The organism is Sphingomonas arabinosi, from assembly GCF_036663715.1.
GTDB lineage: Bacteria > Pseudomonadota > Alphaproteobacteria > Sphingomonadales > Sphingomonadaceae > Sphingomonas.
The window spans coordinates 1-44,262 of the sequence record NZ_JAXOJN010000018.1; the positions used below are offsets into that span (position 1 = coordinate 1).

Here is a 44,262-nt window from a genome sequence, read left to right on the forward strand (position 1 = left end):
GACTGTGGTTCCGGCGGGGTCGCTTGCTCATCTTGCTTCCTCTTCGCGGCCAGCATGGCCGCTGTCAGATCGGCAATCCACTTATCCCCGCTGTTCAGATTCCTAGAACCACCTCTCAACCGACTACGTCTGATGGGCGGCGTGATCACCGCCGAACGGATCGCCTTGCTCATCGAAGGTGCGCCGGCGTGGGCGTTGATAGGCCTAACCGCGCCGGACGAAAGGTTGCGGGCTGCGGCCCAGTTGGAAGTCGCGCAGCGCGTGTATGGCGGCCTGTTCCAGCCGGTGAACGCTGACGGCGCGCAGATGCCGCTGCCGTGGTAATGCTGCAGAAGTGGCTGAAGAACACAGCACGACCAGTTGGCCGTTCATCCCAGGCTGTCTTGGGGCGCGCTGCCATGGTGCTGGCAGATCGGACACCCGAACGCGAAGGCGATGAGTGCCGTGGCGGCCATGCAGCTTATGATGAATCGGATAGTACAGCGGCTGTTTGCCCGTTACCGCCGATTGCCCGTTTTCGGCGAAAAATACGCTGAACCGTTGTGCTATTTCGCTAGCGGTCTGGAAACAGCATTGCGGCGGGCAAAGATCGCTTATAGGCTGGCGATCAGCATTGATTGCCCCTGGAAGAACGGTCGGGTGTGGACCCCAGATCGTTGGAGAACCCTAGAGGGCAATCAATGCTGCACTGGCAGTTTGGAGCTACCAGCGATTGGGTCCGTCTCCGAACGCAACCCCACCATGTGTACCGATGCTTTGTTAGGACACAAGAGGGCGCGGGCCCTAACGGTTACTCGACTCGTCGCGTCGCACGGGGGCTTCATCGAACACTGGCGCCGCAACGCGTGGACTTCTGCGGGGTTCGAGATGGTCAAGGGAACGGATGGGGAACGGAAATTTATTTTCGGCAGAAATCCGCCATTCTATGCAGAACGCATCATAAACATCAGTCCAGCCTAGTTGACGGACCTGAAAAATTTGAAAGCTTCAATCCGCGCTGCGCGTATCACGTCCTTGGCGGCAAGCAGGGGATGCGGTCCCGATCGCGAGGGTCGCTAAGGGCCGACGCGTTACACGTCGCTGGCCATCTGACTGCCCTGTCATTGCCAAGCCGGTACAGATAGCCGCGCGCAAGCCGATCTCCGCTGACGAGGCGTAGCGGAGTTCGCAGAAGGTATCACGCGTTAGGAAGCTTGCCAGATGACAAGCGCGTTACCGAGAAATTCAGGTAGCCTCACACATTTCTAAACGCTTTAAAAAGCCGTCATGTGCCACGTCGAGCGAAGCGATGTGTACGTTTGCTTCCTTTACGATCTTTGCCTGAATTACAGTTTCGAGATCGAGATAGGATTTTTTGTACAGCCAGTTCGCGACATCACCCCAGTCCCAAAGGGGATGCTTCGATGTGACCTTAACGGCTGGCGCAGGAAACCCACACGCGCGTTCTCCCTTCGCGTACAGCGAAATTGCTTGGCGGCTTAGGTTAGCCCGTTCGGCAATTTCGCTAAGGCTGACGAGATGATCCGGCTCTACGCGTTCGACAGTCAGACCAGCGTCTTTTACATTCTGGCAAGCGGAAGCCACTGCCCGCGAGAAGGACACCGATTCACGATCGAATTCAACGATGAGCACGCCCTTTTGAACACTGAGGGTCGCATCATCGCACCCTGCTTCAAACAGGGCGTTTTCGTAGTCGTCAGCTTCTGGATCGAAGCCAGAGGCGATGATCGTGAATTCAAAAGTTTTCACTGTTCATCCTCCTTCTCTAAATGTGGGCACCGGTCCACGGCGCGAATGAGAGCCTTTGCATGGTTCTGGGCGTTCTTGGGCGTAGACCAGACACTAACCTGACAACCATCACGGTCATGGAAAGGGCACCAAAGGCGCCCCCATGCATGTCCGTTAGACATTTTGACTAACCAGCCATTGAGTTCTGCGTAAGCGACAGCGCCTTCAATGTGCTTATCCGGGTGAGCTGGCCTAGCCACCTGATAGCTGCATATTTAGCGCGGTGTTCACATCTGTCAACAGTCATGCCCCTCAAAGGTTGCGATCATCTTATGATATTCGCCGCAATCGTCGTTGCGTTGATCGCCGCGATGGTCGTTGCGTTGGTCGGCGCATATCCCATGGTTTTCGTACATGAAAGCTTTGCCGGTATGAACAAGCCGCCATATCTGCCTGAAAGTTGGCGGCGCTGAACGCGCGAACGGAAAGATCTCGTATTCAGCGGCGCTAGCATCGGCTCAGAATCGCGTGCAGACAAGCGGCAGCCCCACGCCTAACCCTCCGGTTTGGCAGACCGTTCAAACCGGCTACCGAACCGTGATGATCGCCGACTGGCACTTCTACGCGCTAGCAATTCCTGCCGTGATACTGCTCGGACTTGCCAAGGGCGGCTTCGCAGGCATGAGAAGCTATGCCTTAGTCGATCGGCTGCGCTGGCCAGATCTCCTCATGGAGGTCGACAAGCTCACGATCCAAAATGGCTAGCTGATCGAATGCAGATGCGACCCGACCGCTGAACTGCGCAACCTCCGCGACGTTGTCGTACATCCGGTCGGTGCTCTGCGTGATCGCTAGGGTGCGAGATTGAGGACGGGTCACGCGAGCACCGTACTTCCGTCGCACAATCGCATCGCCGTCCGTTTGCCAGTGATCGTGGACAAAGCGGTTGCGCTCGTTTCGCAGATCGTTGTCGATGGTGTTCAACAGGCGTTCGATTTGACCGTACAGGTCTGGATCAACGCTTTGTGCTGCCAGCACCTTCGCGACTGCTACCCGCTGTCGGACATCCATATGCGACAGAATGGTACCGAGGACGGACCAGACCGGTTCGCTGTCGAGATCCTCGTCGGCAAACCTCGCCAGGTTAACGCAGAGGCTTTGCAGCGTGTGCTCGATGTTGGCCCACCAGTACGACGATCGCCCGATCTCGGTCGCTACTTGGTCCAGTGTGTCAGAAGGAATGCGCATTGTCGGCAGATACCTTGGAATGACGGGCCTGCGCGGCACAACGCCGGCGGGGCATAACGGACACGGGCAGCCATCAAGGTCAAGGCTGCGGATTAGCGCTGAGGCGACGTCACTGTAGCCTTGCCACTCTGTCACGGCTCGGAACGTCCACGGACGTGCACGGACACATGCAATCCGCTCAAGGGACTTTCCAGCGTCCGTAGCCGTCCGCGCGGGACGCGGAGTCCCTGTTTCCAACCGATTCCAAACCAGCTTCCAAGCAATATGCAGAAATTCGTCGGCCACTATCGCGCTTGTCGTGCCTTCGGGACAGATGGGACAGCGTGAAATTGAGCCTGTCCCGAAAAAACCGTTTGAAACCAACGATTAGGACAGATGGACAGAATGGACAGTATATTTGGAGTTGGGAAAATAAGGTAATGAGCAAGGGGCAATACCGTGGTGGGCCGCTGCGTGTGTGGGTAGCGCAGCAACGGCGGGTCTGGCGGGATATTCCCTGTCCCGGCTGTCCCGATTGTCCAAACCCATGGAAATAAACAGATTTCTCGCGATATTAGCGTGGACAGGATTAATTGCGCTGTCCACGCTGTCCACTCAGTTTTAAGTTTATGGAAATGTACGGCATCAATGCGTCGCTGAATCTTGCGCCAGCCACAACCGAAGATGGAGCTTTTCGAGTAAATTGATCAGCTTCCCACCCCGACGGCCACCCGCTAGCTTCTGGGAAAGGGGAAAAGGCGAGTGACTTACGCTAAGGGGATGCATCCAGGAGCGGTGTGGAAAAGAACAGACCTCCAGATCCACACCCCGCGGGATGCGCAATGGCAGGGCAGTCCGAACCTTGCCGGTGGAACCGCGGAGTTGGAAGCGGTGCGCGCGGATTGGGCCGATCGCTTCGTTCAACAATGCCTCGACGGAAAATTCGGGGCCATTGCACTGACCGACCACCACGACGCCTGCTTCACTCCCTACGTTCGGGAAGCGATTGAACGCGCCGGCGCGGGTGATCTTCTCTGGCTCTTCCCGGGTATGGAGGTAACCTGCGGCGACTCCTCACAATGCCTCATTTTATTCGACAGCGGCACGCCTCCGGCTACAGTAGGCCGGTTATACGGTGGTCACCTTAATGTGGCCGAACCCGACAACAACGCCGCAAAGGCTCCTCAAACGGTTCCCTGCGGCAAGGATCTCAGAGAGTTCTTAGCGAGCATAGCTAGTGACTCGCTTATCGCCGCGGCCGCAATCGTCCTGCCAAACGGCAGTGACGGCGGCCACAAGACCATCATACGGCAAGGATTTGCGCCACGCTTCGCTAACCTGCCATTTGATGGCGTCTACACTGATCACCGGTTCGATCGGTTGGGCGATTCTGCGAAACGGAAGCTTTACGGCGAGACCATTGAGTGGGGCACGCGTCGGCGCGGCGTCATTCCAACGGGCGACAACCGCCAAAATGATTTTGGGCGGCTCGGAGTGCACGATTGCTGGATGCGTCTTGGTGAACCTAGCGCCGAAGCGATCCGTCAAGCGGTCCTAGCAGACGAGGCGAGGATCGCCTACGAGCAACCGGCGCTGCCTAGCCAACGCATCCTTGAAATTCGCGTAAGTTCGTCGCTCACCGGGCCGCACTTTGCGATGTCATTCAATGATGGGTTCAACGCGTTGATCGGCGGCCGCGGCTCCGGCAAGTCGGCGATACTCGAATACCTTCGTTTTGGCCTGGGACGCAGTTCAGCCGATGTTGTCACGGGCGAGGACAGCTATCGCGAACGAGACCAAGAACTCATTTCGCAAACATTGGCGGATGGAGAGGTGGTGATCACCCTCGAGCGCGACGGCGTGCGGGAGACGTGGCGCCGTTCGGGTGCCAGTCGTGAGACAATAACAGTCGATGGCGACAACGGACAGATCCAATTAACTGTTGCTGATGCCCAGCAGCGCTTTCGTGCCCGGGCCTTTTACCAGCGTCAACTGTCGTCGATCGTTCTGGACCGAGGCCGGACCGCAGAACAAATCACCGGCATCGCGGCCGCTGAATTCGCGGACCAACGTCGCTTAATTGAACGCGATATTGAAAGCGCTAAGCGCGATGTCGCTTCCGCCTACCAGAAGGCAGTGGAGTTCTGGGTAGCGGAAGCGGAGCTCTCGGCCAATTCAGCGGCGGCGAGTGACCTCCGACTCCGGATTGAGGCCGTGAGAAGCCGTCTCAACGAGGCTGGTCTTAGCGCCGGACATAGAGATCTGCTCGACTCAGCCCCAGATTATGCGCTTGCCTCGCGACTTATCGAAGAAGCCCGCCAGCACCTCGTTAACGATCTCGTCCAACTCAGGCGCGCCCGCGACCATCTAAAATCGTTAGACATGGAACCATGGCAACCGCTGTTGCATCGATTTGTCGGCCTCTCGTCCGTGGTCACTTTTGGTTCTGAGACAAAGGCGAAAGTTGAAGCCGCCCTAGCATTGGCTATCGACGCCGTGCAAGAATTTGACCTGGTGCAGAATGTACAGTTCGATGCCGTAGAACAGCAAACACACGAATTTTTTCACGAGCATGCTGTTGCGATCGAGCTTCAAGAGCACGTTAGATCCATCATAGATGAGGCGCAAAGACTAGCAATTGAATTGCAATCTACACTGGCCGCTGAGCGGCGCAGCGTGGTCCGGATCGACGGACTTCGACATGCGATCACAGGTCTGGGAGCCGCGCGCTTCGCCCTTGCTGAAAAAATTAGCGAGTTTAGTGAAATGCTTCGGACTGCCGCGGTAAGAGTTGTAGAGATGTCAAACGGCGCACTTCGGGGATCCGTTATGCTTGAGGGCAGTCCGAAGCAGTACCAGCATGCAATTCTGACGATTTGCGAAGGATCTCGAATTCGAGACCTACCGGCGCGGTGCGAAGACCGGGTGGCCGAAATTGCGGCAAATGGTACGGAAAATAGCTGGACCATTCTCGTCGACGCGATACTGAAAGTTAGACAGCACCAGCTCCAGACCGATGCCAAAACAGTCGGAGCCACCGAGCCGACCGGTCAGCTAATTTGTGGTCACCTGTTTGGGGAGCTAACCGCGCAGCAGCTCAACGGAATATATAGCCGTATAGACGACTCTGCGATCGTTCGCATGTTGACCGCGACCGCCACGCCTTTCATCGCCTTCGAGTATCGAGATGCGGGCAGATACATTCCTTTCGGCCAAGCCTCACCCGGCCAACAAGCTTCCGCGTTGCTCCAGCTCCTGTTAACGCAGGAAGCAGGCACGCTGATCATTGATCAACCAGAGGACGACCTCGACAACCGTGTCGTAATGGAGATTGCCCGGCTCCTTCAGCGGACGAAACGCCGTCGTCAGCTTGTGTTCGCAACTCACAATCCGAATTTTGTAGTCAACGGCGACGCTGACAAAATCGTTGCCTTAAAGGCGGGATCGGTCGATCAAGATTCCGAAGTAGAAAGCAATCGCATCGCGATCGACGTGGATGGCGCCATTGAGACGCCTTCTGTGCGCGATGCGGTCACGGAAACAATGGAGGGCGGGCAAGCAGCATTCGAACTGCGCGGTCGCAAATACAGTTTTTGATCCCCATAGATCCTCAGGGTAGGGGGCCGAGGGGCTGCAGGCGACCTAGCGAACCGACGCGCTCATAGTGTCGCTGACGACCGATCGGCAGGGGGAAGATGTGGCGTGCGTTCGCTCCTTCGCCCTTCTTCCAGCCCGGCACCATGGCGATTGCCCGCTGCACAGACGCGAGCAAGATCGTGTTATCGTCAACTCTTAGCGCCCGAAACAATTCTTGCGCGCAAGTAACGTTGCGGAATTGTGGGACAGCATCTTCATCAATACTGACACTGGTAACCGGGCTATCCAGCCAACCCATGATTCGGCCAACAAGTCCGTCTTCAGCGGTTTCCACTCGGCGGGATTCCTGGAGGCCAGAGGCATGGGCAAGGGCTTCGCCGGTTAGGTAGAGTGGCAACCCAGCTGCTGTGCTCTCTAGTTTCGCATGCATGCTGCGATAAACTGACATAGCCTCGGCCCAGTATTGGTCGACTTCCTTGCGGAACCGAGCGTTGTCGATGTCCTTGACGTGGCATTCAATGGGCAGGAAGCGGCGCCCGCCGGTAGCGTCGCGCAAATATTCCCTGGTATTCGTACTTCCGATGAGAATCGACTGACGCGGAAACTCCTGCGCGCGTGCATCATATGCCAAACGGACCTTGTCTGACTGCCTGCTGATGAAGGCCTTAATGTCCTGCACCTCAGATTTGAGGAAGCCAGAGAGTTCGGGCAATTCAACAATCCACCCGCCCTGTAACTTTTCGACCATGCTCTTTTGATCATGGAAGTTGCCGTCGAGTTCGACCGACCAATTACGCCCGAGTATTCGGATAAACGTGGACTTTCCGACGCCCTGCGCACCTTCTAGAATGACGGCATGGTCCCATTTGCATCCCGGTTCAAAAACCCGAGCGACGGCTGCAACCATCATCAGTCGCGCTACCTGACGAGTGTAGACGTTGTCGTCAGATCCCAGATAGTCGACGAAAAGGCGGTCGATCCGTTCGACGCCGTCCCACGCTACCCCTTCCAGGTACTCCCGGATTGGGTGGAAGCCGTTCTCCCGCGCGGCCAGCACCGTCGCGGCCTTAAGATCGCGATCAGAAACTTTTATGGCGTAACCTCCTTGGGTTTTGGGCGTCTCGATGATCGACCGCACGGCGTAGTCGCGATCGCTCGACCAAGCCTCACCGTTGAGCGTATCCCGCACCTGCCAAACCGGCCCAACTAGCTGCCGGGCGTCCTTTGCAGCGCTTGCGCGCGACTTCGACTTATGTCCTGGCGCGGTACGCTGAACGGTTTCCTGCGTGAATTCATTGCGCTGACACAGACCCTTAAACCGCGGATCGTTTTTCATGATCAGTTCGATATTGGGCAAGTTCGCGACTATGCCCTTATCGGTATAGGCGAGTAACGTCTTCCAATCATCGCGTGCAGGCGTATCAACGCCGATACTGAACACGTCCTCGTCGGTTGTAATAGTCGGCTGGGGTGCCGGCGCAGTGTTCAAAAGGTCTTCGAACTCACTGTAGTCGTCGAACAATGAGGGTGCCGTCTGTGGGGTGGTTTCTGGCTCTAAATCGTCGTCCGGCAGATCCTCAAGTTCGGCCATGATACCAGCTTGCCGCTCCGCCTGCGCCCACGCCCGCACAGTCGCCATCGTCACGGGGTTGCCGCGGTACTTACCGAACGAGCGCCACTTGATGTCCCGCATCTCGCGGATTTGCTGCTCAGGGGTTTCCTTGACGCCGAACTTCGTCGACCGGCGGGTGTGCTTCTCCCACAGGTCCAAGCCTTCCTGCGACCCGCCGAACTGGTGGTGCAGCGCCTGGCCGAGACGTATCCAGTCATCATAGTGCAGATCGGAAACCGGAATCAGGTCAAGGTCGCCCTCTAACTGGCCGGGGCGAAATTCCAGCGGTTCACGCAGTTCGAACGCGAACGTGTCGGTGTTTATTGCGCCGAGCGACTCGATGTGACTGGCCGGAATGAACGGCTGCTCGAAAGCGTCGAAGTCGAACTCGCGGACCCAGGTGTAGGCTTTCCCGGTGACCGGATGGATCGAGGGAGCCGTTGCTGTTTGCTTACCGGTCCCGAATAGCTCAAGTTCCCAATCCCAATGCCATACGCCGTCCGGACCGCGGTGTTTGCCTTCGCTGTGGGCGAGCATTTTTGAGCGAAATGGCGCATCGCTGATGAAATAGAGGTGGCGGGACTCGCCGCCGCTGCCCGACCGGACTTCCGGCAGATCCTCGCGCCGGACGTCGGGGAACAGGTTAGAGAACGCTGCCCATGCTTCATCAGCCAGTTGGGCGTCTCGAATATCCAGATCGATCGCGTACAGGAAGCCGTCTGCGAGGCGTGACGGTTCACCGAGTCGCACGCCGACGTTGTTACCTGGAGCATAGGATCGGCGAAGCTGGTCGAGCGATGCAACAGTTGTTTCCGACCACTTCTCGCCAATCGGGCGTTTAGATTTCGGGTGCAACCAGTGAAGCGCTACACCGGCAGCGCAGAGAGGTCCAATAGCGTCGAGCATTGGTTGATGTGCGGTACTTGGAACGGTAGACATAATACAACTAAGCCTTGTGTCAGGCCCAGAATCTGCTATGTATTTCCGTGTGGACGGATTCGCAGAATCCAGGGAAGCCGGAGCGGATTGATCCTCGCTCCGGCTTTCTGTTTTTTTGGGTGACTGGCGCCTTACGGCGTGACCATCGGTGACAGGTTCGGCAGGGCAAAAAGCCGCTCTTGCTGCGCAGCAGACACTCCCGCGAGGCCACCGATGATCACGACCTTGACCTGGTCGCCGTCGACGAGGAAATCCGTTTTGGCTGCACGGGCTGCCCGCCAACCGATGCAACGACTGATGCGCTGCCGATGCACTGTTTCGGCCTTGCCGATTTGCATGGCTAACTCCAACGGCATGCCGTCCACTTGCAAATCGGCAATAAGGCGACGTTGCCAGATGGACCACGGGATCATGCGGCGCGGCCTCACAGGACACCTGCGTCGTCGGAAACGCACTGCAGGCGTGCGGACTTCGCGAGCGCCATGACGGTCGAGGCGTCGGCGTGGTCGCTATTCGCCGCAGCCGTAGGTTTCGGGGTCGCCGTTGGTTGCGTATCTGGTTCACTTGCTGCCTTCGCGGGCGTGCCTTCGAAGCCTTGCAGGCCCATCTGGCTGCTCAGCGCTAGCAGCGTAGCCGCATCGCTTTTGACTGGTTGAGTCATGCTTCGATCTCCTGAATCTTTTCCTCGATCCGGGCAGTAGTTTCAGAGTAGCCTGCCCAATCCCACGCGCCTCGTCCGGGGCCGGCGTCGCAGAAGATATTCTGCCCCGCGGTCGTACTCATGGCGGCGCAAAGCATGGACGCGTTGCCTTCTACGTATGCCGTGGCCTGGCGGCTGTGCAGGCGAAGCGCATAGTCCTCAGCAGCGGCGAGACTCGCGAGTGCTCGACCAAACAGCGCGCCAGCTTCCTTAGCGGCAGCGAGCAACGGCGGCACCACCTCCGACCGGACGTGCTGGCCTTGCGCCCGCCGCCGTTCGGCTCGGGCATGTTCTACGTCCTGCAGGGCGCCTGGTAGCTGCTTGTCGACGAACTCCATGATCCGAACGCAGGCTGCTTGCGCTTCGATCAGTTCAGCGCGTTTAGCGTCTGACATCTGCTTTTCGGGGCGGGTTAGGCCCAGCACGTCGGCTTCCGCGTTGGCTAGCCGCACTGCATCATCGGCAGAGATTGCTAGTGCATTGGCGTCATGCGTGGCCTTTGCCGTGGCGCGCTTGTTCTGCAGGTTCTTAACCTGCTCCTGCGGGCTCATGCTGCTGCCCTCATGCGGGCCGACAATACGGCTTCCAGCCAAGCCTGGGGAATGACGGTCGCTTTGCCCTGCGGATGCACTCGCACCGGCGCAGGGAAGGTTCCCGCTCTTACCATCTCATATAGTGTGGGTTTCGAGATGCCGCAGAACGCGGCGGCTTGAGCAGGGCGCAAGTATGGCCCCCGCGGCTCAATGTCTTTCCATGGTTGCGAAGTAGTGGTCATGACGATTCTCCGACTCGGGTTTCCGATTCGGAGACATACACCCCCGGCCTTGTTCAACCTAATATCCGTGGGCAAGGCTTCGCGGAAGCGAGGCAAGTTGATTGTGCATTGACCAGTTCCACCGACTATTTCAACTTTCAGTTGAATTGAAGAATGTAGTCGGACCATTCGTCCATCAACTTGCGGCGGCGATCAATAGCCTCACCACGGCGGTATGCACGTCTAACGGCAGATCCAATCACGTGGGCCAGCGCTTCCTCGGATAGCTCGTCGGGGTAGCTAGTTTCGTCGGACGCCCAGTCTTTGAAGGACGATCTAAAACCATGAACGGTGACGTCCATTTTCATTCGCCGCAGTAGCATGGCCATGGCCATGTTCGACATCGGACGGTCTGGTTCTCCACCATGGAAAACGAAATCCGTGGGTTTTCCGCGATCCATTCCTGAGATCAGATGATGGGCTGCGTTCGAGAGCGGCACCGTATGCGGTCGACCACCTTTCATGCGGTCAGCCGGTACCGTCCATAAGCTACCCTCAATCTCTCCCCAGCGAGCCCCAAGGACTTCGCCCGATCGGGACGCGCAATGAATCAGAAATGTGAGTGCCTTTGCCGCCATCGCAGGACGGCCAGTAAGCATCTGCATGAACGACGGCATTTCGGAGTAGGGGAGCGCGCGATGGTGTCCGCGTGACAGCTTGGACCTAAGCGGTAGCAGGATATCCAGGTGGCCACGCCATTGCGCAGGGTTTGCGGCGTCACGGCTTCGTAATCCACGGGCCTTCGCCGCGTTCAAGATCTTTTCAATCCTGCCGCGAACGCGACCAGCGGTTTCTGGTTTGTCGGACCAGATCGGACGAAGCACGTCTAAGACATGGTCTGTAGTGATCGCATTAACATCTAAACCTGAAAGGCTGGCAGCGTGAGTTTTCAGACTGCTGCGCCATTGCTGCCGGTGCTTCTCGTTCCGCCATCCATTTTCGACGGACGAGATGTAATCCTCCGCATAGGTGGCAAACGTCGCTGACTTCGGAATGACCGCCGATGTCCGCGCAGCTTCCCGGCCCGCAACGGGATCGACTCCAGCGGCAAGATGGTCGCGAGCGGCACTAGCCAGGGTCCGCGCGTCAGCCAGCTTTACCGTGGCGGCAGAGCCCAAGCCCATTTCTCGCCGCTTGCCGTCCCATCGATAAATAAAGGTCCAGCGCTTCCCGCCATTGGTCGTGGAAAGATAAAGGCCACCCCCATCGGCAAGCCGGCTGTTATTTTTAGCGTTCTTCACCGCCAAGGCCGTGAGTGCGTTCGTTTTGGCCATCTCTGCCCCAATATCCTGCCCTGATTCGGCGGCCTCTTTAGCACATCCTCATCATACGCTATAATACGAAGAGGCTAGAAATATCATGCACAATCAAGCCAGTAGCGGAGTTCAGATCAACGTAACCATACGGTGTCATACGATAGGTTCGACGGACACCCTCTCCGCCATTTATTTACGACAGCATCGGATATCCGCCGTCAGGCGCTCCGCCATTGCGCGGCTGCTTGTGCACAGGGCGATGGCAATGCCCTTCGTCGCGGCCTAGACCCTAGGCGGTACGACCGCCGCCGCGTCGCCAGGAAAGATACCGCGCCAAGCTTATGACCGACCAGACTTTGGCAGACCTCGGCTGGACTGTGCATTTCGCGGACCAGCTTTCCGAGGACGAGCTTCTCCACTGCCACCCCGTCCGCGTGATGGCGGTGCACCGTGGCAAGATCGCGGTGTCGGGCGCCGAATCGCAGGGTTTCGTCTCGCCCTACATCGCCGGCGCCCAGCCCGGCGACGATCATCCGACGGTCGGCGACTGGCTGCTCGTCGACAATCGCACGCAGGAGGCGACGCGCGTCCTTCGCCGCATGAACCTGTTCAAGCGGCGCTCACCGGCGGATCCGCGAAAAGATCAGATGATCGCGGCCAATGTGGACACCGTCTTCATCGTCGCATCGTGCAATCAGGATTTCAGCATCGCCCGGCTCGAGCGGTATCTCGTGCTGGCGCGCGAAGTCGACGTGCACCCCGTCATAGTCCTCACCAAGGCCGACCTTACCGAAACTCCCGAAGAGTTCGCCGCCGCGGCGCGCGCGATCGAGCCGGGATTGCTCGTCGAAACCGTCGATGGTCGCGACCGGGCCGACGTCAGGCGGTTGGCGGCATGGTGTGGGCCCGGCAAGACCGTTGCGTTCCTCGGCTCGTCCGGCGTCGGCAAGTCCACGCTCGTCAACGCGTTGCGCGGATCGGACAGCATCGGGACGCAGGCGGTCCGTGCGAAGGACGGTACCGGCCGCCACACGACGACGGTGCGAGAGATGCACCGGCTCGACGATGGTGGCTGGCTGCTCGACCTGCCCGGCATGCGCGAGCTGCAATTGTCCGAGGCCGCGACCGGGCTGGCCGAGGTGTTCGACGATATTACGCTGTTGGCGCAGGAGTGCCGGTTCGCCGACTGTTCGCACGGCGTCGAGCCGGGGTGCGCGATCCAGGCGGCGATCGCGGGGGGGTCGCTGGCGCCGGACCGCTTCGACCGCTGGCGCAAGCTCAACGCGGAGGAAAACGGCGCCGCGTCACGGCTGACGAAGCGTCGGGTGCGGTAACGACCGCACCGCGCTTCGACGTTCCAAAGTGATCGAGGCCGTGCGAGCATCAAGGCACCGCATAAGTATTGCCGAGGCCGCTACGACGACAGTTCAAGATCTGATGAAGTATAGATCGCTTCGGTGAACTATGCCGGACAAGCAAACGCCCGGACCGTTTGCCGATCCGGGCGCCTGCGTGACGATCGCTCGTCAGCCCCCATTTTTTGCCCTCGCTCTTCGTCTTGCGACGGAGCGGAAAAGCAGTCCCCGAACCACGGCCGTTGCCTGTGTCTCAGCGAGTTTGTTGCTAGTTATGTCCATGGATTTTGTCACGGTCTTTGCGCGGGCCGTCTCACGATTGAACTGCGCCTGTGGCGATTGCGCAACAGACCAATCTAGACACTGCCGGATCGGGACCAATTCGCCTCGATGCGAGATACGCCACACCGCCGCGCCGCGGCTGACACACGGGCCCGACAGTTGCCTCGCAACGGGCCGCGTCCTAGAGCCGCTACACTGCTTCCCTAACGATCGAACCTGGCCGCCCATGATCCTGTCCCGCTACGAACGGATGATAGCCCGCCGCTATCTGCTGCCGGGCAAGGGGGAGGCGTTCATCTTCCTCGTCGCCTCGATCAGCCTGGTCGCGGTCATGCTCGGCGTCGCCGCGCTGGTCATCGTGATGAGCGTGATGAACGGCTTCCGCGCCGAGCTGTTCGACAAGATCGTCGGGCTCAACGGCCACGCGGTGGTGCAGGGCGTCGGCAACCGGCTTCCCGACTGGCGCGAGATCGTCGCGCAGGCGCAGAAGACGCCCGGCGTGACCAGCGCGCTGCCGCTGATCGAACAGCCGCTCGCCGCCACCTATAACGGACGCGCCGAGGCAGTGCTGGTGCGCGGGATGCGCGTCGACGACATCCGCCGCAATTCGACGATCAGCAACAAGGTGATCATGGGCTCGCTCCAGTCGATCACGCAAGGCAGCGGCCGCATCGCGATCGGCTCACGCCTTGCCGAATCGCTCGGCGCTCAGGTCGGCTCCGACATCTCGCTGTTCAGCCCGCAAGGCCAGACCACCCCGTTCGGTACCGTCCCGCGGATCGTCAGCTACACCGTCGGCGCGATCTTCGAGATCGGCGTCTATGATTACGACAAGGCATACATCATCATGCCGATCGAGGACGCGCAGACGCTCCTCCTGATGGGCGACGCGGCCGGCATGGTCGAGCTGAAGACGGTCGATGCGGACAAGGTCGCCGAGATCCTCAAGCCGCTGGCCGACAAGATCGGCGGGCGTGCAGTGATCGCCGACTGGCGGACGATGAACGCGCAGCTGTTCGAGGCGCTAGCGGTCGAGCGAGTCGCAATGTTCACCGTGCTGTCGATCATCATCCTCGTCGCGGTGTTCAACATCCTGTCGTCGCTGATCATGCTGGTCCGCGCCAAGACTCGCGACATCGCGATCCTGCGCACGATGGGTGCGACGCGCGGCTCGATGATGCGGATCTTCATCGTCGTCGGCACTACCATCGGCGCGCTCGGTACGGTTGCGGGCCTCGTGCTCGGCTTCATCTTCCTGTTCTACCGGCAGGGCGTGGTGAACTTCGTCCAGCTCGTCACCGGCCAGAACCTCTGGGATCCCTCGATCCGCTATCTAACCGAATTGCCGTCGAAGACCGACCCCGTCGAGATCGTCGTGATCGCGCTGATGGCGCTCGTCTTTAGCTTCCTCGCAACGCTCTATCCGGCCTGGAAAGCGGCGAGTACCGACCCCGTGCAGGTGCTGCGTTATGAATGAAGGCCTCAAAATCGATCGCCAGATCGAGAAGTTCGACGATTACGTCCTCCAGACCAGCGGGCTGACCAAGAGCTTCACGCAGGGCGGCGCGACCATCGATGTGCTCCGCGGCGTCGACCTCGCGATCGCGCCGGGCGAAATCGTCGCGCTGCTGGGGCCATCGGGGTCGGGCAAGTCGACGCTGTTGCAAGCCGTGGGCCTGCTCGAGGGCGGCTTCCAGGGATCGATCAGGATCGCCGGCACGGAGGCCGCTAAGCTCAACGCGCATGAGCGCACCGTCGTGCGCCGCGACAGCCTCGGCTTCGTCTACCAGTTCCATCACCTGCTGCCGGACTTCAACGCGACCGAGAACGTCGTCCTCCCGCAGCTCGTCCACGGCGCCACGCGCGCCGAGGCGGACCGGCGGGCGGCGGAATTGCTGACCCAGCTCGGCCTCGGCCACCGCCTCACGCACCGCCCGAGCCAGCTCTCCGGTGGCGAACAGCAGCGCGTCGCGGTTGCCCGCGCGCTCGCTAACAAGCCGGCTTTGGTGCTGGCCGACGAGCCGACCGGCAACCTCGACGAGCATACCGCCGACATCGTCTTCGCCGAGTTCATCCGCCTGGTCCGCGAGCAGGGCACCGCAGCGGTCGTCGCGACGCATAACGAGCGGCTCGCGGCCCGCATGGACCGCGTGCTGCGGCTGCACGAGGGACGGCTGGCGTGACCTGGGGCGAGACGCCGACGCTCACCGGGCGTCACGTCACGCTCCGCCCGCTGGTAGCCGACGACATGGACGCGCTGGTCGCAGCGGCGTCGGCGGACAACCTCTGGGACACGTTCTACGCCAACGTGTCGATGATGAAGGCACCCGACCGCTGGCTCGCTGCGGCGTTACGGGAGCAGGATTTCGGGCGGGCGCAGCTGTTCGCGGTGGTGGCTGGCGGGACCGTCGTCGGCACCACGCGGTTCATGCGGATGAACGAGGGTAACAAGCGGCTCGAGATCGGCGGCACCTTCTACGCCAAGTCCGTCCAGCGCACCGGCGTCAACACCGAGGCGAAGCTGATGCTCCTCACGCACGCGTTCGACGTCCTAGGCTGCGAATGCGTCCAGATTCGCACCGATTCACTCAACAAGAACTCCCAGCGCGCGATCGAACGCCTCGGCGCCAAGCGCGATGGCGTCCTGCGCGGGCACCAGGTGATGGCGGACGGCCGCTTGCGTGACACGGTGGTCTACAGCATCCTCCGCCACGAATGGCCGGGCGTGCGTCAGAATTTGGCGTATCTGCTGGCCCGCAACGAGGACCGTCCATGACCGCGATCACCGACTTCACCGTGAAGACCGCCGACGGCAGCGCCGCGGCGCTTGAACCGTATCGCGGCAAGGTGCTGCTGATCGTCAACACCGCCTCGAAATGCGGCTTCACGCCGCAATATGAGGGGCTCGAAGCGTTGCACCGGGACTATGCTGATCGGGGTTTCGAGGTGCTCGCGTTTCCCTGCAACCAGTTCGGCGCGCAGGAGCCCGGGGATGCCGAGGAAATCGCGAATTTCTGCACGCTGACGTACGACGTGACGTTCCCGGTCTTTGCGAAGATCGACGTCAACGGGGCAGGGGCGGACCCGCTGTTCGAGCGGTTGAAGGCGGATGCGCCAGGCGTGCTGGGGTCGAAGGCGATCAAGTGGAACTTCACCAAGTTCCTGGTTGGGCGGGATGGCACAGTCCTCGATCGCTATGCTCCGACCACTAAGCCCGAGGACATCCGCAAGGATATCGAGAAGCTGCTGTAACCCATAAGGGCACCACTCCAGACCACCACCCCGGCGAAGGCCGGGGCCCAATTGGGGGACGGCAGTGAAGACCGCTGCGCTCCGTTACTGCAACCCTTCCAATTGGGCCCCGGCCTTCGCCGGGGTGGTGCGTAAGGGATGGGGTGGCTCAATTCCAACCCAAGCTTGTCCCCCCGCGAAGGCGGGGGCCCAGACTGGACTCCCGCCTTCGCGGGAGAACAACTTACGCGGTCACCGAAAACGCCGGCGCCCCCTTCTTATGCGCCAAGGCCAAAGCGATCGAAGCCACCCCGCCAAACAAAAAGCTGATCCCCAACACATACCCCGGCAACGTCAACGCCGACCAGGGCAACGTCGCCAGCACAATCACCGCCAGCACGATGTTCACCACACCCAGCGCAATCATCAACCCCTTGCCCCGACGAAACCGCGCCCCAAGCCCGATCTCCAACGCTCCACGAACACCAAGCCAAACCGCAATCAGCAACGTCAGCGAGATCGCGCCCGTCGCCGGCTCGAACGCCATGATCAGCCCGATCACCAGCGACACCAGCCCGAACCCGATCGCATAGCCGCGCCCCTCATGCCCCTTGCCGGCAAACCCCGACACGATCGACACGATCCCGGCCGCAATGAGAAACGCCCCGATCACCAGCGTCGCGGCATAAGTCGCGGAAAACGGCGACACGAACGCCATGATCCCGAGCACCACCGACAGCACGCCGTAAGCCAGGATCCACCCCCAGCCAGCGCCTGCCCGCGGCGTCCCCGCCGCCGTCGTTTCAGTCTGGGCAAAGCGCCCGCGTGGATCGGTCATGATAAAGCTCCCAGAAGTCCCCGCCGCAACGGCTCGTCGTGTCCACGGTTCCGATCGGACTCATCCCCGCTGGTCGAATCACGCCGCAGCGCCTACCTCTGGTCGATGCATTCCGGTTACGTCCCCCTCCGCGTTTTCTCCTGCTACACCATGCTCGACGGCGCCATCGATCCCAAGGCGATCGCCAAGCAGGCACGCGCGCTGGGCTTCCCCGCCGCCGCGCTGACCGATCGCAACGGGCTCTACGCGGCGATGGCGTACTCGGACGCCGCCAAGAAGGACGGCGTGCAGCCGATCATCGGCGTGATGCTCGGCGTCAGCCGCCCCGACATGCCCGACGGCGTCGCCACCCCGTTCGACTGGATCGCGCTCTACGCGCAGGACATGACGGGCTACGACAATCTCTGCGCGCTCGTCTCGATGGCGCATCTCGACCGCCCGATCGAGATGCCCGCGCACGTCGATTTCGCCGCACTCGAACGCCACACCGAAGGCCTGCTCGCCCTGACCGCAGGCGGCGAAGGGGGGCTCGCCAGGCTGTTCGCGGAAGGCCAGCCCGACCGCGCCCGCGCGTATCTCGACCGCCTCCAAGGCCTGTTCGGCGACCGCCTGTACATCGAGCTCTCGCGCCGCAACGACGCCACCGAGATGGCAGCCGAAAACGACCTCATCGACATCGCCTATGAGCGCAACCTGCCGCTGGTCGCGACCAACCCGTGCTGCTTCACCGAGAGCGCATTCGGCGACGCGCACGACGCCATGCTCTGCATCGCGCACTCGACCTATGTCGAGACCGAGGACCGCATCCGCAGCTGCCCCGAAGCCTGGATGAAGCCGGCCAAGGTCATGCACGAGATGTTCGCCGACCTGCCCGAGGCGATCGCCAACACCTTGGTCGTCGCGCAGCGCTGCGCGGTGATGGCCCCGTATCGGAAACCGATCCTCCCCAGCCTCGCCGGCGACATCGAGGGCGAGGCCAAGCTCCTCCGCGACGACGCCGAAGCAGGCCTCGAAGCGCGCCTCGCCCGCATCACCGAACTCCACGGCGAGGGCGAGGACGGCTGGCGCGACGTCTACCGCAAGCGCCTCGCGTTCGAGGTCGACGTGATCGTCCAGATGGGCTTTCCCGGATACTTCCTGATCGTCGCCGACTTCATCAAATGGGCGAAGGACCACGACATCCCGGTCGGTCCGGGCCGTGGTTCGGGCGCCGGCTCGGTCGTCGCCTGGTCGCTGACGATCACCGATCTCGATCCGATCAAGCTCGGCCTGCTGTTCGAGCGCTTCCTGAACCCGGAACGCGTGTCGATGCCCGATTTCGACATCGATTTCTGCGAAACCCGCCGCGTCGAGGTGATCCGCTACGTCCAGGAGAAATATGGCCGCGATCAGGTCGCGCAGATCATCACCTTCGGGAAGCTGAAGGCGCGCGCAGTGCTCAAGGACACCGGCCGCGTGCTCCAGATGAGCTACGGCCAGATCGACCGCCTCGCCAAGCTGGTGCCGAACCACCCGACTGATCCGTGGACGCTGGAACGCGCGCTGAACGGCGTCGGTGAACTGGCGAAGGAATACGCCAACGACAACGGCGTCCGGAAGCTGCTCGATCTCGCAATGAAGCTGGAGGGCCTGCCGCGCCACTCGTCGACGCACGCCGCCGGCGTGGTGATCGGCGACCGGCCGCTCGCGCAGCTCGTGCCCCTGTACCGCGATCCGCGCTCCGACATGCCCGTCACGCAGTTCGACATGAAATATGTCGAGGGCGCGGGCCTCGTGAAGTTCGATTTTCTCGGGCTCAAGACGCTGTCGGTGCTCCAGAAGGCGGTGCAGCTGCTCGCCAAGCGCGGCATCGTCGTCGATCTCGACGCGCTCGAATGGGATGATGCGGGCGTCTACGCGCTGCTGCAAAAGGGCGACACGGTCGGCGTGTTCCAGCTCGAATCGGAGGGCATGCGCCGCACGCTGTCCGCCGTCCGCCCGTCCAATTTCGGCGACATCATCGCGCTCGTGTCGCTCTACCGACCGGGCCCGATGGACAACATCCCCTCGTTCGGCCGCCGCAAGAACGGCACCGAGGCGATCGATTACCCGCACCCGCTGCTCGAACCGATCCTGTCGGAGACCTACGGGATCTTCGTGTACCAGGAGCAGGTCATGCAGGCCGCGCAGGTCCTCGCTGGCTTCTCGCTCGGCGGCGCCGATCTGCTGCGCCGCGCGATGGGCAAGAAGGTGAAGGCCGAGATGGACGCGCAGCGCGCGGGCTTCGTCGAGGGCTGCCTGAGCGTCAACGGCATCAAGAAGGCCGAGGCGAACGCGCTGTTCGACTTGATCGACAAGTTCGCCGGCTACGGCTTCAACAAGAGCCACGCCGCCGCCTACGCGCTGCTCGCCTACCAGACCGCATGGCTGAAGGCGCACCACCCGCACGAATTCTTCGCGGCGTCGATGTGCTACGACCTCCACCAGACCGACAAGCTCGCCATCTTCACCGACGACATGCGCCGCCTGGGGATCACCGCGCTGCCGCCCTGCATTAACGCAAGCCAGGCCGAGTTCGACGTCGAGGTCTTGCCCGACGTCGAGGAGAACAACCTCGCCGTCCGCTACGCTCTTGGCGCCCTGAAAAGCGTCGGCGAAGGCGCGATGGAGAAGCTCATCGTCGAGCGCGTCCAGAACGGCCCGTTCGCCGGCCTCGACGACCTCGCCAAGCGCGTCGACCCGCGGCTCCTCAACAAGCGCCAGCTCGAAACACTCGCCGCCGCCGGCGCTTTCGACTCGTTCGAGCCCAACCGCGCCGGCATCCACGCCACCGCCGAAACCATCCTCGCGATCGCCGCGCGCACGCACGAACAGAAGACCAGCGGGCAGGGCGGCCTGTTCGGCGACGCCGAGCCCGCGGGCGACGCGATCAAGCTTCCCCCCTCGGTCCGCTGGACGCTCAGCCAGCGTATGGACCAGGAGAAGGAAGCGTTCGGCTTCTATTTCTCCGCGCACCCGGTCGATCGCCACCGCCACATCGCCAACAGCCACGGCGCCCGCGCCTACACGGCGCTGTCCGAGCTCAATATCCCTGACGACGGCAGCCGCGCCGGTGCGACGATGGCGGTGCTGGTCGAGGACGCGCGTTACCGCACGTCGGCCCGCGGCAAGCGCTTCATGATGGCGCAATGCTCCGACGCCAGCGGCCAGTTCATGGCCACTTGCTTCGACGAACAGGTTTCGCGCGATCTCGAAGAAGCGGCCAAGGCCGGCGGCTGCGGCCTGATCACCGTCGAACTCGATCGCAAGCCCGGCGAGGATACGCCGCGCGTAAGCATCAAGCGCATCCAGCCGTTCGAGGGCCTCGCCAACCTCGCCCGCTTCCAGGTGGTCGTGACGATCTCCGACATGAGCGCGTTCGCCGGTCTCGCCTCACTGCTCGCCGAGCATCGCGGCGCCCGCGGCGAGGTGCGAGTCCGCGCACAACTCCCCGATGGCGAGGTCTGCATCCTGCTCGGCCGCGACTTCCTGCTCGACGGAGAGCTTGTCGAGCACATCGAGTCGTTGCACGGTGTGGCCAAGGTCGAGCTGAAGACCTCGGAAACGAGGCTCGCTCTGGTCGGATAACAGCTTGGGAGAGCGAGAATGCTGGGTGGAATGCAGGATTTCGAGCTTCGTGTTCCCCGCCTGATAGACCACGCGGCGCGCGAACACGGCGCGAGGGAACTCGTCAGCTACTGGGCCGACGGCCGCGAGACGCGCACCAACTGGGCCGGCATCTCCCGAGACGCCCGCAAACTCGCCCAGGCGCTCGAAAAACTCGGCGTAGCGCCCGGCGACCGGGTCGCGACGCTGGCGATGAACCACGCGCATCACCTCGTCGCCTGGTACGGCACGATCGGGATGGGCGGCGTGATCCACACGATCAACCCGCGCCTGTTCGACGAACAGCTCGTCTACATCGCCAACCACGCCGAAGACCGCGTGATGCTCTACGACAAGGCGTTCCAGCCGCTCGTCGATCGCCTCCGCGGCCAGTGGACCAGCATCCGTCACTACATCTGCTTCGACGATCTAGGCCCCGACGGTTTCCAGGCCATGCTCGACGCGGAAGATGGCGATTACGAGTGGGTCGAAGGGCCGGAGCGAGAGCCGTGCATGCTCTGCTACACCAGCGGCACCACCGGCAATCCGAAGGGCGTGCTCTACACGCACCGCTCGACGATGATCCACGCGATGGCCGAGGTCGCGCCCTGGGTGTTCGATCTCTCCCCCAACGCGGTCGTGCTGCCGGTCGTGCCGATGTTCCACGCCGCCGCCTGGGGGCTGCCGTTCGCGTGTGCGCTGTCGGGCGCGAAGGTCGTCTATTCCGCGGTCAACGATCCCGCCGTGCTGTGCCGCTTGATGAATGAGGAGAAGGTGACGCACTCCGCCGGCGTGCCGACCGTCTGGCTTGCGATGTTCGGCCACATGGACGCGACCGGCGACGCGCCTGCGCACCTGAAGCTCGTCACGATCGGCGGCTCGGCGGCGCCGCGCGCGATGATCGACCGGATCATGGCGATGGGGGCCAGCGTCAAGCATCTCTGGGGCATGACCGAGACCTCGCCGATCGGCACCGCAGGATTCGCGCCACCGCACTGGGACGACATGACGCACGACGAGAGGCTCGATCTCGTCACCAAGCAGGGCAGCGTCCCCTTCGGCATCGAACTCCGCATCATCGACGACGAAGGCGTGGTCCTCCCTCGCGACGGCTCGATCGCCGGCCGGTTGCAGGTCCGCGGCCCGTGGGTCGTCCAACGCTATTTCGGCGCCGACGAGGATGCGGTCGACGCGGAGGGCTGGTTCGACACCGGCGACGTCGCGATGCTCCACGCCGACGGCACGATGCAGATCACCGATCGCTCGAAGGACGTCATCAAGTCCGGCGGCGAATGGATCAGCTCGGTCGACCTGGAGAACGCCGCGGTCGGCTGTCCGGGGGTCGCGGAGGCGGCGGCGATCGGCGTGCATCATCCCAAATGGGACGAGCGCCCGTTGCTGCTGGTCGTCCGCAAACCCGGCAGCGACGTGAGTGAGGCCGCGATCCGCGAGCACCTGTCGCAACACGTCGCCAAATGGTGGCTCCCCGACGCGATCGTCTTCGTCGAAGACCTGCCGCACACCGCGACGGGCAAGCTCCTCAAAACCGCCCTCCGAGAACGCTTCAAAGATTTCGAACTAGCCGCCGCCTGACGTCCCCATCGTCTTACTTCCCCCCTCCCTGGAAGGGAGGGGCCGGGGGTGGGTCGGCCCGCCTGAGCCCGAACGTCCGAGCATGGGGAAACCGACCCACCCCCAACCCCTCCCTTCCAGGGAGGGGAGAAAGCGCGCCACGCAACAACGGAGCGCATTTCCCATCGACTCGTGAAATGCCCACCGGCCCACGCCCCTTGTTCTCCCGCGAAGGCGGGAGCCCAGTCTGGATCCCCGCCTTCGCGGGGAAACAACATGTCTGCCTAGCAGGAGGTGCAGGTGCGCCACCCCAACACCCCAATTCATTTCGCACTTGCACAATTCCCACGATCCGGCAGCTTGTGCGCATGACAGTGGCCACCCCGATCATCCGAACCGGCGCGAACGAGGCGAACGCCGTCACGCTGCCCGCACGGCCGGAAGCGCTCCGCCTCGACCCCGCCGAAACCGCGGTCGTCGTGATCGACATGCAGAACGCCTACGCCTCCCCCGGCGGCTACGTCGATACGGCCGGCTTCGACATCGCCGGCGCGGCTGCCACGATCGCCCGGATCGCCAAGGTTCTCGGCACCGCCCGCGCAGCAAAAATGCCAGTCGTGTTCCTCCAGAACGGCTGGGACCCCGACTATGTCGAGGCCGGCGGCCCCGGCTCGCCCAACTGGCACAAGTCCAACGCGCTCAAGACCATGCGCGCGCGCCCCGAACTCCATGGTCAGTTCCTCGCGCGCGGCGGCTGGGACTACGAGATCGTCGACGCGCTGAAACCGCAACCCGGCGACATCCGCGTCCACAAAACCCGCTACAGCGCGTTCTTCAATTCGCAACTCGACAGCATCCTGCGGTCGCGCGGCATCCGCAACATCGTCTTCGTCGGCATCGCCACCAACGTCTGCGTCGAGAGCACGCTGCGCGACGGCTTCCACCTCGAATATTTCGGTGTGATGCTGGAGGACGCGACGCATCACCTTGGCCCGCCCGAGATGCAGGCGGCGACCGTCTACAATGTCGAGAAGTTCTTCGGCTGGGTCAGCACGGTCGGCGACTTCTGCGGAAGTTTCGGGCAACTCCCAGCGTGAGAGGCCACCCACATCCGTTCGTGCTGAGCGAAGTCGAAGCACCGCCACCACCCATGCCCTTCGACTTCGCTCAGGGCGAACGGAGGTAAAAGGAACTCAGATGCCGTTCGAAGCCATCAACCCACCCCAGTTCCCCACTCCGATCGCGCCTTATTCGGCGGGCGCGAAGGCGGGCAACACGGTCTACGTCTCCGGCGTGTTGGCGCTCGGCGAAGGTGGCATTGTCCTCCACCCCGGCGACGCCGCCGCCCAAACGCGGGCCGTTCTAGACACCATCAAGACCACGCTCGAAGCCGCCGGCGCGACGCTGGAAGACGTCGCCTTCAACCACATCTTCCTGAAAGACCTCGCCGACTACGCCGCCTTCAACGCGGTCTACGCCGAGTATTTCCCCGGCCCCAAACCCGCGCGCTACTGCATCAAGACCGAGCTCGTGAAGCCCGAGTGCCTCGTCGAGATCGCCAGCATCGCCCACCTCTTCTGATGGCGCTCGCGGGCGGCATCTACTGGGAGGAGCACGGCCAGCCCGACGGCCCCGCGATCCTGTTGTCGAGCGGACTCGGCGGCTCGGGGAGCTACTGGCAGCCGAACCTCGCCGCGCTCGGCGCCGGCCACCGCGTCATCACCTACGACCACCGCGGCACCGGCCGCTCCGACCGCCACATCCCCGGCGACCTCACCGTCGACGCGATGGCCGCCGACGTCGTCGCGCTCATGGACGCGATCGGCCTCGACCGTTGCACCTTCATAGGCCACGCACTCGGCGGCCATATCGGCCTCGCGCTTGCCCTGGCAGCACCCGAACGGCTCGACCGCCTCGTCGTCATCAACGGCTGGGCCAAGCTCGACCCGCACACCGCGCGCTGTTTCGACACGCGACTCGCGTTGCTGAACGACAGCGGCCCCCGCGCGTATCTCCACGCGCAACCGCTGTTCCTCTACCCGCCGCAATGGATTTCCGACCATCATGACCGGCTTCAGGACGAGGAGGAGGACATGCTCGCGCATTTCCCCGGCGCGGAGATGATCCAACGGCGCGTGGCCGCGGTCCGCCGGTTCAACATTGCCGGCCGGCTCGACGAAATCCGCGTGCCGACGCTGCTGGTCGCCTCCGACGACGACATGCTCGTGCCGCCGTCCGCGTCCGAAAAGCTTGCCGCGGGCATCCCCGGCGCGCAGTTTGCCCGGATGGCGGCGGGCGCACACGCCTGCAACGTGACGCGCGCGGAGCATTTCAACATGTGGCTGCTCGACTGGCTCGACGGCGAATAGGAGCGGCATATGCAGGTCGGCGTCTTCGTTCCCATCAACAACAATGGCTGGCTGATCAGCGAAAACGCGCCGCAGTACAAACCGAGCTTCGATCTCAACAAGGCGATTGCGCAGGCCGCCGAGAAGCACGGCCTCGATTTCCTGCTGTCGATGATCAAGCTGCGCGGCTTCGGCGGCAAGACCGAGTTCTGGGATTACGGTCTGGAGAGCTTCACACTGATGGCCGGCCTCGCCGCCGTCACCGAGAAGATCAAGATCTACGCGACCTGCGCCACGCTGCTGGTCCCGCCCGCCTACGCCGCGCGGATTTGCAATACGATCGATTCGATCAGCCACGGGCGGTTCGGGCTGAACCTCATCACCGGCTGGCAGCCGCCCGAATACACGCAGATGGGGATGTGGCCCGGCGACGAGCATTTCCGCAATCGCTACAAGATGCTGGACGAATACGCGCACATCCTTCGCGAGCTGTGGGAGGATGGCACGTCCGACTTCAAGGGCGACTATTACGAGATGACGGATTGCCGCGTCTGGCCCAAGCCGACCGGCGACATGAAGATCATCTGCGCGGGATCGTCCGACGATGGCTTGGCATTCTCGGCGAAATGGGCTGACTACGCGTTCTGTCTCGGCAAGGGCGTCAACACCCCCACCGCCTTTGCGTTCAACAACGAACGCCTCGCCGCGGCCACCGCCAAGACCGGCCGTGACGTCCAGATTTTCGTCCTGATCATGATCGTCGCCGCCGAAACCGACGAGGAGGCGATGGCGAAATGGCAGCATTACAATGCCGGCGTCGACGTCGACGCGATCGCCTGGCTGATCGATCAGGGTGCCAAGGACACGCACAACAAGGACACCAACGTCCGCCAGTTGGCTGCTCCCGAAGGCGCAGTAAACATCAACATGGGCACGTTGGTCGGCTCGTACGAAAGCGTCGCGCGCATGCTCGACGAGATGGCCGCGGTCCCCAACACCGGCGGCGTGTTGCTGACCTTCGACGATTTTCTCGAAGGTGTGGAGGCTTTCGGTCAGCGAATACAACCACTTATGAAGAGCCGACAAGGCGTAGGCACAAGCTGAAGCAACCGCGCGTTGGCCTAACCCTCCCTAACCTTCTTTTGCCTCGCCCCATCCGACGACAAGGAAGGGCGAGGGCACGGTCAAGCGATCATAACTCCAGCACCACCCCGGCGAAGACCGGGGCCCAATTCGGTAACGAAGATAATGGGGGGCGCTCCGTTACGACCACCTTTCCACTTGGGCCCCGGCCTCCGCCGGGGTGGTGGCGCTTCGGGAACGCTCAGAAACCTGTTCCCCCGCGAAGGCGGGGGCCCAGACTGGACTCCCGCCTTCGCGGGAGAACAAACGGCGCTTGAACCGGAGACTACGCTACCCGAGGCGTCCGCTTGGCCCGCCGGATCCGCGGCTCAGCGATCATGTCCGCGGCCTTCTTGATCTCCTGCCGCAACTCGTCCCGCTTCTCGTGGATCGACGCGATCACCGGCCCCATCGCCACCCCAAGATCGACCAGCACCGCCTCCGCCAGTTGCAACGAACTCTCCAGCGTCTCCGGCACCGCATCCGTAACGCCAGCCCGATACAATTCCGCCGCATGCGCCGTATCCCGCGCACGCGCGACGATCGGCAAGTCCGGCGCCAACGCCCGCACTCGCCGCGCCAGCCGCACGGTCAGCACCGGATCGTCCATCGTCAAAATCAACGCCTTGGCAGTATGCAGCTTCAGCCGATCGACCAGTTCCGCCCGCGCCACGTCCCCGAACAGCACCGGATGCCCTTGGGCCCGCGCGGCCTCGACCGAATCGATATCTGCCTCGACCGCGACGTACTTCTGCCCGTGAACGGCCAGCATGTCCGCCACCATCCGCCCCACCCGGCCGAAGCCGATGACGACCGTCCCGGGACCATCGTCGTCGATCTCGACATCGCCCGCGTCCGCGATCGAGCGGCTTTCCAACTGCCGAGACACGGTGTGGCCGAGCTTCGCGAGCAGCGGCGTGATCGTCAGCCCGATCGCCGTGACCGTCTGCCAGAACGATGCGGTCGACGGCAGGATCAGCTGCGCCTGCGCGGCTGTCGCGAGCACGATCAGCGTCGTCTCGGACGGACTGCCCATCAGCAACCCCGTCTCCGCCGCAACCCCGCGCCGTGAGTTGGCGACGCGGAGGAACAGGAACGTCACCACGGCCTTGGTCGCGACCACGCCGCTGACCGCGAGCAGCAGCGACGGCCAGTTCTGCGCGATCAGCCGCAGGTCCAGGCTCATGCCGACCGTGATCAGGAACACGCCGAGCGCGAGGCCCTTGAACGGCGCGGTGATGACCTCGACCTCGCTGTGATATTCGGTCTCGGCGATCAGCAGCCCCGCCAGCAACGCGCCAACGATCGGCGACAATCCGGCGGCGGTGGTTGCGACGCTGGCGACGATCACCACCAGCAGCGACGCCGCGAGGAAGAGTTCGGGACTCTTGGTCCGCGCCGCCTGTCCGAACAGCCGGGGTAGGACGACACGCCCGCCGATATACATGGCGACCACGGTCAGCCCGCCGCGCAGCGCGACGCCGGCGATGTTCGACCAGCCGTCCGCACTCGCGGTGGGCGCCAGCGCGCCGAGCACGAAGATGATCGGTACGAGCGCCAGGTCCTCGAACAACAGCATCGCGAACGCACCGCGGCCGACCGCGCCGGTCGTGCCGACCAGCGGCAAGACGAGCGCAGTCGACGAAAGTGCGAGCGCGAACCCGAGCCCGATCGCGCCGGCCCATTCCTGGCCGATGAAGTGGAGCGCCGTCCCGATGATCAGCGCCGAGCCGATCAGCTCGGCCGCGCCGGTGCCGAACACCAGTCGCTTCATCGACCATAACCGCTTGAACGACAGTTCCAGCCCGATCGAGAACAGCAGCAGGATGATGCCGAACTCCGCGAACGGCTCGATCGATTCCGGGTTGGATATGGTCAGGTAATACAGCCACGGCACGGAGCCGGTGAGCGAGCCCAGACCCGCGGGGCCGACCAGCAGGCCGACCAGGATGAAACCGATGACCGGGCTGACCCGGAACCGCGCAAACGCGGGAATGACGAGCCCGGCCGCGCCGAGAATGACGAGCGCGTCGCTGAAACCTTGATTGTCGAGCCGTAATGCCATGCGATCGACCTTAGGGGACGCATGACGGATTTGTCACCCGTGGTGTCGTATGACGGCCGGCAAGACGTCTAGGACGGCTGGGAGTGGTTCGCTACGTGCCCGCGCGCGTCATCCTGACGAAAGTCAGGACCCAGAGCCAAAAACGTCAGCGTCTGTAACCCTGGGTCCTGACTTTCGTCAGGATGACGGGAGTAGGTGGACGATGGAAAGCCCCGCCCCCCTAGAGGGAAGCGGGGCGTCAACTCAGGCCCAGTTGGCCATCTCGGTCTCGAGGTTCGACCGGACCTGTTCGAAGAACTGCTCGGTCGTCATCCACGGCTGGTCCGGGCCGATCAGGATCGCGAGATCCTTGGTCATGTGGCCGTTCTCCACCGTCTGGACGCAGACGCGCTCGAGCGTCTCGGCGAACTTCGTTACGTCGGGCGTGTCGTCGAACTTGCCGCGATACTTAAGGCCACCGGTCCACGCGAAGATCGACGCGATCGGGTTGGTCGAGGTCGCCTTGCCCTGCTCGTGCATGCGGAAGTGGCGCGTGACGGTGCCGTGCGCCGCCTCGGCCTCGACGGTCTTGCCGTCCGGGGTCAGCAGGATCGAGGTCATCAGGCCGAGCGACCCGAAGCCCTGTGCGACCTGATCCGACTGCACGTCGCCATCATAGTTCTTGCAGGCCCAGACGAACTCGCCGTTCCACTTCAGCGCGCTGGCGACCATGTCGTCGATCAGGCGATGCTCGTAGACGATGCCCGCTTCCTTGAACTTGTCCTTGAACTCGGCCTCGAACACCTCGGCGAACAGGTCCTTGAAGCGGCCGTCATAGGCCTTGAGGATCGTGTTCTTGGTGGACAGGTACACCGGCCATTTCAGGTTCAAGCCGTAATGCATCGATGCGCGGGCGAAATCGCGGATCGAATCGTCGAGGTTGTACATCGCCATCGCGACGCCTGCCGACGGGAACTGGAACACCTCGCGGTCGATGACCGTGCCGTCGTCGCCTTCGAAGACGAGGCGCAGCTTGCCGGGGCCGGGGACCAGATAGTCGGTCGCGCGGTACTGATCGCCGAATGCGTGACGGCCGACGACGATCGGGTGCGTCCAGCCCGGGATCAGGCGGGGGACGTTCTTGATCACGATCGGCTCGCGGAAGATGGTGCCGCCGAGGATGTTGCGGATCGTGCCGTTGGGCGACTTCCACATCTTCTTCAGGCCGAATTCGGTCACGCGCTGCTCGTCGGGCGTGATCGTCGCGCACTTCACCGCGACGCCGTGCTTCTGCGTGGCGAGCGCGCTGTCGATCGTGACCTGATCGTCGGTCGCGTCACGATGCTCGACGCCGAGATCGTAATAATCGAGCTGGATATCGAGATACGGCTTGATCAGGCGCTCGCGGATCCATTCCCAGATGATCCGGGTCATCTCGTCGCCGTCGATCTCCACGATCGGATTCTTAACCTTGATCTTCGCCATATCCGGGTCCTTCGGGGGAGGGGTTTGGGGAGCGTCTACGGGACCGCGCCGCGGTGATCAACCACCCGGCAGCATCCAGGCTGTCCCTCCAGACTGTCATCGCCCAATCGCTAGCCAACCGCTGGTGCTGTAAGGAAAAGCCGGTTCATCGTTGTATCGCGCGTCCCGCACGGATAGACCCGCGGGTTATGGCATCGCTCGACAAGCCGCCCGTCACGACCTCAACGGTCAAATGGCGATTTCCCGCAGTCCATCCGGAAGGCCACAAATACGTCGCAATCGCGGCTGGCTTCACGCTGCTGCTGACCGTCGTCAGCCATGTGCTGTTCTGGCCAATGGTCGGCGTCGTGATCTGGGTCGCGACGTTCTTCCGCGATCCGGTCCGCACGACCCCCCAAGGCGAGGGCTTGATCGTGGCGCCGGCCGATGGCCTGATCACGATGATCCAGCGCGTCCCGATCCCGCGCGAACTCGCCGGCGTGAACGGCCTCGGCGATGCGCCGCTGGTGCGCGTTTCGATCTTCATGTCGGTGTTCGACGTGCACATCAACCGCACGCCGGTCGCGGGCACGATCCGGCAGGTCGTCTATATCTCCGGCAAGTTCCTCAACGCCGACCTCGACAAGGCCAGCGACGAGAACGAGCGCCAGCATTTCGTCGTTGAAGATCGCCACGGCATGCGAATCGGCTTCACCCAAATCGCTGGCCTGGTCGCACGTCGTATCCTCGGTTTCGTGAAGACCGGTGACATGGTCGCGGCCGGCCAGCGCATCGGTCTCATCCGGTTCGGCAGCCGCGTCGACGTGTACCTGCCCGATCATGTCGTACCGCAAGTCTGTCTCGGTCAGCGCAGCATCGCTGGCGAGACCGTTCTCGGCCGCGTCGGCGGCGTTCCGGTCGGAGGCATCGCCCAGTGACAAATCGCGACGAGATCGACGACGGTTCGAACGGTTCGACTGACGCACGTGGCCAGGGGCGGTTCGGCCGCACCCGTCGTGCACCGCGCGGACTTCCCTTGCGGGCGGTAGCGCCCAACGCGGTGACCGCGCTTGCGTTGTGCTCCGGCCTGAGTGGCGTGCGGTTCGCGATCGGCGGACAGTGGGAAAGCGCCGTCGCGATGATCATGGTCGCGGGCGTGCTCGACGGACTCGATGGTCGGATCGCGCGCATGCTGCACGGCGAGAGCCGATTTGGCGCAGAGCTCGACTCGCTGTCCGATGCCATCTCGTTCGGCGTCGCCCCCGCCTTGATCGTCTATCTCTGGTCGCTGACCGCGTTGCCGCGAGTCGGCTGGATCTGCTCGCTGATCTTCGCGGTGTTCTGTGCGCTACGTCTCGCACGCTTCAATGCCAAGATCGACGAAAGCCATCAGCCTCACAAATCAGCCGGCTTCCTAACGGGGGTTCCGGCCCCCGCCGGCGCAGGCTTGGCGTTGATGCCGATGTTCTTCTGGTTCTGGACCGACGAACCGACCTTCGCAGCGCCATACTTCGTGGCGCCGTGGGTCGCGTTCGTCGCACTCCTGATGGTGTCGAGTATCGCAACCTACTCGTGGAGTTCGGTCAAGCTCCGCAGCAACATCCGGTTCGAGGCCATCGCACTCGTCGTATTGTTAGGTGCCGCGATCGTGAGTGCCCCGTGGCATACGCTCAGCATAATTTGCGTACTGTACCTGATCTCGATGCCGTTCAGCATCGCAAGTTACAGCAAGATCAGGCGGCAGCGTTCCAACGGCGGGCGGGTGCCGGAGCCGACATCGAAGCCCAGCGCCTGACCGCGATCCGGCGCTCCGCAACGGCCAGTGTGCGGAGCGGCTGGAACGCGGGTTCGACGTTGCCCATCGCGAGGCGGACGATGCGGTCCCATTGCGGCGCGATCGACGAGACGATCACCATGCCGGCAACGGCGAATGCACCAGCAAATACCATGAAGCTCAGAACCAACATCACGTCCGCCTTCCTATGAGTTGCGAACAAATCCTTAATGTCCGCAAACACTTGGTCAGAAACATCGTTCCGTTCGTCGCATTTTGAATCCCGCCATACCGGGGTGATTCTGCGCCGAGTCGAACATCTGTTCCCCTCTGAACCCTTTATGTTCTCATTGCGTTCCCCATGTCAAGCCGTCGTCAAGCGCGCCGCGTGCGATTGCTTTTCCCATAAAGCCACGCTAAGGGCCGCGCCTCTAACCCCGCATGGGAGGCATCATAGCCCGGTGCGTCACGGTCATTCGGCCACGACGTCATCCGCTTCCCAGAGGCACAACCGGAAGGATATATCCCTATGGCGGCTCCAGTCGTCTCCATGCAGCAGCTCATCGAAACGGGCGCGCATTTCGGCCACCAGACTCATCGGTGGAACCCCAAGATGAAGCCTTACATCTTCGGTGATCGTAACGGCGTGCACATCCTCGACCTTTCGCAGACCGTGCCGCTGTTCGCGCGCGCGCTGGAATTCGTCTCGTCGGCCGTTGCCGGTGGTGGCAAGGTCCTGTTCGTCGGCACCAAGCGCCAGGCGCAGGAGCCCGTCGCGGACGCAGCGCGTCGCTCGGGCCAGCACTTCGTCAACCATCGCTGGTTGGGCGGCATGCTCACTAACTGGAAGACCATCTCGGGTTCGATCAAGCGTCTGAAGACGCTCGAGGAAATGCTGTCGGGCGACACCGTCGGCCTGACCAAGAAGGAAGTCCTTCAGCTCACCCGCGAGAAGGACAAGCTCGAGCTTTCGCTCGGCGGCATCCGCGACATGGGCGGCATCCCCGACGTGATGTTCGTGATCGACGCGAACAAGGAAGAGCTGGCGATCAAGGAAGCGAACACGCTGGGTATTCCCGTCGTCGCGATCCTCGATTCGAACGTGTCGCCGGACGGCATCGCCTTCCCGGTTCCCGCGAACGACGACGCAGCCCGCGCCATCCGCCTGTACTGCGAGGCGATCGCGATCGCAGCAACGCGCGGCGGCCAGGAGCAGCAGCGCCGCACCGGTGCCGACGTCGGCGCGATGGTCGAGCCGCCGAAGGAAGAGGCACTGAGCGCAGAGCCGACCGTCGAAGCTACGGCTGACACGGCGCAGGCGACCGCGAATGCCGATACCGCTGCAGAATTCGCAGCCGAGGGTGAGCGCCAGATCGACGCATAAGCGTCGTCGCCGAACCGTCATGCGGGCGGGGTAGGGCGAAAGCTCTGCCTCGCCCGCAACCATATTCAGACCTAAAAAGGATTAGAGACATGGCCGATATCACGGCAGCAATGGTCAAGGATCTGCGCGAGAAGAGCGGCGCGGGCATGATGGATTGCAAGAAGGCGCTGAGCGAGAACGCCGGCGACATGGAGCAGGCGATGGATTGGCTGCGCACCAAGGGGCTCGCAGCCGCCGCCAAGAAGTCCAGCCGTACCGCGGCCGAGGGTCTCGTCGGCGTCGCCGTGTCGGGCACCAAGGGTGCAGCGGTCGAAGTCAACTCCGAGACCGATTTCGTCGCGAAGAACGACCAGTTCCAGTCGTTCGTCCGTGACGTGACGCAGATCGCGCTGGCGACCGGTGGCGACATCGAGGCGCTGAAGTCGCAGGCGATGCCATCGGGCAAGACCGTCGAGGAAGTCCTGACGAACAACGTCGCGACGATCGGCGAGAACCAGTCGCTGCGCCGCTCGCGCACGCTGGAAGTCAGCAAGGGTGCGGTCGTGCCCTACATCCACAACCAGGCGGCACCCGGCCTCGGCAAGATCGGCGTTCTCGTCGCGCTTGAGTCGGAGGCTTCGGACGAGGTTCTCCAGGCGCTCGGCAAGCAGCTCGCGATGCACATCGCAGCGGCGTTCCCGAAGGCGCTGAACGAAGCCGATCTCGACGAGTCCGAGATCGAGCGTGAGCGCGCGATCGCGACCGAGAAGGCCGCCGAGTCCGGCAAGCCTGCCGACATCATCGCTAAGATGGTCGAGGGCGGTATCGCCAAGTACCGCAAGGAGCATGCTCTGGTCAGCCAGCTGTTCGTGATGGACGGCAAGACCAAGATCTCCGACGTCGTCGCCAAGGCCGGCAAGGATGCGGGCGCCGAGATCAAGCTGGTGGACTATGTCCGCTTCCAGCTGGGTGAGGGCATCGAGAAGGAACAGTCCGACTTCGCAGCCGAAGTCGCTGCCGCATCGGGCGTTCCGCAGGCGTAAGCCTACTCTTCCCTCGCCCCTCCGGGGAGAGGGAAGGGGCCCGCCGCTTGCGGTGGGAAGGGTGAGGGGAGTGGCGAGGTCTCGAACCTCACCGCCCCTCATCCGGCCCTGCCGGGCCACCTTCTCCCCAAGGGGAGAAGGACCAACTACCCCTCTCCCTTCGGGGAGAGGGGCTAGCTTGCGCAGCAAGCGCGGGGTGAGGGCAAGGGGTAAACCTTTCCGTCACGCTCACTTTTCCGGCATGCAAACGCTGGCCCCCACTCCCAATGGGACAGGAATTGGCCGTGCCCCTCCGCCGAGAGGAAGGAATACCCCGGCGGGACCGGGTTGTGTGGAAATCGCCCCCCGCCTAAGGTCCGCGCCGCCCCGCCAATCACAATTCGAGATTTATGACGCCTCCGCGCTACAACCGTATCCTGCTGAAACTGTCGGGCGAAGTCCTGATGGGACCGTCCGGCCTGTCGATCGATCCGACCGTCACCGCGCGCGTCGCGCAGGAGATCGCCGACATCAAAGCCAAGGGCTACGAGATCTGCATCGTCGTTGGTGGTGGCAACATCTTCCGCGGCATGGCTGGGGCCGCTCGCGGCATGGACCGGGCGACCGGCGATTACATGGGCATGCTCGCGACCGTCATGAACGCGCTCGCCGTGCAGAACGCGCTCGAGCAGATCGGCGTCGACACACGCGTCCAGTCGGCCATCCCAATGGCGTCGGTGTGCGAGCCGTTCATTCGCCGCCGTGCCGAACGTCACCTCGAAAAGGGCCGCGTCGTGATCTTCGCGGCAGGCGTCGGCAGCCCCTATTTCACCACCGATTCTGGCGCCGCGCTGCGTGCCGCCGAGATGAAGTGCGACGCGCTGTTCAAGGGCACCTCGGTCGACGGCGTCTACAACGCCGACCCGAAGACGCACCCCGACGCGGTGCGCTACGAAACGGTCACGTACAGCCGCGTGCTGTCCGACGACCTCAAGGTCATGGACGCGAGCGCGATCGCGCTGTGCCGCGACAACAATATCCCGATCGTCGTCTTCAACATCCGCGAACCCGGCAATCTCGCCGCGGTGTTGGCGGGTGATGGCGTGTCGACGATCGTCCAGAACGAGCAGGAGCTTTAAGATGGCCGCATACGACAAGACCGACCTCGAGCGCCGCATGGCGGGTGCCGTCGAGGCACTGAAGAGCGATCTCGCTGGCCTGCGCACCGGCCGCGCGTCGACCGCGTTGCTCGATCCTGTGATGGTGACGGTGTACGGTTCGTCGATGCCGCTGAACCAGGTCGCGACCGTGTCGGCGCCCGAACCGCGCATGCTGTCGGTGCAGGTCTGGGACAAGTCGAACGTCGGCCCGACCGACAAGGCGATCCGGTCTGCGGGGCTCGGCCTCAACCCGATCGTCGACGGCCAGACTCTGCGCCTGCCGATCCCCGATCTGACCGAGGAGCGCCGCAAGGAACTCGCCAAGCTCGCGGGCCAATACGCGGAGAAGGCGCGCATCGCGGTCCGTAACGTGCGCCGCGACGGGATGGATTCGCTCAAGGTCGACGAGAAGAAGGGCGTGTTCAGCGAGGACGAGCGCAAGCGTCACGAGATCGAAGTGCAGAAGCTGACCGACGGCATTATCGCCGAACTCGATGCGGCCGCAACCGCCAAGGAAAAGGAAATCCTGGGCAAGTGAGGTTGCAGGCCTCCTCGGCCGCGCCGCTCGCCGCTGTTCCCGTGGGCGCCGTTCCCGTGGGCGGCGCCGTGCCGCGTCACGTCGCGATCATCATGGACGGCAATGGCCGCTGGGCGAAGAAGCGGTTCCTGCCGCGCTTCGCCGGGCACAAGGCCGGCGTCGAAGCCGTGCGCAAAGTGACGCGGGCCGCGCGTGCGATGGGGATCGAGGCGCTGACGCTCTACGCCTTTTCGTCGGAGAATTGGCGCCGCCCAGCCGAGGAAGTCAGCGACCTGATGGGGTTGCTCCGCCATTTCATCCGCAGCGACCTCGACGAACTCGCACGCGAGAACGTCCGGCTGCGCGTGATCGGCGATTACCACAGCTTTTCGCCCGATCTTGTGGCGATGGTCGACGACGCGATCGCGCGGACCGCGAACAATACCGGTCCGATTCTCGCGATCGCGCTCAACTACGGCGCGCATGCCGAACTGGTGGGCGCGGCACGCCGCCTCGCGGAGCGCGCCCGTGACGGCGCGCTCGATCCCGCCAGCATCGACGTCAGCACGATCGAAGCCGAACTCGACACACACGACCTTCCGCCGCTCGACCTGATGATCCGCACCTCGGGCGAACAACGCCTGTCGAACTTCCTGTTGTGGCAGGCGGCCTATGCGGAGCTGCTGTTCGTTGACACGCTCTGGCCCGATTTCGACGCCGCCGCGCTCGCCGATGCGGTCGCCGCGTTCGGTCAGCGCCAGCGCCGCTACGGTGGCCTGTGATCCTTCTGTTCCCTCGCAAACGCGGGGGCCCGGGAGCCAGGGACGCCAGCGTGCGTAACCCTGCACTCCCGAACTGCTGCTATTATAATGGGATGGCTTCGTGACGACCCTGCCAGACCCAGCGAACGCCCCCGACCAGGTGCTGCGAACCCCGTCCAACCTAAAACTCCGGATGATCGCCAGCGTCGCGATGATCGTTGTCGCCAGTATCGCGCTGACGCTCGGCGGGATCGCGTTTTGGCTGCTCGGTATCCTCGCGGCGCTGTTCATGATGGCGGAATGGTCGATGCTCCAGGGAGTCGACGCCAAGACCAAGCGGATGACTCAGTTCGCGCTGTCGGTGCCGCTCGCGCTGATGGCGCCCGCGTCGCTGATCCTCGTTATCCATGATTTCTTCACGCTGGGGCTGCTCGCGGGCGCGGCGTTCTTCGTCGTCATCACGACGCGCAAACCCAAGCTGGCGCTCGGCATCGTCTATTGCGGTCTCCCCGTGCTCGCGCTGATGATCATCCGGCGTCAGGACGAGGGTATTCTCTACACGCTATGGGCGCTGTCGCTGGTGTGGGCCTGCGATATAGGTGCGTTCTTCACCGGGCGGACGCTGGGCGGGCCCAAGCTCGCGCCGGTGATCAGTCCGAACAAGACGTGGTCGGGGCTGATCGGTGGCGTCGTGCTGGCGAGCGCGGTCGCGGCGGTGCTCCACACGCAATACGGCCTGCCGATGCGGATGACGCTGGCGACGCCGGTGCTCGCCGTCCTCGCGCAGATGGGCGACCTTTACGAGAGTTGGTTGAAGAGAATGGCAGGCGTGAAGGACAGCGGCAACATCCTGCCCGGACATGGCGGCGTGATGGATCGCCTCGATGGCCTCGTCCCGGTCGCCCCGGTCGCGGCGTTCCTCGTCATCCTGCCGCATCTCTACGCATGAAGACCGTCACGATTTTGGGCGCCACCGGTTCGGTCGGCACCTCGACGCTCGACCTGATCGAGCGTGAACCCGACCGCTTCCGCGTTGTAGCGCTGACCGCGAACTGCGACGTCGCCAAGCTCGTCGCCGCCGCGATCCGGACCAAGGCGGAGTTCGCAGTGGTGGCGGACGAGGGCTGTCTTCCCGAACTCCATGAGGCACTGACCGGTACGGGCATTCGCGCAGGCGGTGGCTCCGAGGCTATCGCCGAGGCAGCGTCATCGGGCGCCGACTGGACGATGGGCGCGATCGTCGGCTGCGCGGGCCTGAAGCCGGTGATGGCCGCCATCAAGCAGGGCGGCACCGTCGTGATCGCCAACAAGGAGCCGCTGGTCTCCGCCGGCGACGTCATCCTCGCCGCGGCCAAACGGACCGGCGCGACGCTGCTGCCTGCCGATTCCGAGCACAATGCTATCTTCCAGTGCTTCGACGCTACTCGGCCCGAGCGCGTGCGGCGGATCATCCTCACGTGCAGCGGCGGACCGTTCCGCGACTGGACGACCGAGCAGATGCGCGGCGTTACGCTCGAACAGGCGGTCAAGCATCCAAACTGGTCGATGGGTGCGAAGATCTCGGTCGATTCGGCGACCTGCATGAACAAGGGTCTCGAACTGATCGAGGCTGCGCGGCTGTTCCCGATCGCGCATGACCGGATCGAGATCGTCATCCATCCGCAATCTGTGGTCCACAGCCTCGTCGATTATGTCGACGGATCGGTTCTCGCGCAGCTCGGCCCCCCCGACATGCGGACGCCGATCGCGCATACGCTGGCGTGGCCGGACCGGATGGCGACGCCGATGGCCCCGCTCGATCTGGTCGCGATCGGCCGACTCGAGTTCGAGGCCCCCGACCCGGTTCGCTTCCCCGCACTGCGACTGGCGCGCGAGGCGCTTGATGCAGGCGGCGCGCGACCGGCAATTCTCAACGCCGCCAACGAGGTAGCGGTCGAGGCTTTCCTGCAACGGCGTATCGGCTTCCTCGAAATTGCCGCAATCGTCGAACATACATTATCATGTTATGACCCGGCCGCGCCGGACAGCGTCGATGCCGTACTGGCGATCGACGCGGAAGCGCGGGTCTTGGCGGGCGAGCGTGTGAAGGCCAGTCGGTGAAGGCCGGCCATTGAAGGATTACGCGGTTTGATCGAAACTCCCGGTATCCTGCTGACCGTCCTGTCGTTCGCTGCGGTGATCGGGCCCCTCGTGTTCATACACGAGATGGGACATTACCTCGCCGGGCGCTATTTCGGGATCAAGGCGGATGCCTTCGCGGTCGGTTTCGGACGTGAGATCGCAGGCTTCACCGACAAGCGTGGCACGCGGTGGAAGTTTGGCTGGCTGCCGCTCGGCGGCTACGTGAAGTTCGCCGGCGACATGAATCCGGCCAGCCAGCCCTCCGCGGAATGGCTGTCGCTCCCCGCCGAAGAACGCCAGCGTACCTTCCAGTCCAAGCCGGTATGGCAGCGTGCGATCGTTGTGGCCGCCGGCCCGGTCGTGAACTTCGTCGTCGCGATCCTGATCCTCGCCGGCTTCGCGTTCGCGTACGGTGACATCCGCATGCCGCCGATCGTCGGCGGCACCGTCCCCGGCAGCGCGGCTGCCGCGGCGGGCCTCCAAGCTGGCGATCGGATCACCGGTATCGGCGGCCGGTCGGTCGAGACGTTCGACGACATGGCGCGCTATGCCCGAATTCGCGCCGGCGAGCGGACCCGGATCGACGCGATCCGTGGTGACCAGCCGCTTTCGCGCGATCTCGTTATCGGTACCGAACTCCAGCGGGATCGCTTCGGCAACGAATATCGAATCGGTCGCCTCGGCATCGCCGGCAGCAAGCCCGTCATCGTCCCCGTCAGCCTGTTCGAGGCGCCGGTCGTCGCGGTGAAGCGCACCGGACAGATCGTCTCGATGATGGTCGAGACGCTGGGGCAGGTCATCACCGGGCGCCGCTCGGTGAAGGAACTCGGCGGGCCGCTCAGCATCGCTAAGGTGTCGGGCGAGCAGATGTCGCTCGGGCTCGACGCCTATGTGTTCCTGATCGCGCTGGTTTCGATCAATCTGGGGTTCATCAACCTGCTGCCAGTGCCGATGCTGGATGGCGGTCACCTGTTCTTTTATGCGATCGAGGCGGTGCGCAGGCGCCCGGTCGAGCCGCAGGTTCAGGAATGGGCGTTCCGCGGTGGCCTCGCCGCGATCCTCGCGCTGATGCTGCTCGTGACCTTCAACGATCTCGGTAATTTCGGGCTCTGGAAGAATTTGGCCGGCTTGATCGGCTGACCACGATAGGGCAGGGCGGGCGCGCCTTGTATGTGCACGTTTTTAAGGTGGGTTTGGTGACAGCGATCAACGGTTACGATTTCGCGCGTAAGGGCGCCCTGCTGCTTGCAGGAACGATCCTGTCGGGCGTCCCCGCGTTCGCGCAGACGGCACCCGCCGCCCCGCCTTCTACTGGGCCTGCTGCCGCGCCCACCGGGGCGGCGGCGCGGAACGGTGCGACGCGAGTCGCTCCGCCTGTAGTAACGCCCGTCGGCGCACCCGTATCCGTGCGAACGATAAAGACTTTGCGCGTCGAGGGATCGCAGCGCATCGAAGGCGAGACGGTGCTCAGCTATACCAAGCTGCGCGTCGGCATCCCGTACACCGCGGAGACGCTTGATCAGGCGCTGAAGGACCTCCAGGCCAGCGACCTGTTCGCGGATTACTCGATCGCGGGCGTCGAGACCGGCAACATCGTGCTGCGCGTACGTGAGAACCCGATCATCAACCGCGTGATCATCGAGGGCAACAAGGCGCTGAAAAGCGACAAGATCACGAAAGAGATCAAGCTCGCGCCGCGCCAGATCTTCACGCGCACCGCGGTCCGCCAGGATATCGCGCGGATCATCGAGCTGTATCGTCGCCAGGGCCGCTTCGCCGCGGTGATCGACCCGAAGATGGTCAATCTCGACCAGAACCGCGTCGACGTGGTGTTCGAAGTCAGCGAAGGCCCGAAGTCGAAGGTCCGCCAGATCAACATCCTTGGCAACGAGGTGTTCTCCGACGACCAGATCCGCGGCCAGATGGCGACCAAGCAGTCGCGCCTGTTCCGGCTGTTGTCGTCGGCGACCAGCTACGATCAGGATCGTCTGTCCTACGATCAGCAGAAGCTGCGCCAGTTCTACCTGACGCAGGGCTATGCTGATTTCCGCGTGACGTCCGCCGTTGCCGAGCTGACGCCGGACAAGAAGGACTTCATCATCACCTACGTGGTGGAAGAAGGTAAGCGCTACAAGTTCGGCGACGTGACGGTCGACAGCCAGATCCGCGACTTCGACAACACCAAGCTCGCCGCTTCGCTGCCGCTGAAGAAGGGCGATTGGTATAACGCCAAGCTCGTCGAGGATTCGGTCGACAACCTCAGCCAGACCGCGGGGCTGTTCGGCTATGCGTTCACGGAAGTGAACCCGGAGTTCCAGAAGGACGCCGAAACGCTGACGATGGGGATTAATTTCAACATCGCCGAAGCCAAGCGTACTTATGTCGAGCGGATCGAGATCAACGGCAATACGCAGACGCAGGACAAGGTCGTGCGGCGCGAGATCCGCCTGGCCGAGGGTGATGCGTTCAACAGCTTCCAGGTCAAGCGCTCGCAGGATCGCATCAACTCGCTCGGCTATTTCGCCGACAAGATGGAGATCAAGCAGCTGCCGGGATCGGCGCCCGATCGCGTGATCCTGGAGACGAACCTCGAAGAGAAGTCGACCGGCGAGCTCCAGCTGTCGGCGGGCTATTCGAGCCTCGAACGCTTCATCATCCAGGCGAACATCACGCAGCGCAACTTCCGCGGCAAGGGCCAGGAACTGCGCGCCGGCGTGAACTATTCGAGCTATTCGAAGTCGGTCGAGCTGGGCTTCACCGAGCCCTACCTGTTCGACAAGAACATCGCGATCGGCGGCGACATCTTCCGACGCGATTACAATTCGTTCAGCTTCAATGGCAATGATCGCCAGACCAACTATTCGCAGGTCTCGACCGGCTTCCAGCTCCGTGCCGGCGTACCGCTCACCGAATTCTGGTCGCTGTCCGCTCGGTATGGCCTGTCGTATGACGAGGTCAGCCTCGACAACCAGTTCCTGAACGCCGACGGGACGTGCAACCGCCTCCAGGCCGGTAACTATCTCTGCGACGCGATCGGCAACCGCTGGACGTCGTCGGTCGGGTACTCGCTCAGCCGCGACACGTTGAACAGCCGCCTGCGCCCGACCGCGGGCTCGCGCTTCTCGTTCAGCCAGGACTTTGCGGGTTTGGGCGGCGACGTGAAGTATATCCGCACGCGCCTCGAGGGTTCCAAGTACGCCAATCTCGGCAGCGGGTTCATCGGCTCGATCATTGCAGAGGGTGGCTATATCCATCCGCTCGAGAAGAGCCCCGGCCCTGGACGCGATCCGATCCGGATCACGGACCGCTTCTATCTCGGCGAGCCACAGTTCCGCGGCTTCGACATTCGAGGCGTAGGCCCGCGCGTGCTTCGTGCGAGCTATATCAACAACGCAGACGGCACGCAGACGGTACAGACGTCGCGTGATCAGATTCAGGACGACGCGCTCGGCGGCCGTGCCTATTATCTGGCGCGTGCGGAGATCGAGATCCCGTTGGGCTCCGGTGCACGTGAGCTTGGCTTGCGGCCTTCGATCTACGCACAGGTCGGCAGTCTGTTCGGGATCAAGCAGCCGCTGCCGACAGCGACGTTCGACTTCACGCTCGATAAGAACGGTAATCCGGTCTATCAGCCGCTTCCGGCGCGGGATGCTGCAAACAACATCGTGTACAACAACGTCTATACGCCGGCAGGGGCGACCGCGCCGGCGGTTCGCCAGACGACGTGCCAGACCGGATATTCGGCAACGCCGGGTGCCACTGGCGCGGACTGCGTCGGCGGCGAGGCCAACACGGTCGTACCGGGCACCGCGCCGTTCCAGGAAACCTTCCTCGGAAATTCGGCCAAGCCGCGCCTGTCCGTCGGTATCGGCGTGAATTGGAACTCGCCGTTCGGCCCGCTCCGTATCGATCTCGCCAAGGCCCTGCTCACGCAGAAGGGCGACGACCCCAAGCTTATTACTTTCAACGTAGGGACACAGTTCTGATGACGACGTTCAAGACGCTTCTCCTCGCCGCAGCGCTCGTCGCGCCTGCCGCCATGACCGCGACCGCTGCCGATGCACAGGTTTCGGGCATCGCCGTTGCCGACGCGCAGGGTGCGATCGCCAACTCGAAGGCCTGGACCGCAGCCCGCGCCCAGATCGAGACGACCTACAAGGCACAGCTCGACCAGGCCGAGACCCGTCGCCAGGCCGTAGCTCGCGAATTGCAGCCGCTGGTCACCGCGTTCCAGACCGCACAGCGTGCGCCCGGCGCGACTGAAGCGACGCTCCGCCCGCAGGCTCAGGCGATCCAGACGCGTGAGAACGCGGCGAACCAGGAACTCGCTCGCCTGACGCAGCCTGCCCAGCGCGCGCAGCAATACGCGATCGAGCAGATCCAGGCGAAGCTCAGCGACGCCGTGACGGCTGCCGTTCGTGCGAAGAACGTCAGCCTGTTGCTGCGTCCCGAGGCCGCGCTGTTCGCACAGCCGACCGCCGACATCACCGCCGCGATCACGACCGAGCTCGATCGTCTCGTGCCGACCGTCAGCACGGCCGTGCCGGCGAACTGGCAGCCGAACCAGCAGGGTGGCCAGCAGCAGCAGGGCGCCGCTCCTGCCGCAGCAGGTCGCGCACCTGCCGCAACGCGCACGCCACAGGGTCGTTAAGGTCGGCCTGTGACCGAGTCGGTGACTGAAACTGCCAAGACGGGTTCGGCTAAAACCGGCCCTACCAAGACGGGTTTGGGCCCGCTCGACATCGGGCGCGTCATGGCCGCGTTGCCGCATCGCTATCCGTTGCTGCTGGTCGACCGTGTCGAGGATATGATCCTCGACACGTCGATCACCGCGATCAAGGCGGTGTCGATGAACGAGCAGTTCTTCCAGGGGCATTTCCCAGGGCGCCCGATCATGCCGGGTGTGCTGATCGTCGAAGCGATGGCGCAGGCGGCGGGAATCCTCGCCGTCGAGTCGCTCGGGCTCGCAGGGTCGGGCAAGCTCGTCTATTTCATGGCGATCGACGGTGCGAAGTTCCGCAAGCCGGTTGAGCCGGGCGTGCTGCTCAAGCTCGAAGTGACGTTCGTCCAGAAGCGTAGCTCGGTGTGCAAGTTCGCCGGCCGCGCTTTGGTCGACGGGCAATTGGTGGCCGAGGCGAACTTCACGGCGATGATCGCCGACCCGCCGAAAGCCTGACGCGAGCCTCAGGGCACGCATTCTTGTAAATTCGGGCGCGTCCGTGTACGGGCGCGCCTTCCTTTTCAGGCTGGTCGGAACCAGCCACCTACCGGAGACCTCCCATGAAGCCCGATACGCACCCCGATTATCACATGATCACCGTCCAGATGACGGATGGCAGCAAGTACCAGACCCGTACCACTTGGGGTAAGGCAGGCGATGTGATGACGCTCGAGATCGATCCGCTCGCGCATCCGGCATGGACCGGCGGCCGTGGCACGATGCTCGATACCGGCGGCCAGGTCGCGCGCTTCAACAAGCGTTTCGGTGGCGGTCTCACGCTCCGCAAGTAACGTCATTCCGGCTGATGGCCGGATGACTGCGATACAGAACCGGCGCACGTTGACCAGCGTGCGCCGGTTTTTGCATTTCTGGTTCGGCGCGGAGCGCTGGAGTGCCAGGTAAGGTGCTACGGCACCATACCGCCTCAGCCCCGCTCAGCCCTTGGCGGGTGACTTTCCGAAAACTGACCTGAAACTGTAAAAAACCGTTTGACGGTTCTGTGAGGTGGTCTTAGAGGGGTGTCACCGCAGCGGAGTGCCTTAACGGTTACCGCGGCGGTCGCAAAAAACC

General features: G+C 63.1%; 39 protein-coding genes. 27 read left to right on the forward strand and 12 right to left on the reverse strand.

All coding sequences use genetic code 11. From position 1 onward, the window contains the following. Positions 1–132: 132 nt before the first annotated feature. Positions 133–324: a DUF6771 family protein gene (locus U1708_RS18565; protein WP_332747561.1), complete on the forward strand. Its 192-nt coding sequence runs from the start codon at positions 133–135 to the stop codon at positions 322–324. A gap of 900 nt (positions 325–1,224) precedes the next feature. Here the strand turns inward: U1708_RS18565 and U1708_RS18570 are convergent. After that, the gene (locus U1708_RS18570; protein ID WP_332747564.1) at positions 1,225–1,749 is read right to left on the reverse strand and encodes a helix-turn-helix transcriptional regulator; all 525 of its coding nucleotides are present in this window, start codon (positions 1,747–1,749) and stop codon (positions 1,225–1,227) included. A 675-nt stretch (positions 1,750–2,424) separates the two neighbouring features. Then, a complete protein-coding gene (locus tag U1708_RS18575; protein ID WP_332747566.1) occupies positions 2,425–2,976 on the reverse strand; it encodes a hypothetical protein in 552 nt (183 codons plus the stop codon). Positions 2,977–3,717: 741 nt separating this feature from the next. Here U1708_RS18575 and U1708_RS18580 point away from each other — a divergent pair. Next, positions 3,718–6,552, forward strand: coding sequence for a TrlF family AAA-like ATPase (locus U1708_RS18580; RefSeq protein WP_332747567.1), 2,835 nt, complete (start codon positions 3,718–3,720; stop codon positions 6,550–6,552). A 13-nt stretch (positions 6,553–6,565) separates the two neighbouring features. Here U1708_RS18580 and U1708_RS18585 read toward each other — a convergent pair whose 3' ends face one another. From U1708_RS18585 to U1708_RS18605, 6 genes are all read right to left on the reverse strand, one after another. Beyond that, positions 6,566–9,070: a VapE domain-containing protein gene (locus tag U1708_RS18585; protein WP_332747570.1), complete on the reverse strand. Its 2,505-nt coding sequence runs from the start codon at positions 9,068–9,070 to the stop codon at positions 6,566–6,568. A 164-nt stretch (positions 9,071–9,234) separates the two neighbouring features. Next, positions 9,235–9,516, reverse strand: coding sequence for a hypothetical protein (locus U1708_RS18590; protein WP_332747572.1), 282 nt, complete (start codon positions 9,514–9,516; stop codon positions 9,235–9,237). Between the two features lie 11 nt (positions 9,517–9,527). Beyond that, positions 9,528–9,764, reverse strand: coding sequence for a hypothetical protein (locus U1708_RS18595; protein WP_332747573.1), 237 nt, complete (start codon positions 9,762–9,764; stop codon positions 9,528–9,530). Further along, entirely contained in the window at positions 9,761–10,354 is a 594-nt protein-coding gene (locus U1708_RS18600; RefSeq protein WP_332747574.1) for a hypothetical protein, read from the reverse strand. Before U1708_RS18600 ends, U1708_RS18595 begins: the two co-directional genes overlap by 4 nt. Further along, complete coding sequence (locus tag U1708_RS20760) at positions 10,351–10,746, reverse strand: helix-turn-helix transcriptional regulator (protein WP_443030082.1); 396 nt, start codon at positions 10,744–10,746, stop codon at positions 10,351–10,353. The genes U1708_RS18600 and U1708_RS20760 overlap by 4 nt, the downstream gene beginning before the upstream one ends. Further along, entirely contained in the window at positions 10,716–11,891 is a 1,176-nt protein-coding gene (locus tag U1708_RS18605; RefSeq protein WP_332747575.1) for a tyrosine-type recombinase/integrase, read from the reverse strand. The genes U1708_RS20760 and U1708_RS18605 overlap by 31 nt, the downstream gene beginning before the upstream one ends. Before the next feature lie 323 nt (positions 11,892–12,214). On the opposite strand from U1708_RS18605, the gene rsgA reads away from it, so the two are divergent. The 5 genes from rsgA (at position 12,215) to U1708_RS18630 (ending at position 16,762) form a co-directional block, all read left to right on the forward strand. Continuing rightward, positions 12,215–13,207 carry a ribosome small subunit-dependent GTPase A gene (gene rsgA, locus U1708_RS18610; protein WP_332747578.1) on the forward strand — a complete coding sequence of 331 codons (993 nt, stop codon included), beginning with the start codon at positions 12,215–12,217 and terminating at the stop codon, positions 13,205–13,207. A gap of 529 nt (positions 13,208–13,736) precedes the next feature. After that, positions 13,737–14,987, forward strand: a complete 1,251-nt coding sequence (locus U1708_RS18615; protein WP_332747580.1) for a lipoprotein-releasing ABC transporter permease subunit — start codon at positions 13,737–13,739, stop codon at positions 14,985–14,987. After that, entirely contained in the window at positions 14,980–15,693 is a 714-nt protein-coding gene (locus U1708_RS18620) for an ABC transporter ATP-binding protein (protein ID WP_248522956.1), read from the forward strand. Before U1708_RS18615 ends, U1708_RS18620 begins: the two co-directional genes overlap by 8 nt. After that, positions 15,690–16,286: a GNAT family N-acetyltransferase gene (locus U1708_RS18625; protein ID WP_332747581.1), complete on the forward strand. Its 597-nt coding sequence runs from the start codon at positions 15,690–15,692 to the stop codon at positions 16,284–16,286. Before U1708_RS18620 ends, U1708_RS18625 begins: the two co-directional genes overlap by 4 nt. Beyond that, entirely contained in the window at positions 16,283–16,762 is a 480-nt protein-coding gene (locus U1708_RS18630) for a glutathione peroxidase (RefSeq protein ID WP_332747582.1), read from the forward strand. Before U1708_RS18625 ends, U1708_RS18630 begins: the two co-directional genes overlap by 4 nt. Positions 16,763–16,985: 223 nt before the next feature. Here the strand turns inward: U1708_RS18630 and U1708_RS18635 are convergent, their stop codons facing one another. Continuing rightward, on the reverse strand, positions 16,986–17,579 hold the full coding sequence (locus U1708_RS18635) for an HdeD family acid-resistance protein (protein ID WP_332747583.1): 594 nt from the start codon (positions 17,577–17,579) through the stop codon (positions 16,986–16,988). A gap of 105 nt (positions 17,580–17,684) precedes the next feature. Between U1708_RS18635 and dnaE the strand changes: the two genes are divergently transcribed. The 6 genes from dnaE (at position 17,685) to rutA (ending at position 26,227) form a co-directional block, all read left to right on the forward strand. After that, a complete protein-coding gene (gene dnaE, locus U1708_RS18640; protein WP_332747585.1) occupies positions 17,685–21,185 on the forward strand; it encodes a DNA polymerase III subunit alpha in 3,501 nt (1,166 codons plus the stop codon). A gap of 18 nt (positions 21,186–21,203) precedes the next feature. Continuing rightward, positions 21,204–22,796, forward strand: coding sequence for a long-chain fatty acid--CoA ligase (locus U1708_RS18645; protein WP_332747586.1), 1,593 nt, complete (start codon positions 21,204–21,206; stop codon positions 22,794–22,796). Positions 22,797–23,143: 347 nt separating this feature from the next. After that, on the forward strand, positions 23,144–23,872 hold the full coding sequence (gene rutB, locus U1708_RS18650) for a pyrimidine utilization protein B (protein ID WP_332747588.1): 729 nt from the start codon (positions 23,144–23,146) through the stop codon (positions 23,870–23,872). A 100-nt stretch (positions 23,873–23,972) separates the two neighbouring features. Beyond that, a complete protein-coding gene (gene rutC / locus U1708_RS18655) occupies positions 23,973–24,356 on the forward strand; it encodes a pyrimidine utilization protein C (RefSeq protein ID WP_332747590.1) in 384 nt (127 codons plus the stop codon). Next, positions 24,356–25,144 (forward strand): pyrimidine utilization protein D, encoded by a 789-nt coding sequence (gene rutD / locus U1708_RS18660; RefSeq protein WP_332747591.1) that lies wholly within the window; start codon positions 24,356–24,358, stop codon positions 25,142–25,144. Before rutC ends, rutD begins: the two co-directional genes overlap by 1 nt. Before the next feature lie 9 nt (positions 25,145–25,153). After that, the gene (gene rutA / locus U1708_RS18665) at positions 25,154–26,227 is read left to right on the forward strand and encodes a pyrimidine utilization protein A (protein WP_332747592.1); all 1,074 of its coding nucleotides are present in this window, start codon (positions 25,154–25,156) and stop codon (positions 26,225–26,227) included. Between the two features lie 304 nt (positions 26,228–26,531). Here the strand turns inward: rutA and U1708_RS18670 are convergent, their stop codons facing one another. Further along, positions 26,532–28,310, reverse strand: a complete 1,779-nt coding sequence (locus U1708_RS18670; protein ID WP_332747596.1) for a cation:proton antiporter domain-containing protein — start codon at positions 28,308–28,310, stop codon at positions 26,532–26,534. Between the two features lie 243 nt (positions 28,311–28,553). Further along, positions 28,554–29,774, reverse strand: coding sequence for an NADP-dependent isocitrate dehydrogenase (locus tag U1708_RS18675; RefSeq protein ID WP_056055940.1), 1,221 nt, complete (start codon positions 29,772–29,774; stop codon positions 28,554–28,556). 188 nt (positions 29,775–29,962) lie between these two features. Between U1708_RS18675 and U1708_RS18680 the strand changes: the two genes are divergently transcribed. Next, positions 29,963–30,691, forward strand: a complete 729-nt coding sequence (locus U1708_RS18680; protein WP_332747599.1) for a phosphatidylserine decarboxylase — start codon at positions 29,963–29,965, stop codon at positions 30,689–30,691. Further along, complete coding sequence (locus U1708_RS18685; protein ID WP_443030084.1) at positions 30,688–31,548, forward strand: CDP-alcohol phosphatidyltransferase family protein; 861 nt, start codon at positions 30,688–30,690, stop codon at positions 31,546–31,548. The genes U1708_RS18680 and U1708_RS18685 overlap by 4 nt, the downstream gene beginning before the upstream one ends. On the opposite strand, the gene U1708_RS18690 is transcribed toward U1708_RS18685, so the two are convergent. Further along, complete coding sequence (locus tag U1708_RS18690; protein ID WP_332747601.1) at positions 31,487–31,720, reverse strand: hypothetical protein; 234 nt, start codon at positions 31,718–31,720, stop codon at positions 31,487–31,489. The genes U1708_RS18685 and U1708_RS18690 overlap by 62 nt on opposite strands. Before the next feature lie 336 nt (positions 31,721–32,056). Between U1708_RS18690 and rpsB the strand changes: the two genes are divergently transcribed. From rpsB to rpmE, 12 genes are all read left to right on the forward strand, one after another. Next, the gene (rpsB, locus tag U1708_RS18695) at positions 32,057–32,911 is read left to right on the forward strand and encodes a 30S ribosomal protein S2 (protein WP_248525206.1); all 855 of its coding nucleotides are present in this window, start codon (positions 32,057–32,059) and stop codon (positions 32,909–32,911) included. A gap of 89 nt (positions 32,912–33,000) precedes the next feature. Then, positions 33,001–33,933: a translation elongation factor Ts gene (gene tsf, locus U1708_RS18700; RefSeq protein ID WP_332747606.1), complete on the forward strand. Its 933-nt coding sequence runs from the start codon at positions 33,001–33,003 to the stop codon at positions 33,931–33,933. Between the two features lie 389 nt (positions 33,934–34,322). Beyond that, the gene (gene pyrH / locus U1708_RS18705; RefSeq protein WP_056066004.1) at positions 34,323–35,051 is read left to right on the forward strand and encodes a UMP kinase; all 729 of its coding nucleotides are present in this window, start codon (positions 34,323–34,325) and stop codon (positions 35,049–35,051) included. Between the two features lies 1 nt (position 35,052). Beyond that, entirely contained in the window at positions 35,053–35,610 is a 558-nt protein-coding gene (gene frr / locus U1708_RS18710; protein ID WP_332747609.1) for a ribosome recycling factor, read from the forward strand. Between the two features lie 41 nt (positions 35,611–35,651). Continuing rightward, a complete protein-coding gene (locus tag U1708_RS18715) occupies positions 35,652–36,371 on the forward strand; it encodes an isoprenyl transferase (RefSeq protein WP_332747611.1) in 720 nt (239 codons plus the stop codon). 172 nt (positions 36,372–36,543) lie between these two features. Next, on the forward strand, positions 36,544–37,299 hold the full coding sequence (locus U1708_RS18720; protein WP_332747617.1) for a phosphatidate cytidylyltransferase: 756 nt from the start codon (positions 36,544–36,546) through the stop codon (positions 37,297–37,299). After that, positions 37,296–38,450, forward strand: coding sequence for a 1-deoxy-D-xylulose-5-phosphate reductoisomerase (locus U1708_RS18725; protein WP_332747613.1), 1,155 nt, complete (start codon positions 37,296–37,298; stop codon positions 38,448–38,450). The genes U1708_RS18720 and U1708_RS18725 overlap by 4 nt, the downstream gene beginning before the upstream one ends. Positions 38,451–38,477: 27 nt before the next feature. Continuing rightward, positions 38,478–39,611, forward strand: coding sequence for an RIP metalloprotease RseP (gene rseP / locus U1708_RS18730; protein WP_332747614.1), 1,134 nt, complete (start codon positions 38,478–38,480; stop codon positions 39,609–39,611). A 53-nt stretch (positions 39,612–39,664) separates the two neighbouring features. After that, positions 39,665–42,457 (forward strand): outer membrane protein assembly factor BamA, encoded by a 2,793-nt coding sequence (gene bamA / locus U1708_RS18735; protein ID WP_332747618.1) that lies wholly within the window; start codon positions 39,665–39,667, stop codon positions 42,455–42,457. Then, positions 42,457–43,122, forward strand: coding sequence for an OmpH family outer membrane protein (locus U1708_RS18740; RefSeq protein ID WP_307089183.1), 666 nt, complete (start codon positions 42,457–42,459; stop codon positions 43,120–43,122). Before bamA ends, U1708_RS18740 begins: the two co-directional genes overlap by 1 nt. Before the next feature lie 75 nt (positions 43,123–43,197). Next, complete coding sequence (gene fabZ, locus U1708_RS18745) at positions 43,198–43,647, forward strand: 3-hydroxyacyl-ACP dehydratase FabZ (RefSeq protein ID WP_332747620.1); 450 nt, start codon at positions 43,198–43,200, stop codon at positions 43,645–43,647. 104 nt (positions 43,648–43,751) lie between these two features. Then, complete coding sequence (gene rpmE, locus U1708_RS18750) at positions 43,752–43,982, forward strand: 50S ribosomal protein L31 (protein ID WP_307089185.1); 231 nt, start codon at positions 43,752–43,754, stop codon at positions 43,980–43,982. The last annotated feature ends 280 nt before the right edge of the window (positions 43,983–44,262 follow it).

Bases quoted from the DNA above. Each gene is read 5' to 3' on its own strand.
- U1708_RS18600 (WP_332747574.1), bottom strand. From the start codon at position 10,354: ATGAGCCCGCAGGAGCAGGTTAAGAACCTGCAGAACAAGCGCGCCACG.
- U1708_RS18575 (WP_332747566.1), bottom strand. From the start codon at position 2,976: ATGCGCATTCCTTCTGACACACTGGACCAAGTAGCGACCGAGATCGGG.
- U1708_RS18740 (WP_307089183.1), top strand. From the start codon at position 42,457: ATGACGACGTTCAAGACGCTTCTCCTCGCCGCAGCGCTCGTCGCGCCT.
- U1708_RS20760 (WP_443030082.1), bottom strand. From the start codon at position 10,746: ATGGTCCGACTACATTCTTCAATTCAACTGAAAGTTGAAATAGTCGGT.
- U1708_RS18680 (WP_332747599.1), top strand. From the start codon at position 29,963: ATGGCATCGCTCGACAAGCCGCCCGTCACGACCTCAACGGTCAAATGG.
- U1708_RS18635 (WP_332747583.1), bottom strand. From the start codon at position 17,579: ATGACCGATCCACGCGGGCGCTTTGCCCAGACTGAAACGACGGCGGCG.
- rutD (WP_332747591.1), top strand. From the start codon at position 24,356: ATGGCGCTCGCGGGCGGCATCTACTGGGAGGAGCACGGCCAGCCCGAC.
- U1708_RS18690 (WP_332747601.1), bottom strand. From the start codon at position 31,720: ATGTTGGTTCTGAGCTTCATGGTATTTGCTGGTGCATTCGCCGTTGCC.
- frr (WP_332747609.1), top strand. From the start codon at position 35,053: ATGGCCGCATACGACAAGACCGACCTCGAGCGCCGCATGGCGGGTGCC.
- U1708_RS18645 (WP_332747586.1), top strand. From the start codon at position 21,204: ATGCTGGGTGGAATGCAGGATTTCGAGCTTCGTGTTCCCCGCCTGATA.
- U1708_RS18630 (WP_332747582.1), top strand. From the start codon at position 16,283: ATGACCGCGATCACCGACTTCACCGTGAAGACCGCCGACGGCAGCGCC.
- rsgA (WP_332747578.1), top strand. From the start codon at position 12,215: ATGACCGACCAGACTTTGGCAGACCTCGGCTGGACTGTGCATTTCGCG.
- dnaE (WP_332747585.1), top strand. From the start codon at position 17,685: ATGCATTCCGGTTACGTCCCCCTCCGCGTTTTCTCCTGCTACACCATG.
- tsf (WP_332747606.1), top strand. From the start codon at position 33,001: ATGGCCGATATCACGGCAGCAATGGTCAAGGATCTGCGCGAGAAGAGC.
- U1708_RS18595 (WP_332747573.1), bottom strand. From the start codon at position 9,764: ATGACTCAACCAGTCAAAAGCGATGCGGCTACGCTGCTAGCGCTGAGC.
- U1708_RS18720 (WP_332747617.1), top strand. From the start codon at position 36,544: ATGATCGCCAGCGTCGCGATGATCGTTGTCGCCAGTATCGCGCTGACG.
- rutA (WP_332747592.1), top strand. From the start codon at position 25,154: ATGCAGGTCGGCGTCTTCGTTCCCATCAACAACAATGGCTGGCTGATC.
- U1708_RS18585 (WP_332747570.1), bottom strand. From the start codon at position 9,070: ATGCTCGACGCTATTGGACCTCTCTGCGCTGCCGGTGTAGCGCTTCAC.
- U1708_RS18725 (WP_332747613.1), top strand. From the start codon at position 37,296: ATGAAGACCGTCACGATTTTGGGCGCCACCGGTTCGGTCGGCACCTCG.
- pyrH (WP_056066004.1), top strand. From the start codon at position 34,323: ATGACGCCTCCGCGCTACAACCGTATCCTGCTGAAACTGTCGGGCGAA.
- rpsB (WP_248525206.1), top strand. From the start codon at position 32,057: ATGGCGGCTCCAGTCGTCTCCATGCAGCAGCTCATCGAAACGGGCGCG.
- rutB (WP_332747588.1), top strand. From the start codon at position 23,144: ATGACAGTGGCCACCCCGATCATCCGAACCGGCGCGAACGAGGCGAAC.
- rpmE (WP_307089185.1), top strand. From the start codon at position 43,752: ATGAAGCCCGATACGCACCCCGATTATCACATGATCACCGTCCAGATG.
- rutC (WP_332747590.1), top strand. From the start codon at position 23,973: ATGCCGTTCGAAGCCATCAACCCACCCCAGTTCCCCACTCCGATCGCG.
- U1708_RS18620 (WP_248522956.1), top strand. From the start codon at position 14,980: ATGAATGAAGGCCTCAAAATCGATCGCCAGATCGAGAAGTTCGACGAT.
- U1708_RS18615 (WP_332747580.1), top strand. From the start codon at position 13,737: ATGATCCTGTCCCGCTACGAACGGATGATAGCCCGCCGCTATCTGCTG.
- U1708_RS18675 (WP_056055940.1), bottom strand. From the start codon at position 29,774: ATGGCGAAGATCAAGGTTAAGAATCCGATCGTGGAGATCGACGGCGAC.
- U1708_RS18590 (WP_332747572.1), bottom strand. From the start codon at position 9,516: ATGATCCCGTGGTCCATCTGGCAACGTCGCCTTATTGCCGATTTGCAA.
- U1708_RS18605 (WP_332747575.1), bottom strand. From the start codon at position 11,891: ATGGCCAAAACGAACGCACTCACGGCCTTGGCGGTGAAGAACGCTAAA.
- U1708_RS18565 (WP_332747561.1), top strand. From the start codon at position 133: ATGGGCGGCGTGATCACCGCCGAACGGATCGCCTTGCTCATCGAAGGT.
- U1708_RS18670 (WP_332747596.1), bottom strand. From the start codon at position 28,310: ATGGCATTACGGCTCGACAATCAAGGTTTCAGCGACGCGCTCGTCATT.